We start from the raw sequence: 54,375 nt of genomic DNA, 5'->3' as shown, positions 1-54,375 counted from the left end.
CATTGTCGTCAGTCTCGCCGTGTTCGCCATCACGCTCATCGTGTCCATGCTGGACGTTCGTGCGGACGCGCTGGCCCTGTCGCTGGACCGGGCAAACAGCGAACTGGTGCAGCTCGCGCTGCACGACAACCTGACGCGCTTGCCCAATCGCGTGTTGCTCGGCGATCGCATGGAGCACGCCATCGACATGGCGGAACGCGACCGGCGCCAGCTTGCCGTTCTCTTCGTCGATCTGGACGGGTTCAAGGCCGTGAACGACGTCTACGGACATCACGTCGGCGACCTGCTGCTCAAGGAAGTAGCGGCTCGTATCCTGAAGCTGGGGCGCGGACAGGACACGGTGGCACGGCTGGGTGGCGATGAGTTCGTGCTGGTGCTCGACATCCGCGGCCCGGAAGACGCCGCGGAACTGTCGCAGCGCTTGGTCGACCAACTGGCGGCGGTGTACGTGATCGACGACCACGCCATCCATGTCGCCGCCAGCATCGGCATCGCCATCTACCCCGAGGACGGGCGAACCACGCACGAGCTGATGATCAACGCCGACGCGGCGATGTATCACGCGAAGGAGCAGGGGCGTAATGGCTACTGCTTCTTCGAAAAAGCGATGAATGCCAACGTGCACCAGCAGCTGCAGCTGCAGCATGACCTGCGGCGGGCCGTCGACAACGGCGAATTCCTGTTGCACTACCAGCCCAAGGTGGTGTCCCCCGCGGGGCCCATGATCGGCGTCGAGGCCCTGCTGCGCTGGCAACCGCCCGGGCGGGGGATCATCGCGCCCGACGAATTCCTGCCGGTTGCCGAACGCACGGGGCTGATCGTGCCCATCGGCAACTGGGTGATCGACGAGGCCTGCCGGCAGATGCGCGTATGGCAGGCGCAGGGGCACACGGACTGGACCGTGGCGGTCAACCTGTCCACGGTGCAGCTGACCCATGCCGGCCTGCTCGACGTGCTGCGCGACACGCTGCATCGCCACCAGCTCGAGCCGCGGCACCTCGTGCTGGAAGTGACCGAATCCACCGCCATGCGTGACGCGGCCACCAGCCTGGCCATCCTCAACCAGGTGGCGGCGCTGGGCATCGGCATTTCCATCGACGACTTCGGCACCGGTTATTCCAGCCTGCTCTACCTCAAGCAGCTGCCGGCCAACGAACTGAAGATCGACCGGGGCTTCATCGCCGAGCTGACGCAAGGCAACGACGACGAGGCGATCGTCTCGGCCATCGTCGCCCTGGGCAAGACCCTCGGTCTGAAGATCGTCGCCGAAGGCGTGGAAACCGCCGAGCAGCAGGCCTTGCTCACGCGGTTGGGCTGCAACGTACTGCAGGGATACCTGCTGGGCAGGCCGGTGCCCCCCGCGCAGGTCGCGTTGTCGATGCCGGTGCATTACGATGCGCGCTGACGCACCCACCGGAACCGCCATGAACCAGACCGCCGATCCGATCGACCGACTCTTCGAGTTCACCGTCTCGTTCGCCAAGGGCAGGCTGGAAGAAGACGGCGACTTCTATCCGTTCGGCATGGTCATCTCGACGGACGGCAAGTTTTCGGCCGTGCACGGTGAATTTTCCGCCGTGCAAGGGGAGGTTGCGCCTGACGTGGAGCAGTCGCCCATCCTGGATGTGTACTGGTCGACGGCGGAGGCGCTCACACGTGCCTGTGCCGACGGTGGCGTGGCCGCGGCTGCCCTCCTTGCGCCCGTGACCATTCCGGCCGAGCTGAACTCCCCTGTCCGGAGCGGCATACGCGTGCATATCGAAGCGCCGGGGATCGCGCGCCTGATCTACGTCCCGTATGCGCCCTATGCCGACGCGGGTCGCACGCTCGAGTTGCATGAGCCGCTGGCGGTGGAAACACCGGACGCCTTCTTCAAGGCCTGACAGCGATCGTTCTCACATCGTGAGGACGATCTTGCCCACGCTCTTGCCCGATTCCATGTGGGCGTGGGCCGCCGCGGCCTCCGCGAGGGGAAAGCGGCTATCGACCACCGGGTGCAGCGTGCCGTCGTTGAAACGGTGCAGCCAGCGCTCGCGGAACCGCCGTGTCATGGCCTGCTTGACCGCCGCGGGGCGGGATTTCATCACCGTGCCGATGATTTGCAGGTGCCGGTACAGCAACTGGTCCAGGGGCAGGCTGGCCTTCGCACTGCCGCCCAGCAGACCCACCTCGACCAGGCGTCCGCCATGGTTGAGCGAGGCCAGGTTGCGGTCGAAGTAGGAGGCACCGATGAAGTCGACGATCACGTCCACACCGCGCTTTTCCGTTTCGCGTGCGATCGCCTCGGCGAAGTCGCTGCCACGGTAGTCGATGGCGACATCCGCACCGAACCCGCGGACGCGGTCCAGCTTGCCCTCGCTGGCGGTCGCGAACACGCGTGCCCCGGCGGCGTGGGCCAACTGGATGGCGGCCGAGCCGACGCCACTCGCGCCGGCGTGCACCAGGATGGCATCCATCGATTCCAGGCGTCCCAGGTGGAAGGCCGCTTCGTGGGCGGTGACGAAGGCCTCGGGGATCGCGGCGGCGTCGGCATAGTCCATGCCCTCCGGAATGGCCATGGCCATGCGGTGGTCGATGCGCGCCAGGGGCGCGTAGGCGCCGCCGCCGACGATACCCATGACCCGATCGCCCACGGCATGGCCGTGCACGTTGCGCCCCACGGCGATCACTTCGCCCGCGATTTCCAGGCCCATGACCGGGGAGTCGCCGAAGTTGTCCCGCTTGTAGCCCCCGGTGCGCTGGATGATATCCGCCCGGTTCACGCCCGCGGCGTGCACGCGCACCAGCAGGTCGTCGTCACGCGGGGTGGGATCGTCCACCTCGCCCAGGTGCAGTACGTCGGCCGCGCCGAAGTCGTCGAAGATGATGGCTTTCATGCCGACGAGCATCGCGCCGCCCGCGCGAGGCGAGGGTGAAGAGGCGCGTGCGCGGGTGTGCCGCATTGACGCGCTGCAGGCCAGGCGACAAGCTGCACGGCAAAGCCGATGGAGATGGGATACCCATGACGAACGTGACACTGCGGGCTTCGCTCCTTGCCGGCCTGATGGCGCTGGCGGGTTGCGCCGCACATGGGACCTTGCCCGAATCGCCTCAGGGCGCCGACGTGGCGCAGCGTGAGCGCGAGGCCCACCTGGCGTATGCCCATGGCGACATGCAGCGTGCCGCCGACCTCTACGAAGCGCTCGTGCGTGATGCTCCGGACGACGCCGATGCCTGGTTCCACCTGGGTAATGCACGTTTCCGGCTGCAGCGACAGGACGACGCCGTGATGGCTTACGACCGCGCGATCCAGATCAGGCCAGGCGATGCGCGGGCCCTCTACAACCTGGGCGTGGTCCGCCTGAAGCAGGCACAGGCGGCGATGATCGACAGCGCACAAGCGGGCAAGCCCGGCGATCCGTTGCGCGGTGACGGCGTACGTATCGCCCAGCGGCTGGCCAAGGTCGGCGACGACCTCGGCTCCCACGGCAAGGCCGATGGCGGCGCGCCACCGTTCATCGTCGAAGCAGCGGACGACGCGTCCGCGCCATGAGGTTCGGCTCGTTCGGCGGGGGCGGCGCGCCCTTGCCATTCGGTGTATGGCTGGCAGTGGGCAACCGGTGTAGCGTGCCTGCAAGGGGAGACAGCACCGCAAGTCCGGGGGTTCCATGAGCAGCATCCATGTCGCGCGGCGCGTGATCGTCTTCGAAGACCATGCGGACCTGGCTGCCGCGCTGAAGGACCTGCTCACGGAGCGGCTGGGCTTCGACATCGCCGCGTCCGCGTCCTGCCTGACGGATGCGCTCCGCCTTGCCCGGATGGAACAGTTCGACGTGGCGGTGGTCGATCTCGACCTGCAGGGTGTCATGGCCTATCCGGTACTGGACGAGCTGCAGCGGCGGGGCATTCCCTACGTGCTGGCCACCGGTACGCTCAGCACGGATATTCCCGAAACGTACCGCGCGCCCGTCGTCTGCAAACCGTATAGTCTTCACCAGCTGGAAAATGCACTGGACCAGGCGACATCGACCAGGGGGTGACATGTCGCGTATCGATTTCGACGAGCCGTGGACGTATGGTGGACAGCCGTGGCGCAGCCTGAAGGACACCGATTTCGGAGTCATCGTCGTGGATGCCGCCGGCGCCATCGTGCATGTCAACGATCGCGCCGCCCAGTTGCACGGATGGGTGCGGCTGGCGGTGATCCCCGAAGACTACAGCCGGATGTATGGCCTGTTCACGGAGGAAGGGCGTCCCTATCCCTCCGATGACCTGCCACTGACCCGTTCCGTCCAACACGGCGAGACCATTCGGCATGCCCGATGGGTCGTGCGACGCCCCGACGGCAGCCGCCAGGTCATGCAGGGTACGTCGTATCCGGTCTGCGATCGGGACGGTGACCAGGTGGGGGCGGTGCTGGTCCACGACGCCATCGGCGAGCCGCGCCCCGGATGAGAAGCCGTGTCGCGCGTGGCGGGACATATCGCCTGCTTGCCCGTGTCCTCGTCGGCGCGGCGGTGGGGCTGGTGCTGTTCGTTTCGGGTGCCTGGGGCACGCTTGCGCTGAGCTACCAGCTGCCCGGGCCGTCCTACGTGCGGATGGTCGGCGCGGGCGCATGGTCGGTGGCGTGGCTGGGCCTGTGCGCCGCCCTGGTCGTCTGGCGCCCCTGGTGGGCGCCGGTGGCGATGCTGGTCGCGTTGTCGGCACTGGTCCTGTGGTGGACCACCGTGCGGCCGTCGAACGATCGCGTCTGGGCGGACGACGTGAGCCGGCTGGTGTCGGGAACGATCGACGGCTCGCGCGTCACCCTGCACAACGTTCGCCATTTCGACTGGCGCACGGATGACGACTACGACGCACGATGGGAAACCCGCCAGTACGATCTCGATCACCTCACCGGGGTGGACGCGATCCTCTCCTACTGGTCGGGCGAGGCCATCGCGCACGCCATGCTGTCGTTCGGTTTCGACGACGGACGCCACCTGGTCTTCTCGGTCGAGATCCGGCGGGAGCGAGGCGAGGCCTTTTCCGAGGTGGGTGGGTTCTTCAAGCAGTTCGAATTGATCCTGCTTGCCGCCGACGAGCGCGATATCGTTCGCGTCAGGACCAACGTGCGCGGCGAGGACGACTACCTGTTCCCGTTGCGCATGCCACGCGAGGCCATGCGCTCGCTGTTCGTGTCCTACGTGGAAGCCGCCAACCGGATGACGCACGAGCCGCGTTTCTACAACACGGTGACCTCCAACTGCACCACCATCGTCTATCGCATGGCACGGCGCATCGACAGCGGCCTGCCGCTGGACCCGCGCCTGCTGCTCACGGGTTACCTGCCGGAATACTTCATGGACGTCGGCGCGCTCGACCCACGCCTGGGCGTGGAGACCTGGCGGCGCCTCGGGCGCATCACCGACCGTGCCCGGACCACCACCGCGGAAGACGATTTTTCGTCGGCCATACGCGTCGGCGTCCCGTCGGTTCAGTCGTCATCGTCGGGTGCCGACACCTTATAGCCCTTGGCGCTTAGTGCGCTCAGGTAGCCGTCGGTGCCCAGCAGGTCGTCCAGCGGCACGATGGCGAGGGTCTGGTCGTTGGCGGCCACCGCGGTATCCACGGCGGCAAGCCAGCGCTCCCGCACGGCCTTGGGTATGTCGGTCAGGCCGATCTGCTGGGCTATGCCGCTGTCGGTCGCCGCGTTCATGCAGGTGATGCGTTGCCGGGCGGTGCGTTCGTCCTGCAGCGCGGCGATATCGCCCGTCGCCCACGCATTGGCACGTCGGGCCATGTCGGCCAGCTGTGCGTCGATGTTGTCGATGCTCTGTGCGAAGCACGCCACGTCGTCCAGGTTCGAACGCTTGAACGACTTCACCACGGCGCGCGGATCGTCGACCAGCAGGGTGTATTCGACGGGCACCTGCTTTACGCCGTGGCGCGTCGCCAGGTCCATGACGGTGCGCGTGACGCCGCCCGAGCGGGCCAGGCCACTGCTGCGTATGGCCGCCTTGTACAGCTCCAGCACGGCGAAAAGGGGCCGGTAGCGCTCCACCTTGCGATCGTCGCCGATGTACTTCGCCTTCACCGTGAGCCAACGGGCGTAGACGTCGGGTGGCACGGTCTCCTGCAGCGTCTTGCCATCGGGCGAATTGCGCACCCCGATCAGCGAGGGCAGTAGCGCAAGGCGACCGAAGAACCCGGCATTGGGCTTGATCTCCACCTTGGGCGGAAGGATGAGCGCCCCGGTATGGGCCAGTGCCTCGTCGATCTCCCGCGTCTGCCAGGTCATGTTCTTGGGCAGCGGGGTGAGCGTGCCGAGGATCAGCAGCGTGTGGCCCCCTCGGCTTGCCCGCCACAAGCCCGGGCCCGGCTGCTCGCCACTGACCGTCACCGCCTCCAGCAGGGGCACGGACGTGGCCGGCGGTGGCACGGCGGGCGGTGGCGTCTGCGCGGCAACGGGGAGGGCTGCCGACAGGACGAGGCCGAGGGCGGCAAGAGCTCTGAGCATGCGGTTCGGGGTCATGGCGTTAGGCTAAAGGAGGAACGCTGAAGGGAGGAGTGCCGCTTGGCCCGGGTGACCGCTTAACCGGGTGCTCGCCCGGCATTCACATGGGATCGTGAACATGGATCACTTTCCCGGACCGGAGTTCCGCACATGAAGATCGGCATTATCGGCGCAGGCCACATCGGCAAGGCGCTTGCCAGGCGTTTTCGCGAAGCGGGTCACGATGTCCTGATCGCCAACTCGCGCGGCCCGGAGACCTTGTCCGCCGTTGCCGCGGAGACCGGCGCGGTGCCGGTGACGGTGGAAGCGGCAGCACGCGGGGGCGAGGTGGTGGTCGTCACCATTCCGGAGTCCCGCATTCCCGACCTGCCGGGCGACCTGTTCGCCGACGTGCCATTGGAAACGGTGGTGATCGACACGGGCAACTACTATCCGCAGCAGCGCGATGGCCATATCGCCGGCATCGAGGAAGGCCTGACCGAGAGCCAGTGGGTGGCCGAACAACTCAAGCGACCCGTGATCAAGGCCTTCAACAATATCCACGCCGAGCACCTGGGCAGCCTGGGCGTGCCATCGACAGCCGAGCGCCGGATCGCCCTGCCGGTGGCAGGCGACGACCCCAATGCCAAGGCCAAGGTGCTGAAGCTGGTCGACGACATCGGCTTCGATGGCGTGGATGCCGGCACGCTGGCGGACTCCTGGAAGCAACAGCCCGGCACGCCCGTCTACGGGTCCAATCGTGACATCGAGGGTGTGCGCCAGGGGCTGCTCGATGCCGGCCATGATCGCCTCCCCGAATGGCGTGCTACCTCGCGCAGCCCGGGCGATGTTGGCTCGCCGCGCTGATGTGACGTGACTTTCATGTGAAGCTTTTTTCGGGCATTTCTTCCATTGTGGCGACACGTACGAACGGATAGTCTTGCGCATCCCTTCCGTGGCAGGACTGTCTCGCTCGTCGCGAGCGCATCGACGGAACTTCGAGGTTACGCATTTTTCCATGGCCCTGGTCATTTACGACATCCCGTTCAGCCCGGACCTTGCTGGCTTGTGGCATGTGCAGATGAACGGCGTGCCCACGGAAAATTTCGACACGCGTGTCGCCGCCATCGCCTATGCCGTTCAGCAGTCCAAGCTGCTCGGTGCGCAGAACGGTTTGCAGGTACTCGTCTCGGTCGAAGGTGCCGACGGCATCTGGCGCGAGTTCGAATCCAGTGCCAAACGCCCGGTCAGCGGACTGCTGTAGCCACCAGTGCACGTCGTCTTGATGCCCGATGCTTAGGATGATGCGCTGGAACGAGGATCATCCCACCTATGACGCATCGCAAGATCGGTTACTTCGACGTGGAAGGCTCATGTTACGTGGCAAAGCCGGGGCGCTGGCGCGGCAAATACGTCATTAGCGAAGACGGCGACGAGGTTGCCGAAAAGCTCTGTACCACCCTGCACGAGAACGAGGAAGACGCCTGCGCGGAAGGCCTTAACCTGGGCGTTGCAGCCGCTCGCAAGCTCATGAAGGAGCGCGAGGGCTTCGATCCGGGCGATGACTGATCCCGCGCAGCCGCCGACGGAACCGTCCGATACGTTTCGCGCCGACCTGGAACGTCTCGCGACGGCCATCATGCCGTTCGGTAAATTCAAGGGAAAGCCGGTCGCGGAACTGCCCGGTCCCTATCTGGCTTGGTTCGCGCGTGAGGGCTTCCCTCCTGGCGAACTGGGGCGTTTGCTGTCCATCATGCTGGAACTCGACCACAACGGCTTGCGTAGCCTGCTCGATCCGCTCAGGCAGCCCGCGCGGCGACGGGATACGCGTGGACCGACCTAAGCGGGTCAACGCCGCAGCGCGATGTCGTCCATGATGTCCACACCGTCCGCATGGACGGCAATGATGCCGTCGCCGCGCAGCTTCGCCAGCATGCGCGTCACCGTGGCTGAACTCATTCGCAGGTAGGAGCCGATGTCGTCGCGCGACATCGGCAACGGGATCGTGCGGGCGTGTTCGTCGAAACGGCGGCGTCGGTCCAGCAGGTCGATGAGGAAGTCGCGGACCCTCGATGCGGCAACGCCCTCCGCGGCATGTCGGGTGACGGTGTGTTCCCGCCGACGCAGCATGCGGAGGTGGCGTGTCAGCGCGTCGTTTTCCACGCATAGCGCATCGACGGCCTCGCGGGGAAACCGGCAAAACCATGTCTTGCCCACGGCCATGACGGAACGCCCGTGCGTTCCGTTCCGTGCGACCTCCAGGGCGAACAGTTCGCCGGGCAGGTGAAACGCCAGCACGCGGCCGTCGCCGACGGTCTTGGCCATGCCGTTGAGAACGGCGAAGGCCGCTCGGTGAGGGGCATCCGGTTGCACGAGGCGATCGCCATCCGAGAAGGGGCCCACCCGTTCGACGACATCGCGCATGTCGAGGAGGGCAGGGTCGCCACCTCGTGTGGCTTCGCACGCTTCGGCATGGCGACAGGCGGCATTGCAGCACGCCGACGTGCGACGCGCGGGAGCGGGGCGCTTGTCGGCGGCGAGACGGTGCGGCACGGTAGACCTCCATGCACGCCGGAAGGGCGTGCATCTTCATTTTACGCCGCCGGGTGCACAGTCATGGAGCCGATCAGGTGCTTGCGCCGATTTGCCGCAAGGGAGGTCATGTCATGGCACGGGGCCATGGCATCGCGGAGGCTTGACGCCGTTTGGCATTTGCCTTAGTAAAGAGCGCTTGGGGGAACCACAAGGGGGCCTTACAGGCCATGGCACGTCGATCCACGCTTTTGCCCGAATCAGAGACCGTCAGCTTGCCCGAGGGCTTCGTGCCCGGCACCGTGGCGCCGTTCGTCATGCGTTACGGCACCGAATTCCTGGTGGCCATGCAGCGCGCCGCCGCCGTCCACGACGCGGCCCAGTCAGTGGAAGAACAGACGGCCTAGCGCTCCGCGGCGTGACTTGCCGGCGCGCGCGCACCGTCGTCCGGGGTGTCGCCGGCCGGACCACCCTTGTGGATGGCTCCCACGACCACGATGGCCACCATCGCGACAATCAGCGCGATGAGTGCGTAATAGCGTGTGCGGTTCATGCGTACGATTTCCCGATCACGGCGTCGTGCCGATCAAGTGTCCAGCGTTACCGCCGGCACGTCGATGGCGTGCATGCCTTTCGTTATTGCGAAACGGCTCATGTCGTGCGCGTCACGCAGGATGCACGCTTGTCCATGGACGCTGACTTCCGGTTAACAACGAGGAGGGACGTCCGATGGACGAGGGAAAGATTGCGGTGGCTGACAAACAGAAAGGCGGCATCGGGTACATCCTGTTGTGGGTGCTGGGCGTGCCCATTCCCGTTCTGCTGCTGATCTTCCTGGTCAGGGGTTGTACCTGAGGGTAGTTGGGCGTACCCGTAAAGCGAGGGACCCCTTGGGGTCCCTCGTGCAAAGCACTCAGTGCTTGCCGGCGTCGCGCACCTTGTCGGCGGCCTTGCCTACTTCCTTCTGCGCCTTGCCGGCGTTCTTCTCGATGTTGCCGGCGGCTTCCTTCGCGTGATTGCCGGTGACCTTGCCGACCACTTCCTTCACGGCGCCCTTGACTTCGTGCTTGGTGCCTTCGGTGCGATTCTTGTCCATGGTGGTGTTCCTCTGCAGGCTCTGCGTCATTCGCAGCGTCCCCTGTTTACGCCTCGACGCCATGAGCGCCGCGTGAAGCAAGCGTGGGCACCGGTTGATGGTATTCAGGGTGCCGGATAGCCGGACGCCTTGAGCAGCTTGGCCAGATGTGCAGCGTTGGTCGTCAGCGTTGCAACGGTCTGCAAAACTTTCGCCGGTGTCTTCTTCAAGTCGATGTAGTTGGTATCCGACATGGCTTCACCCACCCAGTAAGCGGAACTTCCCGCCGGGATCGTGAAGCCGACATCGGCCAGCGCCTGGTAGAGCTCGGCGGTGACATGATGGGCGCCGTCCTCGTTGCCCACCACACCGACAATTCCGACCTTGCCGAACGTCGGGTAGCGTCCATCGTCTCCGATATCTCCCAGGATGGCGTCCATGCGCTCCACGACACGCTTGCTGACGCTCGAGGGCTGGCCCATCCATATGGGTGTGACCATGACCAGGATGTCCGCTGCCATGATGCGCTCGCGCAGCGCTGGCCAGGCGTCACCGTCGCCTTCGTCGTGGCTGACGCCGGGCTTGATGTCTAGGTCGACCACGCGCGCACTGTCGACATCCACGCCATGCCGTTCCAGGCCTTCCAGTAACTGGTCGAGCAATTTCTGGCTGGATGACGGCTTGGGCGATCGCGTAAGCGTGCAGTTCAGTCCGAGGGCCTTGAGTGCCATACAACGCTCCGTTCGTTCGAGGGGGAGCGCCAACCTCGGACAAGGGGTGTGCAGCACATGTCGTTCGGATGTGCATGTCGTCGGTAACGGCCTGCACCGATGACATCGAAGTGACAGCGATATCACGCGGGGTCGCGCAACGTGCATGCACCATGACGCTGACGGTTGCCGACGCTATGCAAAGTCCTTACGTGCCCGAAACCCCCGGTCGCTCACCGGTCCTTCCCGAAGAGTCGCCGACCGATCCGCGGCCCGAGACACCGGGCGGTAGCCCGGGCACGGAACCGCAGGAACGGCCTGCTCACCCGGATCAACCGGAAGACGACAGCGGCCCGTCGCCTGTGGCACCCGAGGCGTTGGCTATCCGGATTCCTTGAACCCTGAGGCGTTCTACCGCGTGCCCGGGCAGGCCGAAGGCTTCCAGGCAAGCGAAAGCCGCCGGTTGGCCGGAGGCTAAGGGGAAGGTTGAGGGGGCGGACGTCGGTTTATCCGCCACGACCGGGCCACCAGGCCTCGCGTCGTCTTTACTGCATCGAGGCCCGTCATATGACGGGCCTCGATGCGTTTTTCAGGAACCATGACCCGAGCGCAAGCGCTTCGGGCTATGACGCGATCCTAGACCGCGTCACCGCTGAGTCGGCTGGCAACCTCGCCCAGCCAGTCGTAACCGTCCATTTCACCGCCGAACAGATCGAGGCCGGTGCTGCTGTCGCCTGCACGGAAGCCGGTCGAGTATTCGAAGGTGGTGATGCCGTATTCGTTGCGAAGTTCGTTCATGGTCGTGTCTCCCAGTCGTCTGTGACCGGATGCGAAATGCTCTGGCACCAACGTCGCCGGTCTTTGACGTGGTGGGGACCTTACGCCGGTGCAGGGCCTTGAAGAAGGCGCGCTGGGCGGTCAGTCCGTTTCGTTTGGTGAACAATCGGTTCGTTAGGCTTTCGTCATCACCCGATAGGGCTTAATTCCTGAACTAACGAGTTTACTACACGCCTTTTGTATGGGCGGCTCGGGACATTACAAGGGGTCCCGGGCATTGAAAGGTTGGACAGGCTTGTGAGGAAAAGGTTCAAGAAAATCGTCGGACGGTGTGTCGGAGCGCTTTCCAGAGACCCTTACCGCGGGCTTTCGTTCACCGTTTCAGCTGTATCCGTTAACCCTAGTTTAACTCAAACGATCGTTCGGCGCCACGGGGGTGTCTGGAGCCGCTCCACCAGGAAGTCGGCAAGCTGGCGAACCTTGGGGGAAAGGTGGCGGCTCTGCGGGTACACCAGCCACACCGCACCGTGCTCGTAACGCCATGGATCGAGCAGGGAGACCAGGCTTCCTTCGACCAATGCCTGCTCCACGTAGAAGTCGGGCAGCTGAGCGATGCCGAGCCCGCGGTGCACCGCGTCGAGCAAGGCCTGGCCTGAACTGGCCCGATAGCGGCCCTGGACAGGTCGCTGCCGCGGTTGGCCGTGCTCGGCGAAGATCCAGTGACTGGCCGATCCCAGCAGAAGCGTATGCCCGGCGAGGTCGTCGGGTGTCGCCGGCGCTGCATTCGTCGACAGATAGGCGGGCGAGGCGACGACGAACAGCCGCCGTTCGCCCAGGCGTCGGGCCACCAGGTTGGAATCCGGCAGGAGGCCAGTGCGTACCGTCAGGTCGTAGCCCTCCTCGATGAGGTCGACGGTACGGTTGGAGAAATCCATGTCCACGCCCAGTTGGGGGTGGAGGGCAAGAAAGGCATTGACCAGTGGCGCCACGTAGCGCTCACCATAGGTGGTTGCCAGGCTGATGCGCAGGTTGCCTCGCAATCCGTCCTGGAAGTCCACGATGGCCTGGTCGGCGGCATCGAAGCCCTCCAGCAGGTGTCGCGCGTGTTCGTAGTAAAGACGCCCGGCGTCGGTGAGGCGGAGCTTGCGGGTGGTCCGGTGCAGCAACTGCGTGCCGAGTCGTTGCTCGAGCGCGCTCACGGCACGGCTGACGAAGGCCGTGGACAGTCCCAGGCTGCGGGCGGCGGCGGAGAAGCTGCCTAGCCGTACCACTTCGACGAAGGCGTCCATCCCGTCCCAAGCACGCATCGATCTTTGCTCCCCTGTAAAAATGCTTCACCTGCAGGGCGGCTAATCGACAGGCCCGGGGATGGCTAAAATCCTCGCTACCGCCGGCTGCCATGCCGGTTCCGCCTTTAGTGTAAGAGGAATTGCCCGCCATGAAGTCTCGCGCCGCTGTTGCCTGGGAAGCAGGAAAGCCGTTGTCCATCGAAGAAGTGGATGTCCAGGGTCCGAAGGCGGGCGAGGTGTTGGTCCGCATCGTGGCGACCGGCGTGTGCCATACCGATGCCTACACGCTCTCGGGCGACGACCCCGAAGGGGCCTTCCCGGTCATCCTGGGTCACGAGGGCGGTGGCATCGTCGAGGAGGTCGGTGAGGGTGTCACGTCGCTCAAGCCGGGCGATCATGTCATTCCGCTGTACACCCCGGAGTGCGGCGAGTGTCGGTTCTGCCTGTCGGGCAAGACCAATCTGTGCCAGAAGATCCGCCTGACCCAGGGCAAGGGCGTCATGCCGGACGGCACGTCGCGCTTCTCGTTGGCGGGCAAGCCGCTGTTGCATTACATGGGCACGAGCACCTTCAGCGAATACACGGTGCTGCCGGAAATCTCCCTGGCGAAGATCAACAAGAACGCACCGCTGGAGAAGGTCTGCCTGCTCGGTTGCGGAATCACCACCGGTATCGGTGCCGTGCTGAACACGGCCAAGGTCGAGCCCGGCTCGACGGTGGCGGTGTTCGGCATGGGTGGCATCGGCCTGTCGGTGGTGCAGGGCGCGGTCATGGCCAAGGCCAGTCGCATCGTCGTGATCGACACCAATCCGTCGAAGTTCGAGATGGCGAAGATGCTGGGCGCGACGGATTGCATCAATCCCCGCGACTACCCGGACACGCCGATCCAGCAGGTGATCGTCGACCTGACCGATGGCGGTGTGGATTATTCGTTCGAGTGCATCGGCAGCGTGGACGTGATGCGCGCTGCCCTGGAGTGCTGCCACAAGGGCTGGGGCGAGTCGATCATCATCGGCGTGGCCGGTGCCGGCCAGGAGATCCGCACCCGTCCGTTCCAGCTGGTGACCGGGCGCGTATGGCGCGGCTCGGCGTTCGGCGGCGTGAAGGGGCGCAGCCAGTTGCCGGGCTACGTGGATCGATACATGGGAGGCGAAATCAAGATCGACCCGATGATCACTTATACGATGGGGCTGGAGGAGATCAATCGGGCGTTCGATCTGATGCACGAGGGCAAGGCTATCCGCTCGGTCATCCTCTACTGAATACTCGTGTTCTAATGGCGCACCGTTACCTAAGCGAAACCACCGTCATGCCGTTTCATGAATTCCGCCTCGAAGGCGACTACGTCGAACTCAACCTGCTGCTCAAGCTGACCGGCATCGTCGCCAGTGGCGGTGAGGGCAAGCATCGGGTGGCCGATGGCCTGGTCGCTGTGGACGGCGTGACGGAAATGCGCAAGACCTACAAGGTGCGCGCGGGCCAGGTGGTCACCATCGGTAGCGACGAGATCAGCGTCCTGCCCGAAGTGGACTGACGCGCCCTTCGTCGGCATGAAAAACCCCGGCGCCTCGCGGCGCCGGGGTTTTTTTTGGCTGCTGTCCGCGGATGCGGAATTACATGCCGGAGCTGGACGACTTGGCCGGTTCGGTGCCGGTGGTCGAGGTGCTCTTCTTGTGCTTCTTGTGGGTGGATTTCATCGAGCCATTGGAGTTGGTGGCGGCGGAGCCGGACGTGCCGGTGCTCTTCATGGCATCGCTGGTGGTCTGCGTCTGCGAGCCCGCGCTGGAAGACGGCGTGGGGGACGCCGACTGCGAAGCATCCTGGGCCATGGCGGCGCCGCCGAAAGCCATACAACCAGCCAGCATGGCGACGATCAGTTTCGTGTTGCGCATGACGAAATCTCCTGGAACTTGTGGCGCCTTGGTCGAACTTCGCGATGCACGGCGCATGAGCATCGCTTACCGGATATCCGGGTGTGTCGATGGGATAGACGCTATCGCGTTTCCGCTGAACAGTGTTCTTGCGAAGCAGCAAATTTCGGTTAACCGTTCAGAGTAAAATTAGCCGGCGTTAAGTAACGGCAAGGTCGTGCGATTCCTGGCACGATCAGTGGAAATCCCGTGACACGGCACCGAGTTCCGGCAGGAGGTCGCTGTAGTCATGAAGACGGCTTGCTACGAGGTGGCGCACGCCTTCGATCGACTGCCAGCGGCCGTCGACCGCCAACAGCACGGCTTCCAGTAGCGCCTGCCGACAGGCCTCGGCCACCGCGGGTCGCACGATGACGTTGACCTGGCCCGTTTCGTCCTCCAGGGCGACGAAGGTGATCCCGCTGGCGGTCTGGGGACGCTGGCGCATCGTGACCAGGCCGGCATGACGCAACCACGTGCCGCTGCGTGTGTCTTCCATGTCCCGTGCACGACGGACACGGCGCGACTGCAATATCTTGCGAATCAGCAGCAGGGGATGGCCCGCCAGCGACAGGCCGGTGGTGGCGTAATCGGCAAAGACGTTTTCGGCCATGCTGGGTGGGCGCAGTGGCGTAGGTTGTTCTGCCACGGCCTCCAGTAGCGGCAGGCTGCGTTCGATGCCGGAGCTCTCCCAGCGGGCGCGATGACGATGGCCGCTGAGCACGCGCAGGGCACCGGCATCCGCCAGGCGTTCGCGCTCGAAACGGCTAAGGCGTGCACGGTGGGCGAGGTCGGCAAGATCGCGAAAGGGCGCGCTGTCGCGTGCCTGCACGATGCGTGCGCCGAGGTCGGCCGATAAACCGCCGATCAGGCGTAGACCCAGGCGCAAGGCAGGACGTGGGGTCCGGGTCGCTTCCAGCGTGCAATCCCATTGGCTGGCGGTGACATCGGCTGGGCGCACCTCGGCGCCGTGCCGACGCAGGTCGGCGACGAGTTGCGCCGGCGCGTAGAAACCCATCGGCTGGCTGTTGAGCAAGGCGCAGCAGAAGATTTCCGGATGGTGGCATTTCATGTACGACGAGGCATAGGCGATCAACGCAAAGCCGGCCGCGTGCGATTCGGGAAAGCCGTAGCTGCCGAACCCCTGGATCTGGTCGATGATCTGCTGGGTGAACTCGGGGGTGTAATGGTTCTTCGCCATGTTGGCACGGATCTTCGGCTCGAATTTCTGCAACCCGCCGCGGCGCTTCCACGCCGCCATCGACCGGCGCAGGTCGTCCGACTCGCTTTCGGTGAAATCCGCCACCACCTGCAGCAGTTTCATCACCTGCTCCTGGAAGATCGGCACGCCCAGGGTGCGTTCCAGGACGTCCTTGACGCCCGGTTCGTAAACGATCTGGTCCGGCGGCAGCTGGCGTCGTTGCAGGTAGGGGTGAACCATGCCGCCCTGGATCGGGCCGGGCCTCACGATCGCCACCTGGATCACCAGGTCGTAGTAGATGGCCGGTTTCAGGCGCGGCAGCATCGACATCTGCGCACGCGATTCGATCTGGAACACGCCGACGGTATCGGCGGCCTGGATCATCGCGTAGGTTTCTTCATCGTCCATGGGAATGTCGGCCATGCGGGTGTAATCCTCGCCGCCACGGGCACGCAGCAGGTCGATCGCCTTGCGCATGCAGGTCAGCATGCCCAGCGCCAGGCAATCCACCTTGAGCAGTTTCATCGTTTCCAGGTCGTCCTTGTCCCACTGGATGATGGTGCGGTTGTCCATTGCCGCGTTCTCGACGGGCACCAGATGGTGCAACGGCGTATCCGAGATGACGAAACCGCCTACGTGCTGGGACAGGTGGCGAGGCATGCCGTTGAGCTCGTGCACCAGCACGATCAGCTGCCGGATGGTGCGACTGGCGATGTCGAAACCTCGCTCCTGCAGGCGCTGGATGATCGGCACCTCGCCATGCGCGTGCGAATAAGCACGGCTGAGCTGGTCGAGCTGGTCTTCGGACAACCCCAGCGCACGCCCGACATCGCGGGCGGCACTCTTGGGCCGGTAACTGATGACCGTAGCCGCCAGCGCGGCCCGTTCGCGGCCGTATTTCTCGAAGACGTACTGCAGGACTTCCTCGCGGCGCTCGTGCTCGAAGTCGACGTCGATGTCCGGTGGCTCGTCACGTTCCAGCGAGATGAACCGTTCGAACAGCGTGGTGATCTGGTCCGGGTTGACCTCGGTGATGTGCAGGCAGAAACAGACCACCGAATTGGCCGCGGAGCCGCGGCCCTGGCAAAGGATCTGCTGCGAGCGGGCGAACCTGACGATGTCCTGCACCGTGAGGAAAAATGCCTCGTAACGGCACTTGGCGATGAGGTCCAGTTCTTTTTCGATGCGTGTGACGAGGTCGGGTTTCATGCCCCCGGGCCATCGCCGCGCCGCGCCCTCGTAGGTGAGACGGCGTAGGTAAGCGGCAGGATCGGTGCCTTCGGGCACCAGTTCGCGCGGGTAGACGTACTGGATCTTGCGGAGGTCGAAACCGGTGCAGCGGGCGGCCACCACGAGGCTTTGCTCCAGCATGTCGCGGGGATAGATGCGCGCGAGTGCCTCACGCCGACGCAGGTGGCGTTCGCCGTTGGGAAAGAGGTGGTGGCCGGCCTCGGCCACGCTGCGGTTGAGGCGGATCGCCGTCATCACATCCTGCAAGGCGCGACGCCCGCGCAGGTGCATGTGCACGTCGCCGGCGGCGACGCATGGCAGCCCATGCCGTTCCGCCAGGTGACGCCACGCCGCCAGTTCGGCCGCATCGTGCTGGCCGCGGTGCAGTTCCACGGCCAGCCAGGCGCGATCGCGGAAATGCGTGGCCACCCACGCTGCGCGGTCGTCATGGGTGGCGGCATCGTGGGCCGCCAACGGGCCCGTTGCCCACAGCAGGCAGAGGCCATGGGCGAGGTTTTCCAGGTCGGCACGGTGCAGCTCGTAGCGTCCTTTCGGGGCGCGCCGTCGGCCCAGCGTGATCAATCGGCATAATTCGGTATAGCCGTCCTGGTTTTCTACCAGCAGCACGAGCGTGGTGCCGTCCGCCAGACGGAACTCACTGCCGACGATCATTGGCAGGTCGACCTCCAGCGAGGCTTCCAGTGCCCGGACGATGCCGGAAAGCGAACACTCGTCGGTGATCGCCAGGGCGGTATAGCCGATGTCCCTGGCGCGCTCGAACAGCTCACGCGCGCTGGAGGCGCCGCGTTGGAAACTGAAGTCGCTCAGCGCATGCAGCTCGGCATAGGCGGGAAGGTCGACTTCGCCCTCGTTTGCGGGCGGCGGCAGGGTAAAGGGCAGCACGGCGACCTAGGCGAACCAGCCGTGCAGCATCCAGCCGTCGAGGGTGCCCGGCGGCAGGTAGGCCCAGGCCTGCTGCCCGGATGGCGTGCGCACGATGTAGTAATCGCGACGCGTGTCGTCGCCGTCCCACCAACCGCTTTCGATACGCTCCGGCCCGGCCAGCACGGCAACGGGCTCGGGACGCATCGGTAGTGGACGTGGCAACAGCCATAACGGGCGTCGGCGGCGTGGCAGGGCCACCGTGGTATCTGGCGGGCCGTAGCGCATGGCGCGCTCCGGTCGATGGTCGGCCACCATGGCGATCTGCCGGAGTGCCGCATCGCCCAGGCGGGCGCGCAGCCGTTCGTCGAGCGTGGGCCAGTCCAGTCCGTCGCCGCGGATGGGCTCGAAAAGGTCGCGCACCGGTGGCCGGAAGACCGGGAGTTCCTCGGCATCGAGTTCGATGGCGCGCGCCGGTGCGGGCAGCGCAGTGCGTTCGAGCCGGGTGCGGGCCAGTTCGAACAGGCGTTCCGCCTCGCGCTGGGGTGCGGCCATCGCCACGACCACGCGCGTGGTGGCGCCGCGGGCATGCTCGAGCGTCAGGGTGAAACGCTGCACGCCACCGTCGCGTGCGGCGAGCAGGTTGGCGAGCGAGCGGGTCAGCCGGCGCAAGGGAAACAGCAGTGGCTGGCTGCCGTCCAGTTCGCTGTCGAACTCGATCTTCTGTCGGAAATTTGCCGGTGGCTGCCACGCGGGCAGCGGTGCGGCGGCCTGACCACGGAGACGATCCAGCCAGTTCACGCCATCGCGGCCGATGCGACGGGTGAGCTCCGGGCGCGGCAGCCGGAAAATGTCGCCGAGCCGGCGAAACCCCATGGCCTGGAGCGATTTCACCGTCGCGGCAGGCAGGCCGGCCTGTCCCAGCGACAAGGCGCCCAACATGCGGACGACGCCTTGCGGTTCGGGCAGCACCATGCCATCAGCGTGCGCCGCGAACACCCACGAGGCAGCAGGGAAGGGCGTTGCCGCCATGGTGTGGACATGGCCCTGTTCGCCCAGGCCATGACGGAGGCGTTCGGCGATCACCGGCCAGCCGTCGAACAGCCTCAGGCTGGCGCCGAGTTCGAGGAGGATGGCTGCAGGGGGTACCAGGCTGACGTGTCCGCTGAACTGGTAGCACCAGGCGGCGAGTTCCGCGAGCAGGCGGGACTCGGCGGCACGATCGCGTGGGCGTACATCCAGTGCGGGGCAAAGGGCGCGCGCCGCGGCGAGGCTCTGTCCCCGACGAACACCGGCGGTGGCCGCTTCCGTATTGGCGGCGGCGATCAGGCGCTGGCGTGACCGGGTGTCGAGCAAGGCAGAGGGGCCTGCCTCCGAGGTCGCGGCGAAGGCGGCGGAGAACGCCAGGCCGGGAAAACGGAGGCAGGCCCAAAGCATGGCTGCGTAGGAAAGGCGGCGACGAAGCGTTCGTCACGACGGCGGGTGGAACACGTCGTCATGACGAGGTTCATCAGGCCCGCATGCGCAGCAGCGGAGCGGTGGTGGTCAGCAGTCCGCGCGACTTGAGGACATCCACATAGGTGGCCTCGTCGCTGTTGCTGACCTTGAGACGGAGTGCCGCAGGGCTGTTCTGCGCGGCATGCGCGGCGGGACGGAAGATCATGGCGCAGGCGTCGCCACTTTCCGCGGCCAGCTGCAGGCGACGAAGGCTGCGATAGTCGATATCCGGCAGCCAGCCGACCACGGCGCCGCAGCAGCCGGAGCGCAGGCATTGCTCCATGCTCCAGGCCGCCTCGGTCGTGCCGGCATGGATTTCATGCAGGAAGCGCAGATCGACCCCGGCGGCCGCGAGCGCTGGCGCATAAGGCAGATAAGGAGGAGCGACGAAGATCACGCGGCGGTGTTCCTGCGTGAGCGCGGCCAGCGCGGGCATCACAAGATCCAGTTCGCCCAGGCCATCGTGTTCGAACAGGATTTCACTGAGCGCACCCTGCGGCCATCCCCCGCCAGGCAACTTTGCGTCCAGGGACGTCCAGCCCGTGGAAAGCGCGCGCGTGCGCGGCTGACGATCGGCGGAACGGCGCCAGATACCGGGATGGTCGAGCACCTGGGCGAGGGTCGGGGCAGCGATGGCATTCATGGTCAGGTCCTGCGGATGATGCCGACGTAACGCCCTTCGATGGCGAACGCGTGGCGACGGGGATCGACTTCGATGGGCTGGAAGTCGGGGTTTTCAGGCAGAAGAAGGAGGCGGCCGCGTTCGTGCCGGAGGCGCTTGACGGTGACTTCGTCGTCGAGCCGGGCCACCACGATCTGCCCGTCGGTGGCGGTGGCCGTCTTGTGCACGGCCAGCAGGTCGCCATCGAGGATGCCGGCATCGCGCATGCTCAGGCCGACGACGCGCAGCAGGTAGTCCGCGCGTGGCCGGAACAGGGCAGGGTCCACCTCGAGCTGCGCTTCGATGTTTTCTTCCGCCAGGATCGGCGAGCCCGCGGCCACGCGGCCGATCAGCGGAAGATCGTTGGCTGCGGCGGCCCGCATGAGGGCCGCGTTACCCGCCGACAGGCGCAGGCCCCTGTGCTGGGGGGAGCGCTCGAGGACACCCTTGCGGACCAGCGACTCCACGCAGGCCTGCGCCGAGCTGTGGCTGGGGAAGCCCAGGGCATCGGCGATCTCGCGCAATGTGGGCGGCAGGCCCTGCGTTTGCAGGTATTCCTGCAGGAAGGCGAGGGTCTTTTGCTGGCGCTCGGTGAGGGTAGGTGTCGACATGTGTACATTTGTACAGATGTCGGGCCGCCGGTGCAAGAGGGTAGGCCCGTTGAGAAAATCCGGAAACGTAGCCGTGTCGTCCAGGCTTACAGAAAGCGGTGGGCAAGCGCGACTGTCGATTCTGGCAGCCAAGGTGAATGCTCACCTCGGATCCTGCCAGCAGGCCCCGGCCCCTTCATTCCCGTGGGAGAACAGCATGATCATGGATCGATCCGGTGCCGGAAACGAAACGGTTGTCGTCTCCTGCCAACCTTCGCAACTTGCAAGCGAGCACATCACAGCCGAGTATCCCGCCATGGAAAATCGCCTCAGCCGACTGGAAGTCGCCACGACCCAACTCGACACCCGCCTTGCGCGCGTCGAAGTCACCCTCGAGCACATCGGGGAAGACCTCAACGGTCTCCGTACGGATTTCCGCGACCTTCGCAACGATATGAACCATTTACGTGACCAGTCGCGTAACGATATGAGCCATTTACGTGACCAGTCGCGTAACGATATGAGCCATTTACGTGACCAGTCGCGTATGGATTTTCGCGTGCTATTTGGCGCGATGATCAGTCTTGCCCTGGGCATGGCTGCCCTGATGGCCAAGGGGTTTCACTGGATCTGACCGAAACGCGCATCGGGCTTGCACGTTTTTGCACGTTTAATTACATTGATGCGTATTCCTTGCTTTCGGCCTACGCATGAATCCCGTCCGCGCCACCCGGCTCATCTTTCTTCTTTCCGGCATCGGCATGGCCAGTTGGGCCCCGATGGTGCCCTATGCCAAGGAACGCCTTGGCCTGGACGACGCCACGCTCGGTCTCGTCTTGCTCTGCATGGGCTGCGGCGCCACAGCGGCCATGCCCCTCGCGGGGTTCTTCACCCACCGGTTCGGTCACCGCGATGTCATCGGTGTCAGCGGCTTGCTGGTCTGCCTCGCGCTGCCCCTGCTCACCCTTGCGCCGAATGCATGGTGGCTGGGTGCGGCACTCCTGTTCTTCGGTGCATCGCTCGGTGTGGTCGATGTAGCCATGAACGCGCACGCGGTGGATGTCGAGAAACAGCAGGGCCGGCCGATGATGTCGGGCTTCCACGGGCTATTCAGCGTTGGCGGCCTGGCGGGTTCCGCCGGTATGGCGGCGTTGCTCCGGTTCGGCTCGCCGCTGACCGGTAGCGCCATCGCGGTCTCGGTGCTGCTGCTGCTGATCGTCGGCACCCAGTGGCGACACTTCCTCGTGCGTCACGACGACGGCTCGGGCGAGGCGCGTGCGCGGTTCCGCATGCCGGGCGGGGCGGTGTTCCTGCTGGGTTTCCTGTGCATGGTCGTCTTCCTGGCCGAGGGCGCCATGCTCGACTGGAGTGCCGTGTTCCTGCGCTTCTCGCGCGGTTTCGATCCCGCCACGGCCGGCCTGGGCTATGCGGCGTTTTCCGTGGCGATGGCCGTGGGCCGCCTGCTCGGCGACCGCATCACGGCATCGCTGGGCGCCACGACCATCGTGCGGGTCGGCAGCCTGGTCGCCGCCGCCGGTTTCTTCCTCGCCACGCTGCTGCCGTGGGGCCCGATAGCACTGCTCGGTTTCGTGCTGGTGGGCATCGGTGCGTCCAACATCGTGCCCGTGCTGTTCAGCGCGGCGGGACGCCAGGTGAGCACCTCACCCGGTATCGCCATCGCTACCGTCACCTCACTGGGCTACGCGGGCATGCTCGCGGGGCCGGCCGTCATCGGTTTCGTCGCCCACGCCAGCAGCCTGTCCATCGCCCTGGCGGGCGTGGCCGCCCTGCTTGTCGCGGTATCCCTTTGCGCATCCATCGTTCGCCGCTGAAAGGAGTGTTCCATGCATAACAAACGCGATGTCGTGATCTTCGATTTCGGTGGCGTGCTGATCGACTGGAATCCCCGCTATCTCTACCGCAAGCTGTTCGGTGACGATGTCGAGGGCATGGAGACGTTCCTCGCCGAGGTGACCACACCGGAATGGAACCTGCAGCAGGATGCGGGCCGTTCGTGGGACGAGGCCGTTCGCCTGCTTACATCGGAGCATCCGACGAAGGCCGACCTGATCGCCGCCTACCAGCATCGCTGGGAAGAAACCCTGGGGGGCGCGATCGACGACAGCCTGCACATCCTCAGGGAACTGAAGGAGGCCGGCCATCCGTTGTACGGACTGACCAACTGGTCGCATGAAACCTTCCCCTTCGCACGGGAACGCTTCGATTTCCTCCGCCTGTTCGACGGCATCGTGGTCTCGGGGGAAGAGGGCACGATCAAGCCGGACCCGAAGCTGTACCGGACACTCCTCGAACGCTACGACATCGACCCGGCGCGCGCCGTGTTCATCGACGACAACAAGGCCAATGTCGACGCCGCCGAGGCATTGGGTATCCACGGCATCCCTTTCCACACGCCAAGGCAACTGCGTGACGAACTGATTGCCCTGGGTTTCCTTGCGGCATGAGCGCATCGCCCGACACCACGCTGCCACGTGAGCGGCAACCCTTGATCCTGCAGCGGCTACGTCGCGACGGCAGGGTGGTGGCCGCGGATCTGGCCCAGGAATTCCGGGTGTCCGAAGACTCCATTCGCCGCGACCTGCGCGATCTTGCAGCGCAAGGCCTTTGTCGCCGGGTCTATGGCGGTGCGTTGCTCGCGGTGAACATCCCGCCGCTGGGCGAGCGTCACGCCGAGCGCACGGAACTGAAGCACGCACTGGCCCGTATCGCGGTCGGCCTGGTCGGTACCGGACAGATCCTCTTCATCGACGCGGGGTCGACCAATACGGTGCTGGCAAGGATGCTTCCCGAACACCGGGACCTCACCGTCGTGACCAACGCCCCCGATGTCGCCCTTGCCGTGCTGGGTCGCCCCGGTTTCGAGGTGATCCTGCTGGGTGGCCGGGTCGATCCTTCCATCGGCGGTGCGATCGGCTCGCGTACCGTACGCCAGGCGCAGGATATCCGCGCGGACATCTGTTTCCCGGGGGTCTGCGCCATCGATCCCGAGCGGGGGTTGTGGACCTACGACGAAGAAGAGACGGTGTTCAAGCAGGCGATCATCGAAGCCAGCGGCGAGACGGTGGCGATCGCCACGCCGGACAAGCTGGTGGCCTCGGCCACGCACCACACGGTGCCCATCACCGGCATCTCGCATCTGGTGGTGGCAGCCGATACGGAGGCGACGGTGGTGGCGACGTATCGCGACGCCGGGGTCACCGTGCACTGCTGACCTGGAAAAAAGAACGGCGCCCTGGAGGGCGCCGTTCTGCGATACCCATCGGAAGGTCGGTCAGCCGGCCTTTTTCTTCGCCAGGCGCAGCCACGTGTCGACCACGGTGTCCGGGTTGAGCGACACCGATTCGATACCCTGTTCCATCAGCCATTCGGCAAGGTCCGGATGGTCCGACGGGCCCTGGCCGCAGATGCCGATGTACTTGCCCTTGGCCTTCGCGGTCTTGATCGCCATGGACAGCAGCTTCTTCACCGCCGGGTCGCGTTCGTCGAACAGGTTGGCGACGATGCTCGAGTCGCGATCCAGGCCGAGGGTCAGCTGGGTCAGGTCGTTGGAACCGATCGAGAAACCGTCGAAGATGTCGAGGAACTCGTCCGCCAGCAGCGCGTTGGAAGGCACCTCGCACATCATGATGACCTTGAGGTCGTTCTCGCCCTGCACGAGGCCGTTCTTGCGCAGCACCTCGATCACCTTGCGGCCCTCGTCCAGCGTGCGCACGAACGGGATCATGACCCATACATTGGTCAGGCCCATGGTTTCCCGTACGTACTTGGCGGCCTTGCATTCCAGGGCGAACGATTCGGCGAAATCCGGCGAGACGTAACGGCTGGCGCCGCGGTACCCGATCATCGGGTTTTCCTCGTGCGGCTCATAGCGCGAGCCCCCGAGCAGACCGGCGTATTCGTTCGACTTGAAGTCGGACAGGCGCACGATCACCGGCTTCGGGTACACCGAGGCGGCGATGGTCGAGATGCCCTCGGCCAGGCGGTCCACATAGAACGAGACCGGATCCTTGTAGCCGGCGATGCGCGTATCGATCCGTGCTTTCGTCTCCGCATCCTGCTTGTCGTATTCCAGCAGCGCCCTGGGATGCACGCCGATGTGGCTGGCGATGATCATCTCCAGGCGGGCCAGGCCGATGCCTGCGTTCGGCAGCATGCCGAAGTCGAAGGCGCGCTCGGGGTTGGCCACGTTCATCATGATCTTCAGGGGCGCTTCCGGCATGGCGCCCAGGTCGGCGGTGATGCGATCGAACTTCAGCAGGCCTTCGTAGATCGTGCCGGTGTCGCCTTCGGCACAGGACACGGTGACCTCGGCGCCGTCGGGGATCGAGGCCAGCGCGTTGCCGCAGCCGACCACGGCCGGCACGCCGAGCTCACGGGCGATGATCGCCGCGTGGCAGGTGCGGCCACCTCGGTTGGTGACGATGGCGGCGGCGCGCTTCATCACCGGCTCCCAGTCGGGGTCGGTCATGTCGGCCACCAGCACGTCGCCGGGCTGTACCTTGTTCATGTCGGAAAGCGACTTGATCACGCGCGCCTTGCCGGAGCCGATCTTCTGGCCGATGGCGCGACCCTCGGTGAGGACCTTGCCCTTCTCGTTGAGCTGGAAACGCTCGAGCGTGGTGGCGTGCGAGCGCGACTTCACCGTCTCGGGGCGGGCCTGGACGATATAAAGCTTGCCGGTGTTGCCGTCCTTCGCCCACTCGATGTCCATCGGGCGGTCGTAGTGCTTTTCGATGATCAGCGCCTGGCGGGAGAGTTCCTCGACATCGCTGTCGACGAGACAGAACCGGTGGCGTAGCTCGGCCGGCGTCTCCTCGATGCGGACGCGCTCGCCCGGCTGGTCGGAATAGACCATGCGCTGCTGCTTGGCGCCAAGGCTGCGGCGGAGCACCGCCGGCTTGCCGTCACGCAGGGTGGGCTTGAAGACGTAGAACTCGTCAGGGTTGACCGCACCCTGCACGACCATCTCGCCCAGGCCGTAGGAACCGGTGACGAAGACGACGTCGCGGAAACCGGATTCGGTGTCCAGCGTGAACAGCACGCCCGAAGCGCCGACATCCGAGCGCACCATCAGCTGCACGCCGGCGGAGAGGAAGACGTCCTCGTGCTTGAAGCCCTGATGGACCCGGTAGGCGATGGCGCGATCGTTATAGAGCGAGGCGAAGACTTCCTTCACCTTGTGCAGCACGTCGTCGATGCCGACGACATTCAGGAAGGTTTCCTGCTGGCCGGCGAAGGACGCGTCCGGCAGGTCCTCGGCGGTGGCCGAGGAGCGCACGGCCACGGCGATGTCGTCCGCGCCAGCGTCCTTGCACAGCGTGATGTACGCCTCGCGGATGGCTTGCTCGAGGTCGCCGGGCAGGGCAGTGTCGACGATCCAGCCGCGGATCTCCTTGCCGCCCCGGGTCAGCTCGTCCACGTCGTCCACATCGAGGCTGGCCAGGCGCTGCTGGATGCGCGTGGCGAGGCCGCTCTTCTCGAGGTACGTCTGGAAGGCGTCGGCCGTGGTGGCGAAGCCCCCGGGCACCGAGACGCCCAGTTTCGCCAGGTTGCCGATCATCTCGCCGAGTGAGGCGTTCTTGCCGCCCACCTTGCCGAGGTCGGTCATGCGTAGCGCGTCGAGCCAAAGTACCAGGTCGCTCAAAGGAAGTTCCTCACATCGGTTGGGCGGCGGGCCGCGCTGGAAAACCGGCGCATTGTCGCGGTGGTATGGTCGGCTTACAAGCCGCGATGCACCAAACGCGCAGTGATTCTGCGGGGTGGATGGTTATGAGGACGTATTGGTCTTAAGGTGAGGGCCGGGAACCAGCCAAGGAAACCGTTCGATGCGGCGCACCGTCTTCTTCATTTCCGATTCCACCGGTATCACCGCCGAGACCATCGGCAACAGCATGCTGGCCCAGTTCGACGGGGTGCAGTTCGATACCCACCGGCTGCCGTTCATCGACAACGCGCAGAAGGCCGAGGCGGCCTCGCTGCGGATCAAGACCAAGTACGCCCAGGACGGGCACCGTCCCATCGTGGTCAACACGATGACCTCCCGGGCCCTGTGCGACATCGTCGCCGGCAGCGGCGCCCTGATGCTGGATGTCTTCGCGCCGTTCATCGAGCCGCTGGAGGCCGAACTGGGCGCCAAGCAGTCGGGCGCGGTCAACCGGTCGCACGGCCTGGTGGATTTCGAGCGGTACGAGGCACGCATCGAGGCGACCAACTACGCCCTGGCCCATGACGACGGCCTGGACGTCGACTACAACCAGTCGGACGTGGTGCTGGTGGGGGTGTCCCGCTCGGGAAAAACCCCCACCTGCCTGTACATGGCCTTGCATTACGGGGTCTGCGCCGCCAACTATCCGCTCACGGACGACGACCTGGACAAGCTGGAACTGCCGGTCCGCCTCCGCCCCTATCGCAGCCGCCTCTTCGGGCTCACCATCGATCCGGTGCGCCTGGCGCAGATCCGGGAGCAGCGCCGCCCCGGCAGCCGCTACGCCACGTTGAAGCAGTGCCGCTGGGAACTCGAACAGGCCGACCGGCTGATGCGGCGGGAAAACATCCCCGTCCTCAACACGACGCACACATCGATCGAGGAGATTTCCAGCAAGATCTTCGAGTACCTCGGCATCGAACGACACATGTACTGATCGAGTAAACGATACGGAGACCGCCATCCTTTATGACCGCTGTGATTGAACGCCCCACCGCGCTGATCCCGGGCCGCTTCGAGTTCCTGATGGGCCTGTACGCGGAAAACTACCATCGGCTGGCGCGCCTGTTCGCGCCGGAACGGCTGGCGCCCGGGCGTTACGTATCCGACGTGGATGATGGGTTGATGGTGCGGCTGGACGTCCAGGAAAAGCATCCGTACACGCTCGAGCTCGAGCTCACCTACGACTTCGTCGACGAGGCCACCGGGCATCCCTCGCCCTCGGCACAGCTGCGCATGTACACCGATGCCCATGTGGCCGAGGCCATGCATTGCCATCCGGGCCGCAAGCTGTGGCAGGTGCTGGGCCCGTTTCCGCCTGCGCATTCGGTCTTCCAGCACCGTCTGCGCATGAACGGCTTCCTCAGCCGCTGGCTGGAGTACCTGGCCGAGCAGGGCCATTCGATCGGCACGCTTCAGCGGATCGATACCCCGGTTCCCTGATGGTCTGGGGCCTGGGCATGCCGACATGTCGGTGTCTTGGCATGCCGACATAACGCGCCAGCGCCCATGTAGGAGCGCACGATGTGCGCGACATGTGTTGAGGCCGATAGATGGAGCTGGCGCGCCAGACCGTCGATTGTCGCGAAAAGATGTCGCGCACGTGCGTGCGCTCCTACATGCCTATGCCGGTACATGGGGAGACCGGCCAAATTCCAGGCAAAAAAAATCCGCCAGATGGCGGATTCCTTTTGGAAGTAATGGCGGAGCGGACGGGACTCGAACCCGCGACCTCCGGCGTGACAGGCCAGCATTCTAACCGACTGAACTACCGCTCCACACTTACCGTCCAACACGTTCCAACAACTACCAACTTCTCGTCCATTCACTTCCTGGCGGACCAGAAAGTGGCGTCCCCACGGGGATTCGAACCCCGGTCGCCACCGTGAAAGGGTGATGTCCTAGGCCTCTAGACGATGGGGACGTCTTAGAAGTTGGTGGAGCCAGCCGGGATCGAACCGGCGACCTCCTGCATGCCATGCAGGCGCTCTCCCAGCTGAGCTATGGCCCCCTGCTGGAAGCCGCAAAGATTACGTCCGACCCATCCGTTCGTCAAGCATTCGTTACACTTTTTTTGAATTTTTTTTCCACGAAACGAGAATGACGAGGCGTGACGGCCACTTGCGTGTGTCACGTAGCGCATGTCGTTTCGCTCGCCGCGTGTCGCGTCGCGCAAGCACGGGTTAACCTGTAGGTTCGACATCACAGGGACAGGCATGCACGGCATCGTTTTCATCCAGGACCTGGCCACGGTCATGCTCGTCGCGGGGCTGACCACGGTGATCTTCCAGCGCCTCCGCCAACCGGTGGTGCTGGGATACATCATCGCCGGCCTGCTGATCGGTCCGCATACGCTGCCGGTCATCTTCATCCACGACGAGCAGACCATCCGTACGTTGTCCGAACTGGGCATGATCCTGCTGCTGTTCGCGCTCGGGCTCGAGTTCAGCCTGAAGAAGCTGCGCGCCGTCGGCGGTGCCGCGCTGGTGGCCGCGTTCTCCGAGATCGTGCTGATGGTATGGATCGGCTACGAGATCGGCCGGTTCTTCGGCTGGTCGGCCATGGATTCGATTTTCCTCGGCGCGATGCTGTCCATTTCCTCCACCACCATCATCATGAAGGCGCTGGAAGACCTGGGCCTGAAGCGCGAGCGCTTCGCCCAGCTGATGTTCGGCATCCTCATCGTGGAAGACCTGCTGGCCATCGTGCTGATGGCGTTGCTCACCGGTATCGCCAGCACCGGCGGCGTCGAGGCGGGGCAGGCGTTCGCCGCGGTCGGCCGGCTTGGCCTGTTCATGGCCGTATCGCTCGTGGTGGGCCTGCTGCTGGTGCCGCGCGTGGTCGATTACATCGCGCGCGTCAGTCGCAACGACGTGTTGCTGGTGGCCGTGCTGGGCATCTGCTTCGGTTTCTGCCTGCTGGTCACCGAGATGGGCTACAGCGTGGCGCTGGGTGCCTTCATGATCGGCGCCATCGTGGCCGAGTCGGACAGCGTGGCACGCATCGAGCGGATCATCATGCCCGTGCGCGACATGTTCAGCGCCATCTTCTTCGTCGCCATCGGCATGCTGATCGATCCGGCCCTGCTGGCGGCCTATGCGTGGCCGATCACGATCGTCACCATCGCCGTGGTCGTGGGCAAAGTGGTGACGTGCAGTTTCGGCAGCTTCGTGGCCGGCAACGACGGGCGCACCTCGTTGCGGGTAGGCATGGGCCTGGCCCAGATCGGCGAATTCTCTTTCGTCATCGCCTCGCTCGGCCTGACCCTGAAGGTCACCAGTAATTTCCTTTATCCCGTGGCGGTGGCGGTCTCCGCCATCACCACCTTCCTCACGCCCTATCTCATCCGCTCGTCGGACCCCCTGGCCAACGTCCTCTCCCGCGTCTTGCCCGTGCGCGTGACGGGCGTGTTCGGCGCCTATACCGAATGGATGGGCAACCTGGGGCTGCAGGGGCAGGGCGCCATCGTGATGAAGATGATCCGCCGGCTCGTCTGGCACGTGGTCATCAACACGGCGCTGGTGGTGGCGGTGTTCATTGCCACGGCCTTCGCGTATCGCCGCGGGTTCCTCCACCTGGACATCCTCAGCGGCGATGCGACGGTCCGGCGCAGCCTGGCCTGGTCGATGGCCGCGCTGGTCTCACTGCCGATGATCGTGGCCACCTACCGCAAAGCGGAAGCCCTGGGCATGCTGCTGGCGGAGTTGTCGGTGCCGGACCGTTTCGGCAGTGGCACCTACCGGATTCGTGCCGTGCTGGCGAGGATCGTGCCCCTCATGGCGATGCTGGTGATGGGACTGCTGGTGGCGGCGCTGGCGTCCACGATCCTGCCTCCGCGCGAGGTGGCGGGCCTGCTGATCCTGGTCGGGATCGGGCTGGCCTGGCTGATGTGGCGGGTGCTGGTACAGGTGCACGCCCGACTCCAGGCCGCCCTGCGCGATACCCTGGACAAGCCCGGGGCGGACCCTCACGAATGAGCCGGTCACGATTTTTGAAAGGTTTCTGAACTTTCCATGTGAAACCTTGTCTTTCGACCCGTCATTGCAAGCAGGACGCGAACCACCGCACAATGGCGATTCTGCCTCCACAAGGAGGTGTACACCGGCGGCGTCGCCGAATCTTTCCAAGAGAGGGAGTATTCAATGAAGCACTTTTTGCGTCCCACGATGACGGCCGTCGCCCTGGCGGTTGCGCTGGGTACGGCTGCGGGCGCATCCGCCCAGGCCGCCAAGCCGGCTGCCTCCGGGGCACCGGTCGATAAGCAGAAGGCCAGCTACGTCGTGGGTTGGGACCTTGCCAGCTCGCTGCCGCCGCTCGTCGCGAAGGAAGTGGATGCCGCCACGGTAGCCAAGGCACTCCAGGCCGCCCTGTCCGGCCAAAAGCCGACCATGTCGGAAGCGGAAGCCAAGTCGGTTCGTGAAGCCTTCGTGTCCCAGCTGAAGGTCAAGGCCGAGGCCGAGTACAACAAGGTCGCCGCCCAGAACAAGTCCGAGGGCGATGCTTTCCTGGCCAAGAACAAGTCGGCTTCCGGCGTGAAGGTCACGGCCTCGGGCCTGCAGTACCAGGTCGTCCAGGCCGGCACCGGTCAGCGTCCGGGTCCGAACGACACCGTGACCATCAACTACACCGGCACGTTCGTGAACGGCGAGAAGTTCGATTCCTCTGCCGATCACCAGCCGGCCGGTCCGGCCCAGATCCCGCTCGCCGCGGTCATCCCGGGCTTCCGCGAAGGCCTGCAGCTGATGCAGACCGGCGGCAAGTACAAGCTGTTCATCCCGTCGAATATCGCTTACGGCGCCAAGCCGGAAAACGGCTTCCCGCCGAATGCGACCATCATCTTCGACGTCGAGCTGCTCAAGACCGGTCCGACCCCCGCGGGTCAGGGTCCGGGCGCCGGTCCGGCGCCGGGCGGCAAGTAAGCCCCCGGTTCCATCGGTGAAAAAGAAAGGGCGCGGAGCAATCCGCGCCCTTTTTCGTGCGCCCCCGTTACAATCGGCCGTTAGATTGCTTGCCGGAGCCACCCTGGGAGTCGCATGAAAGTCACGATCTTCGGAACCGGCTACGTCGGCCTCGTCACCGGCACCTGCCTTGCGGAAATGGGTAACCATGTCGTCTGCGTCGACGTGGATGCGACCAAGGTCGCGCGGCTGAAGTCGGGCGACATCCCGATCTACGAGCCCGGCCTCGAACCCATGGTGATCCGCAACCACGCGGATGGCCGGCTGGATTTCACCACCGACGCCGCGCCCGGTATCGATCATGGCCAGGTCGTCTTCATCGCGGTCGGCACGCCCCCCGACGAGGATGGCAGCGCCGATCTCAAATATGTCGTGGCCGTGGCCAATACCATCGGCGACCACATCGACCGCTACACCGTGGTGGTCAACAAGTCGACGGTGCCCGTGGGCACGGCGGACCGCGTGCGTGCCGCGATCGCCGCGCGGTTGCAGGCGCGCGGCGTGGACGTGCCGTTCGACGTCGTGTCCAACCCCGAATTCCTCAAGGAAGGCGATGCGGTCGAGGACTGCATGCGTCCGGACCGTATCGTGGTCGGTGCGTCCAGTGAGCGTGCCGTCGCGGTGCTGCGCAAGCTGTACGCGCCGTTCAACCGCAACCACGACCGCATGGTGGTGATGGACGAACGCTCGGCCGAGCTGACCAAGTACGCGGCCAACGCGATGCTGGCCACCAAGATCAGCTTCATGAACGAAATCGCCAACATCGCCGAGCACGTGGGTGCCGATGTCGAACTGGTTCGCCAGGGCATCGGCGCCGATCCGCGCATCGGCTATCACTTCATCTATCCCGGTGCGGGCTACGGCGGCTCGTGTTTTCCGAAAGACGTGCAGGCGCTGGCGCGCACGGCGCACGGCGTGGGCTACGACGCGCGCCTGCTCGATGCGGTCGAGGCGGTGAACGACGCGCAGAAGTCGCGCCTGTTCGCGCTGCTGTCGAAGCACTTCGACGGCAAGCTCACGGGCCTGACCGTCGCTGTCTGGGGCCTGGCCTTCAAGCCCAATACCGACGACATGCGCGAGGCACCCAGCCGCCGCCTGATGGAATTGCTGTGGGATGCCGGTGCAAGCGTACGTGCGTTCGATCCGGAGGCCGCGGACGAAACACGGCGCATCTACGGCGAACGCGACGACCTCGTGCTCGTGGAGCGGCCCTTCGATGCGTTGCAGGGCGCGGACGCGCTGGTCATCGTCACCGAGTGGAAGGCCTTCCGCGCCCCGGATTTCTCCCGGATCAAGTCGATGCTGGGCACGCCGGTGATCTTCGACGGGCGCAACCTGTACGACCCCGCGCAGGTCGAGGAAGCCGGCATCGCCTATTACGGTATCGGCCGCGGCCGTAGCCTGGCGGGACATGCGCATGACTGAACCCGTCGACGACCGCCTGACCGAGCTCGAGGTGCGTCTTTCCTTCATCGACGACACCGTCAACGGGCTGTCGTCGGCCGATACGGAAATCGCGCGGCGCCTTGACCGGCTGGAGCGTGCCGTGCGTGACCTGCGTTCCGACCTGATCAACATGCGCGCCGGCATCGGCAGCGACCCGGCGAACGAACCGCCGCCTCCGCATTACTGACACCCGAACGAGTCTTACCGATCATGGCAGAGTCCCTGCGCGACCAGTTGTTGAAAAGCGGCCTCGTCAAGGAGGTCCGCGAAGAGAAAAGGACCGCCGCGCCGTCGCCACCGAAACAGGCGGGGGGCAGCGGCCAGCCTTATGCGGGCCGTAATCCGCGTCACGGCGGCAAGCCCTCGTCGGGCCAGGGCGGTCGGCCGCAGGGCGAGCGGCCGGCTGGCAGTGGCGGTGCCCGGGCCGGAAGCGGTGGTCCCGGAGGCGGCGGTAATCGCGCTCAGGACGGCCGTCGCGGCTCCGGTGGCGCTCGCCCCCAGGGTGGTGGCGGTGGCCGGCCGCCGCAGGCAGCCAAGCCCGCACGCACCGATGGCGAGATGGACCTGGCCAAGGCTTACGCCATCCGTGCGCAGGCCGAAGCGACCGAGCGTCGCCGTGCCGAGGCCGAGGCCGCCGAGGTGGCCCGGCTGCGCAAGGAAAAGAAGCGCAAGGTCGAGGAGCTCCTGAAGGGCAAGGCGAAGAACCTGGCCGACGCGGACCAGGTCAGGCATTTCCCGTATGGCGAGAAGATTCGTCGCGTCTATGTGGACACGGCCCAGCTGGCGGCGCTCAACGCCGGCGAACTGGGCGTGGTACAGCAGGGCGGGCGTTACCTCATCGTCGACAAGGCGGTGATCGATGAACTGCGTGCGCTCGCGCCGGAGTTCATTGCGCTCATGGTCGACCCGGATGCTCCCGCGGCCGACGACGGCGTTCCCGACGACCTGATGTGGTGACACGCCGGCTGCCTGCGCCGGCGTGACGTCAGGTCACGCTGGCGGCATGGCCAGCGCGGGGTTGTCCCAGCCTTCCTTCTTCGCGAAGCGTGCGCCGTGCTTCTGTTCCAGGCGGGCCAGCCGCTCGCTGATGGCGACGACGCCCTCCGTGCGGAGGTACTGGATGGGGCCGCCACGGAACGGCGCGAAGCCGGTGCCGAAGATGACGCCCGCATCCAGGAGATCGGCGTCGTCCACGACACCTTCGGCAAGGCATGCGACGGCCTCGTTCACCATCGGCAGGATCATCCGGTCCTGGATGTCGGTCGGTGGTACGTAGTCGGGATCGACTTCGGGTTTGTCCGGCTTGCCGTCCTTCCAGACGTAGAGACCTTCACCGTCCTTCTTGCCGCGCTTGTTCGCGGCGAGTTTCTCGTCGAGTCCGGCCGGGATAGCCAGGCCCAGGAAGGGCGCGAGTTCCTTGCCGACGGAGGCGCAGACGTCGAGACCGACCGTGTCGGCCAGTTCGATCGGGCCCATCGGCATGCCGAACTTCTTCGCCTCGCGATCCAGCACCGGGCCGGGCACGCCCTCGTTGTACAGGCGCATCGCTTCCATCAGGTAGGGCATGAGGATGCGGTTGACCAGGAAGCCCGGGGTGCCCTTGACCGGCACCGGCAGCTTGCCCAGCGCCTTGCAGAAGGCGAGGGCGCGTTTTTCGATGGCCGGGTCCAGTGCGTCGTGACGAACGACCTCCACCAGCGGCATCTGCGCAACGGGATTGAAGAAATGCAGGCCGAGGAAGCGCCGCGGTGCCGCCAGGCCCTGGCGCAGTTCGTCCAGCGGAATGGACGACGTGTTGCTGGCCAGGATCTGCTCGGCGGTGAACTGGGGTTCGATCGTCGCGTAAAGTGCGTGCTTGGCATCGGCGTTTTCGAAGATCGCCTCGATGGCGAGGTCCGCCTGCGCGACCCCGTGGCCTTCGACGTCCGCACGCAGCCGCGCGACGGCGGCATCGACCTTCGCCGGTGCCTTGAGCTTCTTCTCGAAGAGCGACCGTGCGCGTTGCAGCGCTGGCTCGACGAAGCGCAGCTCGCGATCCTGCAGCGTGACGTCGAAGCCTTTCAGTGCGGACCATGCGGCGATGTCACCGCCCATGGTGCCCGCGCCGACGACGTGCACATGCCGGATGCCGTGCTCGATGCCGCCGCCCAACCCCTTCAGGCGTTCCTGCAGGAAGAAGATGCGGATCAGGTTGCGCGCGGTGGGCGTCGTGGCCAGCTTCGCCACCGATTTCGCCTCGAGCTTCAGCCGTTGCTGGATACCGGCGCCGCCGCGTGCCCACACGTCGATCAGCGCGAAGGGGGCGGGGTAGTGCTCCCTGCGCACCTTGGCGGCGGTCTGCTTGCGGACCATCGGCGCGAGGATGGCCCGTGCCAGAACGGTGTTGGTGGCCCAGGCCTTGGCCCGCAGCGCGAAGGGACGCGACGAGGGGCGCCGTGCCAGCTGTATGGCTTCGGCCAGCAATGCCTCCGGGCGCGCCAGGCGGTCGACGAGACCGACGGCGCGGGCACGTCGGGCGTTGAACGGCTTGCCCGTGAGCATGGCCGGAAGGGCGTCCGGCGCACCGATCAGTCGCGGCAGCCGCGCCGAACCGCCCCAGCCCGGATGGATGCCGAGCATGACCTCGGGCAGGCCGATCTTCGTGGTGTCGTCGTCCGCGGCGATGCGCAGGCGGCAGGCCAGGGCCAGTTCGGTGCCGCCACCCATGCAGGCGCCGTGGATGGCGGCCACGGTGGGGCAGGGAAGCCGGGCCAGGTTTTCGAAGATGCGCTGGCCGTTTTCGATGTTTTCCAGGACCGAGCCGGCATGGGCGTATTCGACGAACTCGCGGATATCGGCACCCACCGCGAAACCCGACGGCTTGGCCGAGTGGATCACCACGCCGCGCGGTGCCTCGATGGCCAGGCGTTCGACGAGACGGTCCAGTTCGTCGAGCACCTCGCGCGACAGCGCGTTGGCGCTGGAGCCGGCGCGATCCAGCGTGAGGACGACGATGCCGTCGTCGCCTGCCTGGGTGGTCCAGTGTTTGAATCGGAGTCCTTCGAACATGGGGAAAGTCGTGCGCTGGCGAGTGAGCGCATCACCTTACCGTTCCGTCGCGTCGAATGCGAGATATCCGCTGGCGCCGCCCCCGGTGTTACCACGATACTGCCCGCATCCTCTCGCAGCGACGCCCCATGGCACCCGACACCCAGGCAGGTACCGACGTCTTCGACCGCATCCTGGCGTCGCCCGGCCCCCTGGTTGCCCTGCAGTCGTCCGACCCCGCGATGCTGGTCGACCAGTTCCGCCTGGTGGCGCGGCGCACGGGCCAGGCCGTCTACCTCTGGCGACACGCGGAAGGCCTGGTGAGCCTGCGCGACGCGCAGATGCGCGTGCCTGGCTGCGTGCGCCTGGGCGACACCCTTCGGTACATCCTGCAAAGCCTGCATTTCGGCGTGTACCTGCTGGACATGCCGTCGGGTCCGCCCAGTGCCACCGACGGTGCGCTTTTGCGGCAACTGGCCCGCACGGCCACCGGGCACGTGCGCCGCGTGGTGCTGATGGGGGCCAGCGCCAGCCTGCTGGCCACGTTCGAGGACGACGTGGTCCAGGTGGACGCGGAATGGCGGGCACCGGCCGCCGCGCCGCGGCTGCGTGACGGCCGCTGGATCGTCTGAGCCCGTGTCCAACGTGCCCAACCCGCCCGGCATCCTTATCTTCACGCCGCGTCGCGACGTGCGCCGTGCCGTTTTCGACGCTTTGGACCTGGACGGCGATTTCGTCCTGCTGAGTGCACGCGACGCCACGCAACTGGAGGCGCTGCTCGAAGACGCACCGCCGCTGCACGTGGTGGTGGTGGGTGCCGACGGCGATCCGGACATCGCCCGGGGCCTGCGCATCCTGCGTGCCTGCGGGGAGTACGCATCGCTGCCCGCGGTGCACGTGGTGGACGACCTCCCTGGCATCGCCCCCGCGGGAGGCGTCGACTGGCTCCGCGAGAGCGCGATAGGTACCGAACTGGCCCAGCGCGTGCGGCAGGCCGTGTCGTCGGGTCCTGCCGTGCCGGCCGCGCCGCACCGTGACTACCGTTTCGCCTTCGATGCCGGTGCAGCGTGGGTGGTGGCGTCCAGTCCGCAGGGATGCATCCTCGAAACCGGTGACGCGATGGAGCGGCTGTGCGAGGGCGACGGCCCGGTGCAGGGCCGCCTGCTGGCCGAACTGTTCCATCCCGTCCACGAGGCTTCCTGGCCGCTGCCCGATGGGGATGCCATGGCGTGTACGCTGCGCCGGCGCGACGGTGTGGAGATCGTCGGCGAAATCGACGTGCGTCATCGTAACGACGGTGGCGAGCATCGCATCGCGGTGGCTTTTCGCGACATGCGCGCCACCGACACGGCCTCCCGGGCGCTTGCCCTCCTGGCCGTGCTCGAGGGCTGCCCCAGCGACGACGAGGGCATGGGTGAAGCGGCCGCGATGCTTGCCGATGCGCTCGACCTGGACGCGTTGGCCTTGTGGTCGGCGCTGCCTGAAAGCGAGTCGGGGCCCGAGTTGCTTACGCATCTTTACAACGGCATGGCGCCTGTGGACTGGCCCTCGCCCGACGATCTGCCCTTGCTCCGTACATGCCTTGGCGGTACCCCGCTGTTGCGACTGGCCGAAAGCGACGATGTCCCGCTGGGCGATCCGCTGATCGAATCGCTCGGGCTGGCGTCTTTCGCATGGCTGCCGCTGCTGGACGAACGTCGCAACGTGATCGGCGCGATGCTGGCCGGGCGGCGGCGCCTCGCCAGCGACGGTCGCGTGCTGGCGCTGGCGTTGCGTGCGGCGACGGCACGTTTCGCTGCGGCGCTGGAGTTGCGCCGGGCACGTGAGCAGGGCCGCGTGCGTGGCCTGATCGACGCGCTGACCGGGTTACCCAACCGTTTGCTGTTCAACGATCGCCTCGACACCACCATTCGCGAAGCGGAGCGTACGGGCGAGTTGTTCGCCATCCTCCTGGTCGACCTGGACCGGTTCAAGGGCATCAACGAGTCCCTCGGCCATGCCGTGGGCGACCAGGTCCTCAACGCCGTGGCACGCAGGTTGCGCGCCAGCGTGCGCGCCTCCGATACGGTCGCGCGCTTCGCGGGCGATGAGTTCACGCTGATCCTGCGTCACATCATCAAGCGCGACGACGTGCTGCGCATCGCCGAGAAAGTGGTGCAGGCCATGGAGGTGCCGCTGGCACTGGACGACGGTTCGGAGCTGCAGGTCACCGTCTCGGTCGGCATCGCGTTCTTTCCCGACGACGCCACCCAGGGTGAACCGCTGCTGCGCCATGCCGACGAGGCGATGTACGGCGCCAAGAGCCTGGGCCGCAACAATTACCAGGTATACGCCACCGACACCGGCGCGGCGCAGCAGCAGAGCGCCGAACTGAAGGCGCGCCTGCGCCACGCCGTGCGCAACGAAGAGCTGCGCGTCTTCTACCAGCCGCAGGTGGCGGCGGCCAGCGAGGATATCGTCGGCATGGAGGCCCTGGTGCGCTGGGAGCACCCCGAGCTGGGGATGATCAGCCCGGCGTTCTTCATTCCCCTGGCCGAGGCCAGTGGCCTGATCGTGCCGCTCGGCGAATGGGTGCTGCGTACCGCATGCATCCAGGCGAAGGCCTGGGAGGACCGGTTCGGCCTGCGGCTGCGGCTGGGCGTCAACCTGTCGGCGGTGCAGCTGATGCAGCCCGACCTGGCCGGCGTGGTGGCGTCCGCGCTGCACGACAGCGGCTTGCCGCCCGAGCTGCTCGAGCTCGAGGTCACCGAAAGCATCAGCGTCAAAACGGTGCCCCGGCTCGTCGAGACTCTCGATGCCCTGCATGCCCTGGGCTGTCAGATCGCCATCGACGATTTCGGTACCGGTGCCGCCTCACTGGACTACCTGCGCCGGCTGCCGGCAGACCGGATCAAGATCGACCAGAGTTTTGTGCGGAACATCGGGGTCGATCCCGACGACGAAGCCATCGTCAAGGCCACGATCGACGTGGCCCACCAGCTGAAACGGGCGGTGGTCGCCGAGGGCGTGGAGATCGAACAGCACCTGCAGTTCCTGCGCAGCAACGGCTGCGAGGAACTGCAGGGCTATCTGTTCTGCCGCCCGCTGCCGGCCGCCAGCTTCGACAAGCTACTGGGCGAGCGTGAGCGCCTGGTCGGCGACGGCACCCAGGATCGGCCCGCTTTTCGGGCGTAGTGCACGAATCAATCCCGGGGGTATGTCTCTATGTCGTCGACGCGCCCGGCATAGAAGGCGAGATGCCCCTTGATCGCCAGTACGTGGTCGAACGGGTCTTCATACGACCACGCGATGTCTTCTTTGTGGTCCTTCCTGCTGAAATAACTCGCATCGCCCTTGAAAGGGCAATGGGTTCGGGTCCTGCTGGTCATGAGTTCCTGCATTGCCACCTCGTCGCGCGGAATGTAGAAAACCGGCGGCAGGCTGCCCTCGCGAAGCAGCAGAGCGTTACGACTATCGGCCAGCACCGCGCCGCCCGCCCGGACGATCACTCGCTGCGCGGCTGGTTCCACGGTGATGGGATGATGCGGTCCCGGTTGCTTGCCACCTTGCATGTGAACCTCTCGAGTGATGACGGATGCCGAAGCCGGCGGCATGGACCGCCAAAATATTGGTGCCGATGATCATGGCGGCCGGCGATGGTTATCGGGGTCTCTTTCCAACGTGCCGTTCAGCCATTGGTGGGCATATTCCCACCGGCTGGGCCTGGCCCGTAAGTGAACTTGCCCGCGCGGCGCTTGTCTCAGCTGCGCCCGCGACTGGCCCCGAATGAGTTAAGGAGACGGCCCGGATGGGCGAAAACGAACTGGATCAAGCACTTGTCGAGCGCGTGCAGCAGGGTGACCGCCGCGCGTTCGACTTGCTTGTCCGCAAGTACCAACACAAGGTCATCGCGCTCATCTCGCGATACGTCCACGACCGTACGGAGTGCGAGGACATCGCGCAGGAAGCCTTTGTGCGCGCCTGGCGGGCTTTGGCCTCGTTCCGCGGCGAAAGCGCTTTCTATACATGGCTTTACAAGATCGCGGTCAATACGGCAAAGAACCACCTCGTCGCCATGGGGCGTCGGCCCCCGACGGGCGACATCGACGTGGAAGACGCTGTCTACGTGCCCGGGGCGACGCGCATGCACGAAAGCGCTACGCCCGAGCGCGAGCTGATGCGGGAACAGGTGGAACAAACGGTCTTTTCCACTGTCCAAGCCTTGCCCGAGGAACTTCGGGTCGCGATCACCCTTCGCGAGGTGGACGGCAAGAGTTACGATGAAATCGCCGTTCTCATGGACTGCCCCATCGGGACCGTCCGCTCGCGTATTTTCAGGGCTCGCGAAGCCATTGACGAAAAACTGCGGCCGTTGCTATCCGACCGCGAGGATCACACCCCATGAGCGAAACCAATCGCGAAATTCTCTCCGCCGGCATGGACGGGGAGTTGTCACGGGAGGAAATGCGCTTCTTGCTGCGCCGCGTCGAGGCCGACGCCAGCTTGGCGGGCGCATGGTCGCGTTATCACACGGTGCGTGATCGCTTGCGCGGCGAAGCCCACCTGGCGGCGTCGCCGGATTTCGCCAGCCGTGTCATGGCGGCGATCGACGCGGAGTCCGTGGTCGTTTCGGCGGCACCGCGACGTCGCTGGCTGCATTGGTCCGCGGGTGGCGCCATCGCCGCTAGCGTCGCTGTCGCCGCGCTGATGCTGTCACAGCCGGCGGGTCGCCACTCCACGGCGACCGACGTGGCCCAACAGGCCCCGGCCATGCAAGGCACTACCGTGGCGGATGTTCCCGCCGCTGCCGCCGCTCCCGTCGCACCCCAGTGGCTGTCGGGCAACGATGCGTCTCAGTTCACGCAGAAGGCGGCGTTCGATGGTTCGAGCGAAGCCGGCACCGCGTACCTGCCGCGTTTCATGCCGTACCAGATCCACCGCGCCCGGGCGTCGGAAAATCCCGAGGGCAACGGCTACCTGCTGCTGACCCGTCCGGACGGCAGCCGCTATGCGCAGCCGGTGTCCGTCCCGCAGGCTCGCTGAGCCGCGGTCGTATTCGCGCCCGCCGCCGTCCCCGGCGGGCGCTTTCCCTTCTGTTGATCCCCGGCGGTGCCATCGCCGCACGGGCAGTCGTGGCTGGAAAAAGGAGGAAAAGATGGCTTTCTGGCAGGTACGCGCGCTCCTGGGCGGCGCACTCGTGATGGCCGGCGCGGCAGCGCAGGCCCAATCGCTCCCGGACTTCACCGGCATCGTGGAAAAGAACGCCCCGGCGGTCGTCCATGTCGAGGCGAAGACCAACGGTTCATCCAGGGGCAAGGGGCGGAGCGGGCCCAACAGCGGCGGTCAGGACGACCAGCAGGAACTCCTGCGGCGCTTCTTCGGCATGCCGGGCATGCCACCGGGCATGCCGACGCCATCGCCCGACCAGACCTCGCTGGGCTCGGGCTTCATCATCTCCCCCGACGGCTACGTGCTCACCAACGACCACGTGGTCGACGACGCCGACGAGGTCAAGATCCGCCTCCAGGACCGCCGCACCTTCACGGCGAAAGTGGTCGGCAAGGACCCCCAATACGATATCGCCCTGCTCAAGATCGACGGCAGCGCCTTGCCCACCGTGACCATCGGCGATTCCCGCAGCGTGCGGCGTGGCCAGTGGGCCCTGGCCATCGGCTCGCCGTTCGGGCTGGATGCCACGGTCACCCACGGCATCATCAGCGCGGTCGGGCGCAACCTGGGTAGCGGCGACCAGCCCTACACCTCGTTCATCCAGACCGACGTGCCGATCAACCGCGGCAATTCGGGTGGTCCGCTGTTCAACCTGCAGGGCCAGGTCATCGGCATCAATTCGCAGATCTACTCCACCTCGGGTGGCTACCAGGGCCTGTCCTTCTCGATCCCGATCGACGTGGCGATGAACGTCGTGCAGCAGATCAAGGACAAGGGCTACGTGTCCCGCGGCATGCTCGGCGTCACCGTGCAGCCGGTGGATCCCTTCGTGAAAAACCTCGACCTGCCGGACGCCAACGGCGCCCTGGTCGCCCAGGTCACCCCGGGCAGTGGCGCGGACAAGGCCGGCATCCGGCAGGGCGATGTCATCCTCTCGTTCAACGGCACGCCCGTCACGCAGTCGGCGGACCTGCCGCCGCTGGTGGGCATCATCCGTCCGGGCTCCACCGCGAAGGTCGAAATCCTGCGCGATCACAAGAAGCAGGCGGTCGAGGTCAAGGTCGGCGAACTGCCGCGCGACAAGAACGCGCTGGCCCAGGCCGGCGATGCGGGCCAATCCGCGAGCGGCTCGGCCGCGGCGCTGGGCCTGGCGGTGCAGGACATCGATGCCTCCTCGCGCACCGAGCTGGGCCTGAAGGCCGGCGAGGGCGTGGTGGTCAGCCGCGTCACCGGTCGCGCGGCCGCCGGGGCGGGGCTGCAGGCAGGCGACATCGTGCTCATGGTCAACCAGAAAAGGGTCGGTTCGGCCGCGGCGTTCCGTGAGGCTACCCAGGGCATCAAGCCGGGCGACACGGCCATGCTGTTGGTTCGCCGCGACGACACCACGCGTTTCATGGGCATCACGGTGCCCCAGGATCGCTGATCCCGCGCCGGCCACCCGTCGCCGATCGGCGGCGGGTGGCCTTCCATGCGATAATGCCGGATTCGCACCGGCCCCCAGGGCCGCTGCGCGTCGTTCGCGCCGCGAGCGATGGTGAACGTGACCACGGCGCTCCATGGAACTCATCCGCAACTTCTCCATCATTGCCCACATCGACCATGGCAAGTCGACGTTGGCTGACCGCATCATCCAGTTGTGCGGAGGCTTGTCCGAGCGCGAAATGGAAGCGCAGGTCCTCGACAACAACCCGATCGAGCGCGAGCGCGGCATCACGATCAAGGCCCAGTCCGTGTCGTTGCCGTACACGGCGCGCGACGGCAAGACCTACCAGCTGAACTTCATCGACACGCCCGGCCACGTCGACTTCTCCTACGAAGTCAGCCGCTCGCTGTCCGCGTGCGAAGGCGCGCTGCTGGTGGTCGACGCCGCGCAGGGGGTGGAGGCGCAGTCGGTCGCCAATTGCTACACGGCGATCGAACAGGGGCTGGAAGTCATTCCCGTGCTCAACAAGATCGACCTGCCCACGGCCGATCCGGAAAAGGCCAAGGCCGAGATCGAGGCGGTGATCGGCATCGACGCCAGCGACGCCATCGCGGTCAGCGCCAAGACCGGGCAGAACGTGATCGAGGTGCTCGAGGCCATCATCCACCGTATTCCGGCGCCGAAGCCGGGCAATACGGACAAGCTCCAGGCGCTGATCATCGATTCCTGGTTCGACAACTACCTCGGCGTGGTCTCGCTGGTCCGCGTGATGCAAGGTGAGATCAAGCCGGGCGACAAGATCCTGGTCATGTCCACCGGTCGCACCCACCTGGTCGACGACGTAGGCGTGTTCACGCCCAAGCGCAAGAAGCTCGAAAAACTCTGCGCCGGCGAAGTCGGCTGGATCAACGCGTCGATCAAGGATGTCCACGGCGCCCCTGTGGGCGATACGCTGACGCTGGCGGGCAAGCCGGCCAGCGAGCCGCTTCCCGGCTTCCAGACCATGCAGCCGCGCGTGTTCGCGGGCCTGTTTCCCGTGTCCGCCGACGACTACCCGGCCCTGCGCGAGGCCCTGGACAAGCTGCGCCTGAACGATGCTGCCATGTTCTTCGAGCCGGAAAGCTCGGAGGCGATGGGCTTCGGCTTCCGCTGCGGCTTCCTCGGCATGCTGCACATGGAGATCGTGCAGGAGCGCCTGGAGCGCGAGTACGACCTCAACCTGATCACCACCGCGCCCACCGTGGTGTACGAGGTGGCCAAGACCGACGGCACCATCCTGGCGATGGATAACCCGGCCAAGTTGCCGCCGCCGCAGCAGATCGTCGAGATCCGCGAGCCGATCATCGTCGCCAATATCCTCACCCCCGGTGAGTACGTCGGCAACGTCATCAAGCTGTGCGAGGAAAAACGCGGCGTGCAGCGCACCATCCAGTACCTGGCGACGCAGGTGCAGGTCACCTACGAGCTGCCGCTGGCCGAAGTGGTCCTGGACTTCTTCGATCGTCTGAAGTCGGTATCCCGCGGCTATGCCTCGATGGACTATCAGCTGGAGCGTTTCGACGCGGGCCCGTTCGTGCGCGTGGACGTGCTCATCAACGGCGATCGCGTGGACGCGCTCAGCCTCATCGTGCATCGTTCGCACGCCGACCGCCGCGGGCGGGAACTGGTGGAGCGGATGAAGGACCTGATCCCCCGGCAGCAGTTCGACGTGGCCATTCAGGCGGCGATCGGCGCGGCGGTGATCGCGCGGTCCACGGTCAAGGCGTTGCGCAAGAACGTGCTGGCCAAGTGCTACGGCGGCGATGTCTCGCGCAAGAAGAAACTGCTCGAGAAACAGAAGGAAGGCAAGAAGCGCATGAAGCAGGTCGGCAGCGTCGAAATCCCCCAGGAAGCCTTCCTGGCGGTGCTCAGGCAGGACAACAAGTAGCCTTACCGGCTGCGACGGCGTTTCATCACGGATAGCCGGCGCCGGACGCGCCGGAACGGGCCACCGGGCCCCTCGACACGATTTACGGAGTTGGCATGGCGTCATTCGATTTTTCGGCGATTCTCCTCGGCCTCACGCTGCTGTTCGGCGTGGTCTGGCTGATCGACTGGCTGTTCCTCGCCAAGGCGCGGCGTGCGCGCGCCGAAGCCTCCGGTACCGAGCAACCCGAGCCGTGGCCGGTCGACTGGGCACGGTCGCTGTTCCCGGTGATCCTCGTCGTTCTGCTGCTGCGCTCGTTCGTGGCGGAGCCGTTCCGGATTCCCTCCGGCTCGATGATGCCCACGCTGGATGTCGGCGATTTCATCCTGGTGAACAAGTTCGCCTATGGCCTGCGCATGCCCGCGTTCAACAACAAGCTGCTGGAAAACGGCGAGCCGCGTCGTGGCGATGTGGTGGTCTTCCGCTTCCCCGGTTACCTGTGCCGGGACGAAAGCGGCCGCACCATCCGCAGCGGCGATGTCTCCTGCGCCGATCCCCACGCGCCGGTGCCCGGCGAAAACTGGATCAAGCGCGTGATCGGCCTGCCGGGCGACCGCATCGAGACCCGCGGTAGCGAGCTCTACATCAATGGCGAGCGGGTCGGCGCGGACGATCTCGGCGCGTTCAAGGGCAACATGAATCGCCCGGAAGACCGCATGCTGATGACCTACGGTTCGCACCTGTACACGGAGCACCTGGGCAGCATCAACCACACGATCGCCCTGACCCCGGCCTACAACGTGCCGATGGACATCCCCAATGCCATGGTGCCGTCGGAGGTGCCCAAGGGCTGCTACATCGTCATGGGCGACAACCGCATGAACAGCACCGACAGCCGCTGGTGGGGCTGCATGCCCGAGGAAAACCTGGTGGGCAAGGCGTTCTTCGTCTGGATGGCCTGGCGTGGTCTGGGCAACGGTATCCTCGACTTCTCGAAGATGGGCAAGGTCATCCATTGACGGCGGCATGGCTCCGTCGCGTGGCAGGACGTTGCGGATGGCCGTGGACAAGGTAATCTCCGCTCCGGGGCGCCCGTGCGCGCCCCGTCGCCATTCACGGTCTTGAACAGGGGAGCCGCCGGCCACGGCGGAACACACGCATGAAATCCAGGCAATCGGGTATCACCCTCATCGGTTTCGTCATCCTCCTGGCGGTGCTGGGCTTCTTTGCATTCATGGCGATGAAGCTGGTGCCGTCGTACATCGAGTACATGGGCGTGGTGAAGGCCATGAACCAGATGTCGACCGAGGGTGGCAACCAGGACGTCGGCGAGGCACGCCGCCAACTCGCCTTCAAGATGAGCTTCCAGTACGTCGACGATTCGACGATCAAGCCGCAGGACGTGACGGTGGAACGCGCCAACAACGGCGCGGTGCTGCACGTGAACTACGACAAGGAAATCCCGTTCCTCTACAACATTTCCTTCCTGTTGCATTTCGACCATTCGGTCCCGTTCAAGAGTGCCGTCGGGCAATAATGAGGTTTCGTGCAGTTCCCGCATTCCTTCCGTAATCCGACCCTCGCGGCGCTGGCGCTCACCCACCGGAGCGTCGGCAAGCCGAACAACGAGCGGATGGAATTCCTCGGTGACGCCCTGCTGGGCGCGATCGTTGCCGAGCTGCTGTTCGAAGTGCACCCCAATGCCAGCGAGGGCGAGCTTTCCCGCCTGCGCGCGCAACTGGTCAACGGCGAGGCACTGGCCGTGATCGCGCGTGAGCTGGCGCTGGGCGAGGTGCTCAAGCTGGGTCCGGGCGAGTTGAAGAGCGGCGGTTTCCGCCGCGATTCCATCCTCTCCGACGCCTTCGAGGCGCTGATTGCCGCCGTCTACATGGACGACGGCTTCGACGCCTGTCGCCAGGTCGTGCGCCGGCTTTTCATGCCGCGCGTGGCCGAACTCAAACGCTCCAGCAAGGACGCCAAGACGCGCCTGCAGGAGTGGCTGCAGGGCAGGGGCTTGCCGCTGCCCGCCTACGAACTCACCGACAGCTACGGCGAAGACCACGCCAAGACCTTCGACGTCAGCTGCTGCATCGACGAACCGGAACCGATCCGCGTGGAAGGGCGCGGCGGCAGCCGGCGCGCCGCCGAACAGGACGCCGCGGAAGCGGTGCTGCGCCGATTGCTGGAAAAAAAGAATGAACGATAACGATACCCCCGAGAACGACACCCCCGTCGACGGCGACTTCCGCTGCGGTTACGTAGCCCTGTCCGGCCGACCCAACGTCGGCAAGTCCACGTTGCTCAACGCCATGATCGGCGTGCGCCTGAGCATCGTGAGCCATCGTCCGCAGACCACCCGCCACCGCATCCTGGGCATCTCGACCAAGCCCGCGGGCCAGATCCTCTACGTCGACACACCGGGCCTGCACCGGGGTGCCAAGCGTGCGATGAACCGCAGCATCAACCGTGCCGCGCGCGCCGCCATCACCGAAGTCGATCTTGCGGTGCAGGTGATCGAGGCCGGGCGCTGGACCGACGAGGATGCCGCGATGTATGCGGCACTCGCCGAACAGGAGGGCATGACGCGCCTGCTGGCCATCAACAAGGTGGACCTGCAGAAGGACAAGACGGCGATGCTGCCGTTCGTGGCCGACCTGATGGCCAAGCATCCGTTCGACGACGTCTATTACGTCAGCGCGCTGAAGTCGAAGGGCCTGGAAGGCCTGGAAAAGGGCATCCTCAAGCGGCTGCCCGTCCAGCCGGCCGTCTACGGCGAAGACGAGATCACCGACCGCAGCGAGCGTTTCCTTGCCGCGGAGATGGTCCGCGAGCAGCTCATGCTGCGCCTGGACCAGGAACTACCTTACGCCACCACGGTGGAGATCGAGCAGTTCGAGGACCGCCCGGATGGCGTGGCCGAGGTGCATGCGGTGATCTGGGTCGAGCGCGATGGCCAGAAAGCCATCGTCATCGGCAACGGCGGCGCCCAGCTCAAGGCGATCGGAACCTCGGCACGCAAGGGCATGGAGCACCTGTTCGAGCGCAAGGTGTTCCTCAAGCTGTGGGTGAAGGTACGCGAAGGCTGGGCGGACGACGAGAACCTGCTCAAGCGCTTCGGTTACGAATAAGCCGGCGCGCCGTACCGCGTCATGCGCGTCGAACAGCAGCCCGCCTTCGTCCTGCACGCCCGGCCCTACCGGGAGACATCCCTGTTGGTGGAGTGCCTGACCCGCGACCACGGCCGCCTGGGCGTGGTCGCCCGCGGGGTGCGCAAGGAAGGCGCGAGATTGCAGCGTGCGCAGCTGGAGCCGTTCCAGCGGGTGGAGCTCGACCTCATCCTCAAGGGAGAACTGGCCACGCTGCGCACGGCCGAGCACGTGGGCGCGCCGCAACGCCTGACGGGCGACGCGGGCATGGCCGGCCTCTATCTCAACGAACTGGTGGTGCGGCTGACCGGCCGCCAGGACCCTAACCCGCCCCTGTTCGCGCACTACGAGCGCACGTTGCGCCGCATGGCGACGGGTGATGCCCTTGCGTGGACGCTGCGCCGCTTCGAGCGCGACATGCTGGATGCGCTGGGTTATGCGCTGCCGCTGGATATCGACGCCATCGACGGTGAACCGCTGGATCCGGCGCTCACCTACTTCTACGATCCGGAGTCGGGGGTACGCCCCGGACGCGCGGGCGATGCCCGCGGCATTCGCGGCGCCGATCTGCTGGCGCTGGCCGCGGACCGTTCCCCCGACGTGGCGGGGCTGGCCTCGCTGCGCCGCATGATGCGCCAGATCATTTCCTTCCACCTGGGCGGCGGCGAGCTGAAGGCCTGGCGCGTGCTGCGTTAAACGGCGGGCGTGTCGCGGGGCAGGGCGGCCAGCGCCTCGTTCAGTTCGAAGCGGAAGCGCTCTATCGCGGCGGGCGGAACGACGGTGCGGGTTTCCAGCACGTGGTTCTGCAAGGCCCTGGCCTGGGCACCCAGGCGCGCGGTACCGCAGAACCCGCAGGCGGAACGCAGGCGATGCAAGCGGTCGATCAGGTCGGTCGGACGACGTGCCAGGTCGTCCAGCGCGGCCTCCAGCTCGACCAGCTCCGCACGCAGCAACTGGCGGAGCGCCAGCAGGGTGATGGCATCGCCACTGGCCGCGCGTCCGGCGTCGTCGTCCAGCACCTGCAGATCGCCCTCGATGCCGAGCGTGGCGGCCAGCGCATGGCTGAGCGCCGCGAGCTGGCAGGGTTTTTCGATGACGCCGGCGAAGCCGGCCGCCAGCAGGGCCGCGCGCAACCGGGCGGGAATCTCGGCACTGGTAGCCAGGGCCACGGCGTCGCGCGACCGGGCGGAAGGATCGGCGCGCAGCGCCGGCAGCAAGGCTTCGGCGCCGGCGCCCGGCATGCGGCAATCCAGCAGGAGCGCGTCGAACGGCTGTCGCCTGGCGAGGTCCAGGGCGCGGTCACCGTCGGATGCGACCTCGACCCGATAGCCGAGCGACCGGAGCGCCTGCGCCAGGAACACACGGGTGGCTTCGTCGTCGTCGGCCACCAGGACATGCCGTGGCTTCGGCGCGGAAGGGGCGGACGGGTACTGCTCGATCATGCAACGTTCCGTGTCGTTCATCTTGATTTGTCAGAATGGCGGAGCATGTTCCCGGTATCAACCCGCACGTTCAGCTTCCTGTTCATCGTCCTGGTCGCCCTGGTGGGCGCGGACGGGGTGCGGGCGGCCGTGTCCGTGGACGCGGAGGGCGTGTCGTTGCCGGGTGTGGCGCTGGATGGATTGCATGCCGACCTGACCGCGGCGGGCGACGGCGTGGGCGTCGCCTTGACGGTGCAACGGGTCGACCTGGCCGCCATGGGCTGGCACAAGGCCACGCTGGACCTGGACGGCACGCTTGCCCGCGACGAGCCCGGTCGCTGGACGTTCGCGGGCAACCTGCGTATGCGCGGTGCGGCGGGCGACCCCTGGCCGCGGGCCACCGTGTTCATGGTGGCCGACACCGCCGCCAACACGCTGGAGCTGACCGTGCGCCAGGATGCCTCGCTGGCCCGCGTGGCGATGCCGATGGACCAGACCAGCCATGCGCAGATCACCCTCAAGGACCTGCCGGCCGGTTGGCTGCAGGGGCTGCTCTCGACGGTGTGGTCCGGTCGCACGACCACCGGTCGGGTGGATGCCGACCTGGCGCTCGACCTGCTTCCCGGCGGCGTGCAGGCCGGCGGCCAGTTCGCGCTGGCTGGCGTGGGCTTCGACAGCCCGGGCGGTGCGCTGGCCGGTGAAACGGTGTCGGGCAGCGGGCGGCTCGGTGTGGACAGCCAGGCGGAGGCGACCGTCATCGAACTCGACGCCGCACTGCGCGGCGGCTCGCTGCTGCTGGGCCCCTTGTACGTCGCTCTTCCCTCCCACCCGGTGCAAGTGTCGTTTTCCGCACGGGCGCAGAAGGGCGCCATGGCGATCCGGCGGCTGCGGCTGACCGATCCCGATGCCCTGCAACTGGAAGGTGAGGTAGGCCTCGCGGCCGACGGCAGTCTCGCCTCGCTGCGGCTGGACCGTTTCGATGCACGCTTTCCCGTCGCCTACGCACGTTACGGTAAAGGCCTGGCTCGCAGCTTTGGCGTGGATGCGCTCGATGCCAAGGGCGATGTCACGGGGCACCTCACGATGGGTGCGAAAGGCCCCGAGGCCTTCGCGTTGCAGACCACGGGGCTGGATATCGCCAACGGCGAAGGGCGCTTCGGGGTGCAGGGGCTGCATGGTGCGATCGACTGGAGTGCCACGGAGGATCGCCCCGCCACGAAGCTCGGCTGGCGTGCCTTGCAGATACAGCGGATTCCGAATGGCGCCGCGGAGGCGGCACTCCGCAGCACCGGCGGCACGCTGGGCCTGCTGGCACCGCTGGTCATACCCGTCCTGGACGGCCAGCTGCGCGTGCAGCGGCTGGCGTGGAAGCCGGCGGCCACCGCGGGCGACCGCCTGCAGACCTCGCTGGTGCTCACGCAGATCGACATGGCTGCGTTCTGTCGCGCGCTGGGCTGGCCGGAATTCAAGGGCACGCTGGGCGGCGCGGTGCCGTCGCTGCGCTACGTGGACGACCGTGTGGAAATGGCTGGCGGTCTGTCGCTGAACGTGTTCGACGGTTTCGTCGACATCACCGGCATGAGCCTCGCGCAGCCCTTCGGCGTGGCGCCGATCCTCACCGGTACGCTCTCGCTGCGGCATCTGGACCTGGGCCTGATGACCTCGGTCTTCGACTTCGGCAGCATCACCGGCCGCCTGGACGGCGGTATCGACAACCTGCGCCTCGTCGCCTGGCAGCCCGCCGCGTTCGACGCCCACCTGCTGGCGGGCGGTGGCGGCCGGATCAGCCAGAAGGCGGTGAACAACCTCACCTCCGTCGGCGGGGGCGGCATCGCCGCGGGCCTGCAAGGCACGGTGCTGAAGATCTTCAAGACGTTCGGCTACAAGCGCATCGGGCTGTCGTGTCGCCTGCGCGGCGATGTATGCGCCATGGGTGGACTGGGCGCCGCGAAGGATGGCTACACTATCGTCGAAGGTAGCGGGTTGCCCCGCCTGACCGTGGTCGGTCACCAGCGTGAGGTCGACTGGCCCACCCTGGTGCGCCGCCTGCAAGCCGCCACCCAGGGCGATGGCCCGGTGGTCCGTTGAGCGGGCAAGCCGCCCCCACAAGGAAAAACCATGCGTAAATCGTTCATCGCCCTCATGGCCGCCACTGCCGTCGCCCTGGTCGGCTGCGTCACCATCAACGTCTATTTTCCGGAAGCCGCCGCGCAGAAGGCGGCCGACCAGTTCATCGGCACGGTGCTCGACGACAGTGGCGTCGCCAAGCCCGCCGGCACAAAGGAAAAACCCCAGACGGCCGTCCCGGGCAAGCAGCCGTCGGCCTCGTTGCTGGATCTGATGATCCCCTCCGCGCAGGCGGCGGAGTCGCCGGATATCCAGGTACGCACCCCCGAAACGGACGCCATCCGGCTGCGCATGACCAGCCGCTTCGGCGGCCAGCTGAAGGCGTTGTTCGACAGCGGCGCGGTGGGCTTCACGGCCAACGGCCTGGTCGCCGTGCGCGATGCCGGCGCGTTGCCTCTGGACCAGCGCTCGCAGGCCAACGGCCTGGTCGACCAGGAAAACAGCGACCGCGATGCCCTGTATGCCGCCGTCGCCAAGGCCAACGGCCACCCGGAATGGGAGCCGCAGATCCGCAAGGCATTCGCGGACGGCTGGGTCCAGCGCGCGCCGCCGGGCTGGTATTATCGCGATGCCTCCGGTGCCTGGAAGCGCAAGTAAGGCACCCGCCAGGAACGCCCGCCATCGCGCGGGCGTCCTCCCAGCCAGCCCGGGCCTTCGTCGTCCGGGCTTTACGTTTCAGAGCGCATGATCGAATTCGAAGCCACCATCATCGGCCTCACCCACGACGGCCGGGGCGTTGCCCGCATCGACAACAAGGCCACGTTCGTGCCCGGCACGTTGCCGGGCGAGCGCGTACGGCTGGTCTACCACAAGCGCCACCGCAAGTACGACGAGGCCGATCTCGTCGGCATCGTCGAGGCCTCCCCCGCGCGTGTCGAGCCGAAATGCCGCCATTACGGCCAGTGCAGCGGCTGCGCGTTGCAGCACATGGCGCCCGCCGAGCAGATCGCCGCGAAGCAGCGTGTGCTTGCCGAGAACTTCGAACGCATCGGCAAGGTCACGCCGGATGCGTGGTTGCCACCGCTGACCGGCGAGCCGTGGGCATATCGCCGCAAGGGGCGGTTTTCGGTGCGCTACGTGGCGAAGAAGGAGCGCGTGCTGGTCGGTTTCCGCGAGGAATCCAACCCGCGTTTCGTCGCCGACATCGAGCATTGCGAAGTGATCCATCCCGCGCTGGGCCCCAAGGTGGGCTTGATCGCGGCACTGGTGGGCGGCTTGTCCGCCGCGCACGACATTCCGCAGATCGAGTTCGCCGCCGGCGACGACACCGTTGCGCTGGTCTTCCGCCACCTCGCGCCGCTGACCGAGGCCGATCGCCAGGCCCTGGTGGATTTCGGCAAGGCGCACGGCCTGGCCATCTACCTGCAGCCGGGCAATCACAGCACCGTGCACCCGCTGTGGCCAGAGGCGCCGCGCCTGGCCTTTGCCGTCCCCGCCCAGGATGTCGAGCTGGAGTTCCTGCCGCTGGATTTCGTGCAGGTCAACGCGGGCATGAACCAGCGCATGCTGGCGCGCACCCTGGAGCTGCTGGACCTGCAGCCGGCCGATCGCGTGCTGGACCTGTTCTGCGGACTGGGCAACTTCACGCTGCCGATCGCACGTTACGCCGCCGAGGTGGTGGGCGTGGAGGGCGAGCACGGGCTGGTGGAACGGGCGGCGGCCAATGCCGCGCGCAACGGCCTCGGCCATGCCTCGTTCCGGGTGGCCAACCTGTTCGAGGACCAGCGCAACGAGTCCTGGGCGAAGCAGGCCTGGGACAAGATCCTGCTGGACCCGCCCCGCGCCGGCGCCAACGAGCTGCTGGAGTACCTGCCGCGCAAGGGCACCGACCGCGTCGTCTACGTCTCCTGCCATCCGGGATCGCTGGCGCGCGACGCGGGCATCCTCGTGCAGAAGGGTTTTCGTCTCGCCGCCGCGGGGGTGATGGACATGTTCCCGCACACCGCCCACGTCGAATCCATCGCGCTGTTCGAGCGCCGCTGACCCCGGAGACCCTATGGGCATCGAGATCGAGCGCAAGTTCCTCCTGGCCAGCGACGCCTGGCGCAAGCAGATCGTGCGCAGCGAGCGCATGGCACAGGGTTACCTCATCAGTGGCGCGGCCGTGGCGTCCGGACAGGCGAAGTCGTCGGTACGGCTGCGCGTGTCCGGCGAGCAGGCCTGGCTCAACATCAAGTCGGCCACGCTGGGTATCGAGCGGCAGGAATACGAATACCCCGTGCCGGTGGCTGATGCCGCGCGCATGCTGGATGACCTGGCCGACGGTCGCGTGGAGAAGATTCGTCATCATGTCATGGTCGAAGGCACACACTTCGAGATCGACGAGTTCGTCGGCGCCAACGCCGGCCTGATCGTCGCCGAGGTGGAACTGCCGTCCACGGACGCGGCCTACCCGACACCGGCATGGCTCGGCCGCGAGGTCAGCGGCGTGCTGCGCTACTACAACGTCAACCTGATCGACCGGCCGTACAGCGACTGGTCGGGCGCCGAACGGGAAGGCAAGGAGGACATGGCATGCTGATCATCGGTCTTTCGGGTACGCAACTTGAGTTGCACGAGCACGCTTTGCTGACGGCCCGCGGCGTCTCCGGCGTGATCCTGTTCTCGCGCAACTTCGCCTCGCGCGAGCAGGTCACGGCCCTGATCGACCACGTGCGTCAGGTGGCCGGCGATGAGATCCTCATCTGCGTGGACCAGGAAGGCGGCCGCGTGCAGCGCTTCCGCGAAGGATTCACGCGGCTGCCGCCGTTGTCCGCGCTGGGCAGGCTGCACGACAGCGACCCCGGCGCCGCGATCGACCGTGCCGAGGAACACGCGTGGATCATGGCCAGCGAGATGCGCGCCATCGGCGTCGATTTCAGTTTCGCGCCCGTGGCCGACCTCGAACGTGGCAACGCCGCCATCGGCAACCGGGCGCTGCATGCGGACCCGGCGGTTGCCGCCGAGCTGGTCCAGGCCTACGTGCGCGGCATGCACCTGGGCGGCATGGCCGCCGTGCTCAAGCACTTCCCCGGGCATGGCTCGGTGCGCGAGGACACGCATCTCGCATCCGCCGTCGATCCGCGCAGCAAGCACGATATCTTCGCGACCGACCTGCAGCCCTTCGTCGCCGGCATCGAGGCACGTGCCGAGGCCGTCATGGCGGCGCATGTCGTCTATACCGCGGTGGACGACCAGCCAGCCGGTTACTCGCACGTGTGGATCGAGGAGATCCTGCGCGGTGAGCTCGGGTTCGGCGGT

The 54,375-nt window shown here is 66.1% G+C and carries 57 protein-coding genes, 3 tRNA genes and 1 pseudogene (2 of these 61 running past the window's edge); 41 read left to right on the top strand and 20 right to left on the bottom strand.

The annotated features are described in order from the left end of the window. Both ACVKN3_RS02940 and ACVKN3_RS02935 read left to right on the top strand, forming a co-directional pair. Nucleotides 1-1,405: the 3' portion of a putative bifunctional diguanylate cyclase/phosphodiesterase gene (locus ACVKN3_RS02940; RefSeq protein WP_285401428.1), read on the top strand. It extends 659 nt beyond the left edge of the window; only the last 1,405 of its 2,064 coding nucleotides appear in the window; its start codon lies off the left edge, out of view; the stop codon is at nt 1,403-1,405. Nucleotides 1,406-1,424: 19 nt separating this feature from the next. Then, nucleotides 1,425-1,883 carry a hypothetical protein gene (locus tag ACVKN3_RS02935; protein ID WP_354512585.1) on the top strand — a complete coding sequence of 153 codons (459 nt, stop codon included), beginning with the start codon at nt 1,425-1,427 and terminating at the stop codon, nt 1,881-1,883. A 12-nt stretch (nt 1,884-1,895) separates the two neighbouring features. Here the strand turns inward: ACVKN3_RS02935 and ACVKN3_RS02930 are convergent, their stop codons facing one another. Beyond that, nucleotides 1,896-2,876, bottom strand: coding sequence for an NAD(P)H-quinone oxidoreductase (locus ACVKN3_RS02930; RefSeq protein ID WP_285401432.1), 981 nt, complete (start codon nt 2,874-2,876; stop codon nt 1,896-1,898). A 125-nt stretch (nt 2,877-3,001) separates the two neighbouring features. Between ACVKN3_RS02930 and ACVKN3_RS02925 the strand changes: the two genes are divergently transcribed. The 4 genes from ACVKN3_RS02925 (at nt 3,002) to ACVKN3_RS02910 (ending at nt 5,489) form a co-directional block, all read left to right on the top strand. Then, nucleotides 3,002-3,532, top strand: a complete 531-nt coding sequence (locus ACVKN3_RS02925) for a tetratricopeptide repeat protein (protein WP_354512587.1) — start codon at nt 3,002-3,004, stop codon at nt 3,530-3,532. Nucleotides 3,533-3,647: 115 nt separating this feature from the next. Then, nucleotides 3,648-4,019, top strand: a complete 372-nt coding sequence (locus ACVKN3_RS02920; RefSeq protein ID WP_285401436.1) for a response regulator — start codon at nt 3,648-3,650, stop codon at nt 4,017-4,019. 1 nt (nt 4,020) lies between these two features. Beyond that, entirely contained in the window at nt 4,021-4,434 is a 414-nt protein-coding gene (locus ACVKN3_RS02915) for a PAS domain S-box protein (RefSeq protein ID WP_354512589.1), read from the top strand. Further along, nucleotides 4,431-5,489: a DUF4105 domain-containing protein gene (locus ACVKN3_RS02910; RefSeq protein WP_285401440.1), complete on the top strand. Its 1,059-nt coding sequence runs from the start codon at nt 4,431-4,433 to the stop codon at nt 5,487-5,489. Before ACVKN3_RS02915 ends, ACVKN3_RS02910 begins: the two co-directional genes overlap by 4 nt. Here ACVKN3_RS02910 and ACVKN3_RS02905 read toward each other — a convergent pair. Continuing rightward, nucleotides 5,456-6,478, bottom strand: coding sequence for a TraB/GumN family protein (locus tag ACVKN3_RS02905; protein ID WP_285401441.1), 1,023 nt, complete (start codon nt 6,476-6,478; stop codon nt 5,456-5,458). The two genes, ACVKN3_RS02910 and ACVKN3_RS02905, sit on opposite strands and share 34 nt — an antisense overlap. 114 nt (nt 6,479-6,592) lie before the next feature. On the opposite strand from ACVKN3_RS02905, the pseudogene ACVKN3_RS02900 reads away from it, so the two are divergent. The 4 genes and pseudogenes from ACVKN3_RS02900 to ACVKN3_RS02885 form a co-directional block, all read left to right on the top strand. After that, nucleotides 6,593-7,321 (top strand): annotated as a pseudogene (locus ACVKN3_RS02900) (NADPH-dependent F420 reductase); the annotation flags it as partial. Nucleotides 7,322-7,472: 151 nt separating this feature from the next. Further along, complete coding sequence (locus tag ACVKN3_RS02895; RefSeq protein ID WP_285401443.1) at nt 7,473-7,718, top strand: DUF2188 domain-containing protein; 246 nt, start codon at nt 7,473-7,475, stop codon at nt 7,716-7,718. Between the two features lie 68 nt (nt 7,719-7,786). Further along, a complete protein-coding gene (locus tag ACVKN3_RS02890) occupies nt 7,787-8,023 on the top strand; it encodes a hypothetical protein (protein ID WP_285401444.1) in 237 nt (78 codons plus the stop codon). Next, nucleotides 8,016-8,297, top strand: a complete 282-nt coding sequence (locus ACVKN3_RS02885; RefSeq protein ID WP_354512592.1) for a DUF3820 family protein — start codon at nt 8,016-8,018, stop codon at nt 8,295-8,297. The genes ACVKN3_RS02890 and ACVKN3_RS02885 overlap by 8 nt, the downstream gene beginning before the upstream one ends. Before the next feature lie 5 nt (nt 8,298-8,302). On the opposite strand, the gene ACVKN3_RS02880 is transcribed toward ACVKN3_RS02885, so the two are convergent. Beyond that, complete coding sequence (locus ACVKN3_RS02880) at nt 8,303-9,007, bottom strand: Crp/Fnr family transcriptional regulator (protein ID WP_285401448.1); 705 nt, start codon at nt 9,005-9,007, stop codon at nt 8,303-8,305. A gap of 209 nt (nt 9,008-9,216) precedes the next feature. Here ACVKN3_RS02880 and ACVKN3_RS02875 point away from each other — a divergent pair, with 209 nt between their 5' ends. Beyond that, nucleotides 9,217-9,393 carry a hypothetical protein gene (locus ACVKN3_RS02875; RefSeq protein ID WP_185754329.1) on the top strand — a complete coding sequence of 59 codons (177 nt, stop codon included), beginning with the start codon at nt 9,217-9,219 and terminating at the stop codon, nt 9,391-9,393. On the opposite strand, the gene ACVKN3_RS02870 is transcribed toward ACVKN3_RS02875, so the two are convergent. Continuing rightward, nucleotides 9,390-9,539, bottom strand: coding sequence for a hypothetical protein (locus ACVKN3_RS02870; protein ID WP_185754330.1), 150 nt, complete (start codon nt 9,537-9,539; stop codon nt 9,390-9,392). The genes ACVKN3_RS02875 and ACVKN3_RS02870 overlap by 4 nt on opposite strands. Nucleotides 9,540-9,715: 176 nt before the next feature. Between ACVKN3_RS02870 and ACVKN3_RS02865 the strand changes: the two genes are divergently transcribed. Beyond that, complete coding sequence (locus tag ACVKN3_RS02865) at nt 9,716-9,841, top strand: hypothetical protein (protein ID WP_255349640.1); 126 nt, start codon at nt 9,716-9,718, stop codon at nt 9,839-9,841. A 58-nt stretch (nt 9,842-9,899) separates the two neighbouring features. Here ACVKN3_RS02865 and ACVKN3_RS02860 read toward each other — a convergent pair whose 3' ends face one another. From ACVKN3_RS02860 to ACVKN3_RS02845, 4 genes are all read right to left on the bottom strand, one after another. Beyond that, on the bottom strand, nt 9,900-10,082 hold the full coding sequence (locus tag ACVKN3_RS02860; RefSeq protein ID WP_036140824.1) for a CsbD family protein: 183 nt from the start codon (nt 10,080-10,082) through the stop codon (nt 9,900-9,902). Nucleotides 10,083-10,186: 104 nt separating this feature from the next. Beyond that, nucleotides 10,187-10,792 (bottom strand): flavodoxin family protein, encoded by a 606-nt coding sequence (locus ACVKN3_RS02855; protein ID WP_354512595.1) that lies wholly within the window; start codon nt 10,790-10,792, stop codon nt 10,187-10,189. 615 nt (nt 10,793-11,407) lie between these two features. After that, nucleotides 11,408-11,569: a hypothetical protein gene (locus ACVKN3_RS02850; RefSeq protein ID WP_185754331.1), complete on the bottom strand. Its 162-nt coding sequence runs from the start codon at nt 11,567-11,569 to the stop codon at nt 11,408-11,410. A 389-nt stretch (nt 11,570-11,958) separates the two neighbouring features. Then, nucleotides 11,959-12,855: a LysR family transcriptional regulator gene (locus tag ACVKN3_RS02845; RefSeq protein WP_285401450.1), complete on the bottom strand. Its 897-nt coding sequence runs from the start codon at nt 12,853-12,855 to the stop codon at nt 11,959-11,961. Nucleotides 12,856-12,986: 131 nt separating this feature from the next. Here ACVKN3_RS02845 and ACVKN3_RS02840 point away from each other — a divergent pair, with 131 nt between their 5' ends. Together ACVKN3_RS02840 and ACVKN3_RS02835 are read left to right on the top strand one after the other, a co-directional pair. Further along, nucleotides 12,987-14,099, top strand: a complete 1,113-nt coding sequence (locus ACVKN3_RS02840) for an S-(hydroxymethyl)glutathione dehydrogenase/class III alcohol dehydrogenase (protein ID WP_036140827.1) — start codon at nt 12,987-12,989, stop codon at nt 14,097-14,099. Between the two features lie 47 nt (nt 14,100-14,146). Beyond that, nucleotides 14,147-14,371, top strand: coding sequence for an RNA-binding S4 domain-containing protein (locus ACVKN3_RS02835; protein ID WP_036144222.1), 225 nt, complete (start codon nt 14,147-14,149; stop codon nt 14,369-14,371). A gap of 79 nt (nt 14,372-14,450) precedes the next feature. Here ACVKN3_RS02835 and ACVKN3_RS02830 read toward each other — a convergent pair whose 3' ends face one another. The 5 genes from ACVKN3_RS02830 to lexA form a co-directional block, all read right to left on the bottom strand. Further along, nucleotides 14,451-14,729 (bottom strand): hypothetical protein, encoded by a 279-nt coding sequence (locus ACVKN3_RS02830; protein WP_285401451.1) that lies wholly within the window; start codon nt 14,727-14,729, stop codon nt 14,451-14,453. 214 nt (nt 14,730-14,943) lie between these two features. Beyond that, nucleotides 14,944-18,081, bottom strand: a complete 3,138-nt coding sequence (locus tag ACVKN3_RS02825; RefSeq protein WP_354512598.1) for an error-prone DNA polymerase — start codon at nt 18,079-18,081, stop codon at nt 14,944-14,946. Between the two features lie 6 nt (nt 18,082-18,087). Beyond that, nucleotides 18,088-19,497 (bottom strand): Y-family DNA polymerase, encoded by a 1,410-nt coding sequence (locus ACVKN3_RS02820; RefSeq protein WP_285401453.1) that lies wholly within the window; start codon nt 19,495-19,497, stop codon nt 18,088-18,090. 73 nt (nt 19,498-19,570) lie between these two features. Then, entirely contained in the window at nt 19,571-20,200 is a 630-nt protein-coding gene (gene imuA, locus ACVKN3_RS02815) for a translesion DNA synthesis-associated protein ImuA (RefSeq protein ID WP_036140830.1), read from the bottom strand. Nucleotides 20,201-20,202: 2 nt separating this feature from the next. Next, on the bottom strand, nt 20,203-20,829 hold the full coding sequence (lexA, locus tag ACVKN3_RS02810; RefSeq protein WP_285401454.1) for a transcriptional repressor LexA: 627 nt from the start codon (nt 20,827-20,829) through the stop codon (nt 20,203-20,205). Between the two features lie 196 nt (nt 20,830-21,025). Between lexA and ACVKN3_RS02805 the strand changes: the two genes are divergently transcribed. From ACVKN3_RS02805 to ACVKN3_RS02790, 4 genes are all read left to right on the top strand, one after another. After that, nucleotides 21,026-21,442 (top strand): hypothetical protein, encoded by a 417-nt coding sequence (locus ACVKN3_RS02805; protein ID WP_051938722.1) that lies wholly within the window; start codon nt 21,026-21,028, stop codon nt 21,440-21,442. 76 nt (nt 21,443-21,518) lie between these two features. Then, nucleotides 21,519-22,640, top strand: a complete 1,122-nt coding sequence (locus ACVKN3_RS02800) for an MFS transporter (RefSeq protein ID WP_354512601.1) — start codon at nt 21,519-21,521, stop codon at nt 22,638-22,640. A gap of 12 nt (nt 22,641-22,652) precedes the next feature. Beyond that, a complete protein-coding gene (locus ACVKN3_RS02795; protein WP_354512603.1) occupies nt 22,653-23,273 on the top strand; it encodes an HAD family hydrolase in 621 nt (206 codons plus the stop codon). Next, nucleotides 23,270-24,040, top strand: a complete 771-nt coding sequence (locus tag ACVKN3_RS02790) for a DeoR/GlpR family DNA-binding transcription regulator (RefSeq protein WP_036140834.1) — start codon at nt 23,270-23,272, stop codon at nt 24,038-24,040. The genes ACVKN3_RS02795 and ACVKN3_RS02790 overlap by 4 nt, the downstream gene beginning before the upstream one ends. Before the next feature lie 60 nt (nt 24,041-24,100). On the opposite strand, the gene ppsA is transcribed toward ACVKN3_RS02790, so the two are convergent. Then, on the bottom strand, nt 24,101-26,473 hold the full coding sequence (gene ppsA / locus ACVKN3_RS02785; RefSeq protein WP_354512605.1) for a phosphoenolpyruvate synthase: 2,373 nt from the start codon (nt 26,471-26,473) through the stop codon (nt 24,101-24,103). A 181-nt stretch (nt 26,474-26,654) separates the two neighbouring features. On the opposite strand from ppsA, the gene ppsR reads away from it, so the two are divergent. Both ppsR and ACVKN3_RS02775 read left to right on the top strand, forming a co-directional pair. Beyond that, nucleotides 26,655-27,470, top strand: coding sequence for a posphoenolpyruvate synthetase regulatory kinase/phosphorylase PpsR (gene ppsR, locus ACVKN3_RS02780; protein WP_354512607.1), 816 nt, complete (start codon nt 26,655-26,657; stop codon nt 27,468-27,470). 32 nt (nt 27,471-27,502) lie between these two features. Next, complete coding sequence (locus ACVKN3_RS02775; RefSeq protein ID WP_285401459.1) at nt 27,503-27,976, top strand: DUF1249 domain-containing protein; 474 nt, start codon at nt 27,503-27,505, stop codon at nt 27,974-27,976. A gap of 258 nt (nt 27,977-28,234) precedes the next feature. Here ACVKN3_RS02775 and ACVKN3_RS02770 read toward each other — a convergent pair. The 3 genes from ACVKN3_RS02770 to ACVKN3_RS02760 form a co-directional block, all read right to left on the bottom strand. Next, nucleotides 28,235-28,311, bottom strand: a tRNA-Asp gene (locus tag ACVKN3_RS02770). A gap of 70 nt (nt 28,312-28,381) precedes the next feature. Then, nucleotides 28,382-28,457, bottom strand: a tRNA-Glu gene (locus ACVKN3_RS02765). A gap of 11 nt (nt 28,458-28,468) precedes the next feature. Further along, nucleotides 28,469-28,544, bottom strand: a tRNA-Ala gene (locus ACVKN3_RS02760). Between the two features lie 205 nt (nt 28,545-28,749). Here ACVKN3_RS02760 and ACVKN3_RS02755 point away from each other — a divergent pair. The 5 genes from ACVKN3_RS02755 to ACVKN3_RS02735 all read left to right on the top strand — a co-directional run bounded on the left by ACVKN3_RS02755 (nt 28,750) and on the right by ACVKN3_RS02735 (nt 33,894). Beyond that, nucleotides 28,750-30,510 (top strand): cation:proton antiporter, encoded by a 1,761-nt coding sequence (locus ACVKN3_RS02755; RefSeq protein ID WP_285401460.1) that lies wholly within the window; start codon nt 28,750-28,752, stop codon nt 30,508-30,510. A gap of 165 nt (nt 30,511-30,675) precedes the next feature. Continuing rightward, entirely contained in the window at nt 30,676-31,452 is a 777-nt protein-coding gene (locus tag ACVKN3_RS02750) for an FKBP-type peptidyl-prolyl cis-trans isomerase (RefSeq protein WP_036140839.1), read from the top strand. A 114-nt stretch (nt 31,453-31,566) separates the two neighbouring features. Then, nucleotides 31,567-32,916, top strand: a complete 1,350-nt coding sequence (locus ACVKN3_RS02745; RefSeq protein WP_354512610.1) for a UDP-glucose dehydrogenase family protein — start codon at nt 31,567-31,569, stop codon at nt 32,914-32,916. Further along, a complete protein-coding gene (locus ACVKN3_RS02740) occupies nt 32,909-33,124 on the top strand; it encodes a SlyX family protein (RefSeq protein ID WP_036144230.1) in 216 nt (71 codons plus the stop codon). Before ACVKN3_RS02745 ends, ACVKN3_RS02740 begins: the two co-directional genes overlap by 8 nt. 23 nt (nt 33,125-33,147) lie before the next feature. Beyond that, a complete protein-coding gene (locus tag ACVKN3_RS02735) occupies nt 33,148-33,894 on the top strand; it encodes a DUF2058 family protein (protein WP_285401462.1) in 747 nt (248 codons plus the stop codon). Nucleotides 33,895-33,927: 33 nt separating this feature from the next. Here ACVKN3_RS02735 and ACVKN3_RS02730 read toward each other — a convergent pair whose 3' ends face one another. Then, nucleotides 33,928-35,985: a 3-hydroxyacyl-CoA dehydrogenase NAD-binding domain-containing protein gene (locus tag ACVKN3_RS02730; RefSeq protein ID WP_354512612.1), complete on the bottom strand. Its 2,058-nt coding sequence runs from the start codon at nt 35,983-35,985 to the stop codon at nt 33,928-33,930. Nucleotides 35,986-36,113: 128 nt separating this feature from the next. Between ACVKN3_RS02730 and ACVKN3_RS02725 the strand changes: the two genes are divergently transcribed. Both ACVKN3_RS02725 and ACVKN3_RS02720 read left to right on the top strand, forming a co-directional pair. Continuing rightward, a complete protein-coding gene (locus tag ACVKN3_RS02725; RefSeq protein WP_285401464.1) occupies nt 36,114-36,596 on the top strand; it encodes a hypothetical protein in 483 nt (160 codons plus the stop codon). A gap of 4 nt (nt 36,597-36,600) precedes the next feature. After that, nucleotides 36,601-39,138 (top strand): putative bifunctional diguanylate cyclase/phosphodiesterase, encoded by a 2,538-nt coding sequence (locus tag ACVKN3_RS02720; RefSeq protein WP_354512614.1) that lies wholly within the window; start codon nt 36,601-36,603, stop codon nt 39,136-39,138. Between the two features lie 8 nt (nt 39,139-39,146). Here ACVKN3_RS02720 and ACVKN3_RS02715 read toward each other — a convergent pair whose 3' ends face one another. Next, complete coding sequence (locus tag ACVKN3_RS02715; RefSeq protein WP_285401466.1) at nt 39,147-39,515, bottom strand: DUF427 domain-containing protein; 369 nt, start codon at nt 39,513-39,515, stop codon at nt 39,147-39,149. A gap of 236 nt (nt 39,516-39,751) precedes the next feature. On the opposite strand from ACVKN3_RS02715, the gene rpoE reads away from it, so the two are divergent. The 9 genes from rpoE to recO all read left to right on the top strand — a co-directional run bounded on the left by rpoE (nt 39,752) and on the right by recO (nt 48,283). Then, entirely contained in the window at nt 39,752-40,348 is a 597-nt protein-coding gene (rpoE, locus tag ACVKN3_RS02710) for an RNA polymerase sigma factor RpoE (protein WP_036140845.1), read from the top strand. Next, nucleotides 40,345-40,986: a sigma-E factor negative regulatory protein gene (locus tag ACVKN3_RS02705; protein ID WP_285401467.1), complete on the top strand. Its 642-nt coding sequence runs from the start codon at nt 40,345-40,347 to the stop codon at nt 40,984-40,986. The genes rpoE and ACVKN3_RS02705 overlap by 4 nt, the downstream gene beginning before the upstream one ends. Before the next feature lie 112 nt (nt 40,987-41,098). Continuing rightward, nucleotides 41,099-42,535 (top strand): Do family serine endopeptidase, encoded by a 1,437-nt coding sequence (locus tag ACVKN3_RS02700; protein ID WP_354512617.1) that lies wholly within the window; start codon nt 41,099-41,101, stop codon nt 42,533-42,535. Between the two features lie 133 nt (nt 42,536-42,668). Then, nucleotides 42,669-44,462: a translation elongation factor 4 gene (lepA, locus tag ACVKN3_RS02695; RefSeq protein WP_036140848.1), complete on the top strand. Its 1,794-nt coding sequence runs from the start codon at nt 42,669-42,671 to the stop codon at nt 44,460-44,462. A 95-nt stretch (nt 44,463-44,557) separates the two neighbouring features. After that, nucleotides 44,558-45,460 (top strand): signal peptidase I, encoded by a 903-nt coding sequence (gene lepB, locus ACVKN3_RS02690; protein WP_354512619.1) that lies wholly within the window; start codon nt 44,558-44,560, stop codon nt 45,458-45,460. A 140-nt stretch (nt 45,461-45,600) separates the two neighbouring features. Continuing rightward, nucleotides 45,601-45,978, top strand: a complete 378-nt coding sequence (locus tag ACVKN3_RS02685; RefSeq protein WP_285401470.1) for a DUF4845 domain-containing protein — start codon at nt 45,601-45,603, stop codon at nt 45,976-45,978. A gap of 9 nt (nt 45,979-45,987) precedes the next feature. After that, nucleotides 45,988-46,647 carry a ribonuclease III gene (gene rnc, locus ACVKN3_RS02680; protein ID WP_354512621.1) on the top strand — a complete coding sequence of 220 codons (660 nt, stop codon included), beginning with the start codon at nt 45,988-45,990 and terminating at the stop codon, nt 46,645-46,647. Next, nucleotides 46,637-47,569: a GTPase Era gene (gene era, locus ACVKN3_RS02675; RefSeq protein WP_285401472.1), complete on the top strand. Its 933-nt coding sequence runs from the start codon at nt 46,637-46,639 to the stop codon at nt 47,567-47,569. Before rnc ends, era begins: the two co-directional genes overlap by 11 nt. A 21-nt stretch (nt 47,570-47,590) precedes the next feature. Further along, nucleotides 47,591-48,283, top strand: coding sequence for a DNA repair protein RecO (gene recO / locus ACVKN3_RS02670; RefSeq protein ID WP_354512624.1), 693 nt, complete (start codon nt 47,591-47,593; stop codon nt 48,281-48,283). Here the strand turns inward: recO and ACVKN3_RS02665 are convergent. Continuing rightward, nucleotides 48,280-49,029: a response regulator gene (locus ACVKN3_RS02665; protein ID WP_285401474.1), complete on the bottom strand. Its 750-nt coding sequence runs from the start codon at nt 49,027-49,029 to the stop codon at nt 48,280-48,282. The two genes, recO and ACVKN3_RS02665, sit on opposite strands and share 4 nt — an antisense overlap. Nucleotides 49,030-49,074: 45 nt before the next feature. Between ACVKN3_RS02665 and ACVKN3_RS02660 the strand changes: the two genes are divergently transcribed. The 5 genes from ACVKN3_RS02660 to nagZ all read left to right on the top strand — a co-directional run. Further along, nucleotides 49,075-51,096, top strand: a complete 2,022-nt coding sequence (locus ACVKN3_RS02660; RefSeq protein WP_354512626.1) for a translocation/assembly module TamB domain-containing protein — start codon at nt 49,075-49,077, stop codon at nt 51,094-51,096. 30 nt (nt 51,097-51,126) lie between these two features. Further along, nucleotides 51,127-51,732: a YdbL family protein gene (locus tag ACVKN3_RS02655; RefSeq protein WP_285401476.1), complete on the top strand. Its 606-nt coding sequence runs from the start codon at nt 51,127-51,129 to the stop codon at nt 51,730-51,732. 87 nt (nt 51,733-51,819) lie between these two features. After that, complete coding sequence (gene rlmD / locus ACVKN3_RS02650) at nt 51,820-53,118, top strand: 23S rRNA (uracil(1939)-C(5))-methyltransferase RlmD (protein ID WP_354512629.1); 1,299 nt, start codon at nt 51,820-51,822, stop codon at nt 53,116-53,118. 13 nt (nt 53,119-53,131) lie between these two features. Beyond that, nucleotides 53,132-53,656 (top strand): CYTH domain-containing protein, encoded by a 525-nt coding sequence (locus ACVKN3_RS02645; protein ID WP_285401478.1) that lies wholly within the window; start codon nt 53,132-53,134, stop codon nt 53,654-53,656. Next, on the top strand, nt 53,650-54,375 hold the 5' portion of the coding sequence (gene nagZ, locus ACVKN3_RS02640; protein ID WP_354512631.1) for a beta-N-acetylhexosaminidase. The gene runs 276 nt beyond the window's last position; only the first 726 of its 1,002 coding nucleotides appear in the window; it begins with the start codon at nt 53,650-53,652; its stop codon lies beyond the right edge, outside the window. Before ACVKN3_RS02645 ends, nagZ begins: the two co-directional genes overlap by 7 nt.

Source organism: Luteibacter sp. PvP120, assembly GCF_054055715.1.
This window is presented reverse-complemented; position numbering and strand designations above follow the sequence as displayed.

Excerpts from the sequence above, each read along its gene's own strand:
- ACVKN3_RS02935 (WP_354512585.1), top strand. The coding sequence starts at position 1,425 with ATGAACCAGACCGCCGATCCGATCGACCGACTCTTCGAGTTCACCGTC.
- ACVKN3_RS02930 (WP_285401432.1), bottom strand. The coding sequence starts at position 2,876 with ATGAAAGCCATCATCTTCGACGACTTCGGCGCGGCCGACGTACTGCAC.
- ACVKN3_RS02925 (WP_354512587.1), top strand. The coding sequence starts at position 3,002 with ATGACGAACGTGACACTGCGGGCTTCGCTCCTTGCCGGCCTGATGGCG.
- ACVKN3_RS02920 (WP_285401436.1), top strand. The coding sequence starts at position 3,648 with ATGAGCAGCATCCATGTCGCGCGGCGCGTGATCGTCTTCGAAGACCAT.
- ACVKN3_RS02915 (WP_354512589.1), top strand. The coding sequence starts at position 4,021 with ATGTCGCGTATCGATTTCGACGAGCCGTGGACGTATGGTGGACAGCCG.
- ACVKN3_RS02910 (WP_285401440.1), top strand. The coding sequence starts at position 4,431 with ATGAGAAGCCGTGTCGCGCGTGGCGGGACATATCGCCTGCTTGCCCGT.
- ACVKN3_RS02905 (WP_285401441.1), bottom strand. The coding sequence starts at position 6,478 with ATGCTCAGAGCTCTTGCCGCCCTCGGCCTCGTCCTGTCGGCAGCCCTC.
- ACVKN3_RS02895 (WP_285401443.1), top strand. The coding sequence starts at position 7,473 with ATGGCCCTGGTCATTTACGACATCCCGTTCAGCCCGGACCTTGCTGGC.
- ACVKN3_RS02890 (WP_285401444.1), top strand. The coding sequence starts at position 7,787 with ATGACGCATCGCAAGATCGGTTACTTCGACGTGGAAGGCTCATGTTAC.
- ACVKN3_RS02885 (WP_354512592.1), top strand. The coding sequence starts at position 8,016 with ATGACTGATCCCGCGCAGCCGCCGACGGAACCGTCCGATACGTTTCGC.
- ACVKN3_RS02875 (WP_185754329.1), top strand. The coding sequence starts at position 9,217 with ATGGCACGTCGATCCACGCTTTTGCCCGAATCAGAGACCGTCAGCTTG.
- ACVKN3_RS02870 (WP_185754330.1), bottom strand. The coding sequence starts at position 9,539 with ATGAACCGCACACGCTATTACGCACTCATCGCGCTGATTGTCGCGATG.
- ACVKN3_RS02865 (WP_255349640.1), top strand. The coding sequence starts at position 9,716 with ATGGACGAGGGAAAGATTGCGGTGGCTGACAAACAGAAAGGCGGCATC.
- ACVKN3_RS02860 (WP_036140824.1), bottom strand. The coding sequence starts at position 10,082 with ATGGACAAGAATCGCACCGAAGGCACCAAGCACGAAGTCAAGGGCGCC.
- ACVKN3_RS02855 (WP_354512595.1), bottom strand. The coding sequence starts at position 10,792 with ATGGCACTCAAGGCCCTCGGACTGAACTGCACGCTTACGCGATCGCCC.
- ACVKN3_RS02850 (WP_185754331.1), bottom strand. The coding sequence starts at position 11,569 with ATGAACGAACTTCGCAACGAATACGGCATCACCACCTTCGAATACTCG.
- ACVKN3_RS02845 (WP_285401450.1), bottom strand. The coding sequence starts at position 12,855 with ATGCGTGCTTGGGACGGGATGGACGCCTTCGTCGAAGTGGTACGGCTA.
- ACVKN3_RS02840 (WP_036140827.1), top strand. The coding sequence starts at position 12,987 with ATGAAGTCTCGCGCCGCTGTTGCCTGGGAAGCAGGAAAGCCGTTGTCC.
- ACVKN3_RS02835 (WP_036144222.1), top strand. The coding sequence starts at position 14,147 with ATGCCGTTTCATGAATTCCGCCTCGAAGGCGACTACGTCGAACTCAAC.
- ACVKN3_RS02830 (WP_285401451.1), bottom strand. The coding sequence starts at position 14,729 with ATGCGCAACACGAAACTGATCGTCGCCATGCTGGCTGGTTGTATGGCT.
- ACVKN3_RS02820 (WP_285401453.1), bottom strand. The coding sequence starts at position 19,497 with ATGCTTTGGGCCTGCCTCCGTTTTCCCGGCCTGGCGTTCTCCGCCGCC.
- imuA (WP_036140830.1), bottom strand. The coding sequence starts at position 20,200 with ATGAATGCCATCGCTGCCCCGACCCTCGCCCAGGTGCTCGACCATCCC.
- lexA (WP_285401454.1), bottom strand. The coding sequence starts at position 20,829 with ATGTCGACACCTACCCTCACCGAGCGCCAGCAAAAGACCCTCGCCTTC.
- ACVKN3_RS02805 (WP_051938722.1), top strand. The coding sequence starts at position 21,026 with ATGATCATGGATCGATCCGGTGCCGGAAACGAAACGGTTGTCGTCTCC.
- ACVKN3_RS02800 (WP_354512601.1), top strand. The coding sequence starts at position 21,519 with ATGAATCCCGTCCGCGCCACCCGGCTCATCTTTCTTCTTTCCGGCATC.
- ACVKN3_RS02795 (WP_354512603.1), top strand. The coding sequence starts at position 22,653 with ATGCATAACAAACGCGATGTCGTGATCTTCGATTTCGGTGGCGTGCTG.
- ACVKN3_RS02790 (WP_036140834.1), top strand. The coding sequence starts at position 23,270 with ATGAGCGCATCGCCCGACACCACGCTGCCACGTGAGCGGCAACCCTTG.
- ppsR (WP_354512607.1), top strand. The coding sequence starts at position 26,655 with ATGCGGCGCACCGTCTTCTTCATTTCCGATTCCACCGGTATCACCGCC.
- ACVKN3_RS02775 (WP_285401459.1), top strand. The coding sequence starts at position 27,503 with ATGACCGCTGTGATTGAACGCCCCACCGCGCTGATCCCGGGCCGCTTC.
- ACVKN3_RS02755 (WP_285401460.1), top strand. The coding sequence starts at position 28,750 with ATGCACGGCATCGTTTTCATCCAGGACCTGGCCACGGTCATGCTCGTC.
- ACVKN3_RS02750 (WP_036140839.1), top strand. The coding sequence starts at position 30,676 with ATGAAGCACTTTTTGCGTCCCACGATGACGGCCGTCGCCCTGGCGGTT.
- ACVKN3_RS02745 (WP_354512610.1), top strand. The coding sequence starts at position 31,567 with ATGAAAGTCACGATCTTCGGAACCGGCTACGTCGGCCTCGTCACCGGC.
- ACVKN3_RS02740 (WP_036144230.1), top strand. The coding sequence starts at position 32,909 with ATGACTGAACCCGTCGACGACCGCCTGACCGAGCTCGAGGTGCGTCTT.
- ACVKN3_RS02735 (WP_285401462.1), top strand. The coding sequence starts at position 33,148 with ATGGCAGAGTCCCTGCGCGACCAGTTGTTGAAAAGCGGCCTCGTCAAG.
- ACVKN3_RS02730 (WP_354512612.1), bottom strand. The coding sequence starts at position 35,985 with ATGTTCGAAGGACTCCGATTCAAACACTGGACCACCCAGGCAGGCGAC.
- ACVKN3_RS02725 (WP_285401464.1), top strand. The coding sequence starts at position 36,114 with ATGGCACCCGACACCCAGGCAGGTACCGACGTCTTCGACCGCATCCTG.
- ACVKN3_RS02715 (WP_285401466.1), bottom strand. The coding sequence starts at position 39,515 with ATGCAAGGTGGCAAGCAACCGGGACCGCATCATCCCATCACCGTGGAA.
- rpoE (WP_036140845.1), top strand. The coding sequence starts at position 39,752 with ATGGGCGAAAACGAACTGGATCAAGCACTTGTCGAGCGCGTGCAGCAG.
- ACVKN3_RS02705 (WP_285401467.1), top strand. The coding sequence starts at position 40,345 with ATGAGCGAAACCAATCGCGAAATTCTCTCCGCCGGCATGGACGGGGAG.
- ACVKN3_RS02700 (WP_354512617.1), top strand. The coding sequence starts at position 41,099 with ATGGCTTTCTGGCAGGTACGCGCGCTCCTGGGCGGCGCACTCGTGATG.
- lepA (WP_036140848.1), top strand. The coding sequence starts at position 42,669 with ATGGAACTCATCCGCAACTTCTCCATCATTGCCCACATCGACCATGGC.
- lepB (WP_354512619.1), top strand. The coding sequence starts at position 44,558 with ATGGCGTCATTCGATTTTTCGGCGATTCTCCTCGGCCTCACGCTGCTG.
- ACVKN3_RS02685 (WP_285401470.1), top strand. The coding sequence starts at position 45,601 with ATGAAATCCAGGCAATCGGGTATCACCCTCATCGGTTTCGTCATCCTC.
- era (WP_285401472.1), top strand. The coding sequence starts at position 46,637 with ATGAACGATAACGATACCCCCGAGAACGACACCCCCGTCGACGGCGAC.
- recO (WP_354512624.1), top strand. The coding sequence starts at position 47,591 with ATGCGCGTCGAACAGCAGCCCGCCTTCGTCCTGCACGCCCGGCCCTAC.
- ACVKN3_RS02665 (WP_285401474.1), bottom strand. The coding sequence starts at position 49,029 with ATGATCGAGCAGTACCCGTCCGCCCCTTCCGCGCCGAAGCCACGGCAT.
- ACVKN3_RS02660 (WP_354512626.1), top strand. The coding sequence starts at position 49,075 with ATGTTCCCGGTATCAACCCGCACGTTCAGCTTCCTGTTCATCGTCCTG.
- ACVKN3_RS02655 (WP_285401476.1), top strand. The coding sequence starts at position 51,127 with ATGCGTAAATCGTTCATCGCCCTCATGGCCGCCACTGCCGTCGCCCTG.
- rlmD (WP_354512629.1), top strand. The coding sequence starts at position 51,820 with ATGATCGAATTCGAAGCCACCATCATCGGCCTCACCCACGACGGCCGG.
- ACVKN3_RS02645 (WP_285401478.1), top strand. The coding sequence starts at position 53,132 with ATGGGCATCGAGATCGAGCGCAAGTTCCTCCTGGCCAGCGACGCCTGG.